The organism is Novosphingobium lindaniclasticum LE124, assembly GCF_000445125.1.
In the GTDB taxonomy this organism is placed as follows: Bacteria; Pseudomonadota; Alphaproteobacteria; order Sphingomonadales; family Sphingomonadaceae; genus Novosphingobium; species Novosphingobium lindaniclasticum.
The window spans coordinates 55,394-111,074 of sequence record NZ_ATHL01000055.1; the positions used below are offsets into that span (position 1 = coordinate 55,394).

A 55,681-nucleotide genomic window follows, 5' to 3' on the forward strand; every position below is an offset into this window, starting at 1 on the left:
GATGGAAGTGCCGGGCCTGTCCGACCGGGACGCCGCGCAGATGAAGACCGCCATGGCGCAGGGGCAGGTCAATTCTTTCTGCCTGACCAAGGCGGAGGCCGACAAGGGCTACCGCGACATGTTCGACGAGATCGGCAAGGGGCGCGAGTGCAGCTATTCGCGCTTCGATGTCGATGGCGGCAGGCTGGATGCCCAGATGGATTGCCAGTCGAACGAACAAGGGGCCAACAATCAAGGTAAGGCGGTCATCAAGCTGGCCGGCACCGTGGGCGAGCAGGGCTCCGACATCAACGTGGACATGGACATGTCCGGCGGCCCTGCGCCGATGGGGCAGATGAAGATGGCGATGCATCTGGTCACCTCCCGGACAGGTGATTGCCCGTAAGGTGATCGTTCGTAATTTGAAGGCCCCAAGTTGAAGGCCCAAGTCGAAGGCCCAAGTTGAAGGAATACAGTGAACGGACCGGCTCCACGACAGCTCGACATGATGCGCAGCGCGATCGCGCGCCGCGCCGCGCTGGCGCGTGAGCCGCATCCGGAGGGCGTGCGCAAGCCCTCCTTGCGGCTGTTCTTCGCCGAGCTTGCCTCACTGCGGCGCGGCGGCAGGAAGCTGCTGGGGATCGAGAAGGCGCTTCACCCGCAGCCGGTCATGCTCCTGCCGGGCTTCGGCGCGCATCCGAACCGCATGAGGCCCATGGCGGAGGCGCTCGCCAAGGCAGGCCACGAGGTCCACGAGTGGGGCCTCGGCTTCAATTTCGGACCGAACCAGACCAACTTCGAATTCCTCATGCGCCGGGTCGGCTCGCTGGCCCGGCGCCACCGCGCACCGGTTACTCTCGTCGGCTGGAGCCTCGGCGGCCTCTTCGCGCGCGAGATCGCGCGGCGCCAGCCGGGCAGCGTCGGCAAAGTGGTGACGATGGGCACGCCGTTCTCCGGCGACCCGCGCGCGAACAATGCCTGGCGGGCCTATCAGGTCGTCACCGGCCATTCGGTGAACGCGCCGCCGATCGAGTGTGATTTCTCCGAGAAGCCGCCGGTGCCGACGATCGCCTTGTGGAGCCCGCGCGACGGCGTGATCCATCCTCGCTCGGCCTGCGGCTGGCCGCATGAGCGTGACCGCGCGGTGGCGATCCGCTGCTCGCACCTGGGCTTCGCCAGCGACCCGCGCGTGGTCGCGGAAGTCCTGCGCCAGCTCGATATCGAAGGTTAAGCCATCACATCGTCGCGGGCTGTGGCGACAGGAGGCTTGACGCCCAGCGAGCAGCCTGCGCTGGCCGCGATCATCATGACGACAGCCAGCCATTGCAGTCCGGTCAGCCGCTCATCCAGCACGAGGAAGCCGATGATCGCGCCTAGCGCGGGCGCCATCGAACTGAGCAGGCCGACGATGCGGCTGGAAAGCTGACCCATCGCGCGCATTTCCAGCATGTAGGGCAGGGCACTCGACAGCACCGCGACGACGAGGCCCAGGCCGAGCGCAGGAAGCGGCAGGCTCGCCGGTGCCGAAGCGAGGCCGAACGGAACGGTGACGAAACAGGCTACGGTCATGCCGACCGAAACCGCCATGGTGCTGCCGACTTGCGAGGCGCGCTTGCCGCAGAGGATATAGAGCGCCCAGCAGGCCGCTGCGCCGAGCGCGAAGGCGATGCCGGCCAGGTCCAGCGGCTCGGCGCGGTCGGGCCAGGGGATCAGCAGGGCGAGTCCGCCCAGCGCCAGGGCAAGCCAGAGGAAGTCGCGCAGCGAACGCGAGGTGGCCAGCACCACGCCCAGCGGCCCGCAGATCTCGATGGCGACACCGATGCCGATGGGAATGCGGCGGAACGCCCAGTAGATCATCAGGTTCATCCCGCCGAGCACGAGTCCGTAGACCAGCAGCCAGCGCAATTGTCGCGCCGTCACCCGGCTGCGCCAGGGGCGGGCGATGGCGAGCAGGAGCACCGCCGAGATCGTCGTGCGCAGAGCCGCTACGCCTTCGGGACCCACGATCGGGAACAGGCTCTTGGCGAAAGCCGCCCCGAGGTTGATCGAAGCCTGCGCCACGACGATGGAGAGCCCGGCAAGCAGCACGGCGCGGTCGGTCGTCGGAGGAGAAGGTGTCGCGGTCATGCCCGCGCGATGCCCTTGGCGAGGGCGGCGGGCAAGACGTTAGTGAGGAAAGCGCGTCCCCCCAACTCGTATGCCTGCTACTCTCCCGGCAACAGCGGCGGAGAGCCGCTGATGGGGCCGAGCCAGAAGAAGCCGTCATAGCGAGTATCCGGTTCTTCTCCGGGAAAGGCGCCGAGGCCGATGAAGGGCGCGCGTTTCAGATCGGAATTGCTCGTCACGGAATGATTCCCGCACTCGATAGCGTCGGAGGGGGGCGGATGGCCGGGGGTGAACGTCACGCCCGGCTTGGCGAGGCAGTTCCATGCGGTGCCTGCCGCGTAACGGGTATTCAGAGTGACGACGCGGCCAAGTGCGGCAAGCCGCGCGGCCATGAAGTCGAAGCTGCCCGCGCCTTCGCCATGGCGCGCTCTTCTGGCGTGAATATTGCCGACGAGGACCAGCACTTGGTCATAGCGACCGCGTATCGTCGCCCCATGGATGTTTTCCGCCTGCGCGGCTTCATGCGCACCTTGGCCGGCAAGGTGGGGAAAGTGCTTCTCTTGAGCAGAGTCGCTGTTGAAAGCGACGATGTCGATAGGAAGGCCGGTGGTTTTCAACGCATGCAGGTGCACAACCATGCCGAACATGGCCTCGCTGGCGATCCCGTCCTTGCGCCCGTTCCAGCCTACGAGGCGCAGCGCTTGCCCGAAACGAGCCGTCGGCAACCGCCAGGCATCCTGCAAGACGGCATTGTCCCGCGCGTTCTGCTCGATCGCGACGAGCACGCGTTGTTTTCGGGAGGCGAGCGCGCAGGCGAGATTACCGATGAACGCGGGGCTTTGCTGCGTACCGTGGAGTTCGCCGAAAACGACATAGCGCGGTTGGCGACGGGCGATCTCCGTCCACCCCTCGGGCAAGCTACATGCCGTGACGGCAGGCTCGTCAGCCCACGCCATCGAGGCTCCCGCAGCCATTGCCAGGGTAAGCGCCGAAAGGACGAGCAGGATCAAGGGCCTCAGAAACGTCACCTCACCCTCCCGCACCAGCGCGCCGTAACAAAGACCAGACGGAACCATTCTCGCGCCGATTTCATCCATTTAATACTATCATCCATAGACGGATGAGAGTTCTGGATCAGCCGCTGGGAGGCCGCCTGCGATAGCTCAGCGCTTCGGCGACATGAAGACGCGTCACCGGTTCGGACTCGGCGAGGTCCGCGATCGTGCGCGCCACGCGCAGGATACGTGTATAGCCGCGCGCCGAGAGGTGCATCGCCTCCGCAGCCTGCATCAGTAGCTTGCGGCCGGCATCGTCGGGCGTTGCATGCGCTTCGAGAAGGTCGCCGTCGAGTTCCGCATTGGTGCGCTTGGCGGTGCCTTCCAGCCGCGCGGTCTGGACCGCTCGGGCTCGTGCGACGCGGGCGGCGACATCGTGGCTGCCTTCCTTGGACGGCGGCAGAGCCAGATCGACCGCGCGCACCGGATCGACTTCGACATGAAGGTCGATCCGGTCAAGCAGAGGGCCGGAGACCTTGCCCTGATAGTCCGCCGCGCATTTCGGAACGCGCGAACAGGCAAGCGCCGGATCGCTCAGGAATCCGCAGCGGCACGGATTCATCGCGGCGATCAATTGGACTCGTGCCGGATAGGTCACATGGGCATTCGCGCGGGCCACGGTGATCTCGCCGGTTTCCAGCGGTTGGCGCAATGAATCGAGCACGGCGCGTTGGAACTCCGGCAATTCGTCCAGGAACAGCACACCCAGATGCGCCATGGAGACTTCGCCCGGCCGCACCTTGAGCCCGCCGCCGGTCAGAGCCGCCATTGAAGCGGAGTGATGCGGTGCCCTGAACGGGCGCGCGCGGCTGATCCGTCCTTCCTCAAGCGTGCCGGCAACGGAAGCGATCATCGAGACTTCCAGAGCCTCGGCCGCGGTCAAGGGTGGGAGGATCCCGGGCATGCATGCCGCCAGCAGCGATTTGCCGGCCCCCGGCGGCCCGCTCATCAGCAGGTTGTGCGAACCGGCGGCGGCGATTTCCAGAGCGCGGCGCGCGACTTCCTGGCCCTTCACCTGTTTCAGGTCCGGCCCTTGTCCAGGCGGGTCGGCGCGTCCGAGTTCGGGCTGGGGGAGCACTTGCGTGCCCTTGAGATGATTGAGCAGGCTGATGAGATTCGGCGCGGCCACGATCGGAACCCCGCTTGCCCAGCGAGCCTCGCTCCCCTGCGCCGCTGGGCAGATCAGCCCCAGATCGCGCTCGCTCGCGTGGAGCGCGGCCAGCAGTACGCCGGGCGAGGGGATGACTCGGCCGTCCAGCGCCAGTTCGCCCACCGCGACGAAGTCTCCCAATTGCTCGCCATCGACGATCCCCATCGCAGCAAGCAGGGACAGCGCAATGGGCAGGTCGTAATGCGAGCCCTCCTTCGGCAGGTCTGCCGGCGAAAGGTTGATGGTGATTCGCTTGGGCGGCAGGGCCAGGCCCATTGCGGTTAGTGCAGCGCTTACCCTCTGCCGGCTTTCGCCCACTGCCTTGTCCGGCAAGCCGACCACAGCGAAGCCGGGCATTCCGGGTGCGACCTGACACTGAACTTCAACCGCGCGCGCTTCCAATCCCAAGTAGGCGACGGTAGAAACGACAGCGACCACGTTCAGCAATCCCAATAGAAGCCGCGGATGGATGTTTGATTAAGTTGTATAACGTGCCTTGCTTTAAGTAACACTCATTGTCCATGAGGTTAAAGTGTTTTAACCTTGATCCTAGGGACTTGGGTAAGCAGATGGACCGCATCTTTCCCTCATGCGCGCGCTCCCTTCGTTTTCCGCTCTGGCGATCCTGGTTTCCGGCCTGATCGGCGCAGTACCCGCATGGGCCGAACAAGGGGCAGCCGGGCGGATATCCTACGAATGGGTCGAGGAAGGCGCAGCCTTGTCCACGCCGGGCCTGGCGGATCCCAGCTATGTCGATCGCCTCGGCGATACCGAATCCGAGCGAGCCTTGCCCTTGTCGCAGGACGCGCGGTCGCAGGCCGTTTTCTGGCATTCCGCACCTGGGACGATCGCGCCCGGCATCGCATCCTACGGGCCGTTCCGCGTAATCGATTCCGGGCGTGCAGCGCTCGTCGATGCTACGGATTCGCGTAGTCCGGAGCAGTTTGCCGCACTCCTGCGGGACTACCCGAATATCTCCGAACTGGAGATGATCGAATGTCCCGGGACGGAAGACGATCTTGCCAACCTTCGCCTGGGACGGATGATCCGGGCGCGCGGCATCTCGACTCACGTTCCTGCCGGGGGATCCGTGCGTTCCGGAGCCGTGGAACTGTTCCTGGCAGGACGGCTGCGCTACGCCGATCCGGGTTCCGAATTCGCCGTCCATGCCTGGCTGGACGATACCGGCAGGACACCGCGCGATTACGCGCCCAATTCGCCGGAGAACCTGCGCTATCTGAACTATTATCAGCAGATGGGCATGAACCTTCAGGAGGCCCGCGCCTTCTATGCCATGACCAACGCCATCCCTTTCGAATCCGCGCGCTGGTTCGGTGCCGACGAGATGGCGCGATGGGTGCGGCTGGACGATGCGCCCAGATGGCCTGCGACTCGCCTGACGGTGTTGCAACGATAATGGATCTGCTTGTGTTTGGCGAAAGGCCGACTCCGGCATCATGATCGATCCGTTGCGCCAGCAGGATGCTGGTGGGGATTTCGGATCGGCTCGGCGAACATGGCAGGCAAGACAAGGCAGCCGGGCAGCGCATCGTCGCCCACTCTGGCGGGACTGCAAGTGGCGCGGGGTCTGGCCGCTCTTTCCGTCACGCTGCATCATGCCCTCGAGACGTCGAACGGCGTTCCCGGCTCCTTCAGCCCCGACTGGCTGACGACCGGCGGCGCGGGCGGAGTGGATATCTTCTTCGTCATCAGCGGGTTCATCATGGCCCACACCAGCTTCCGGCCCGGCCAGCCATCTCCAGGGGCGGCCGAATTCCTGCAAAGGCGGGCGGCGCGGATCTATCCGCTCTATTGGCTCGCGTGCCTGACCATGCTTTCGCTGATGGCCCTGGGGTTCTTCCAGTCGCGAGTCCTGTCGCCGGGCGACATCTTCCTGGCACTCGCGCTTCTTCCTGGCGGTCAACCGGTCATCGGCGTGGCCTGGACGCTCGTCTACGAGGTCTACTTCTATCTGATCTTCGCCGCCTGCCTGGCTGCAGGCCGGCCGTCGCTGGTGCTTTGTGCCGCGAGCGCGGTCATCGCCGCACTTCTTGCACTTGCGCAAGGTTTGCCGGAGAGCGGCGTCCAGCGCTTCCTGAGCGATCCTATCCCGCTGGAATTTCTGCTCGGCATGGGTCTCGCCTCGGTCTATCCCCATATCCGGGAGACGTTGAAAGGCGCGCTTGTGGGATCCTTGCTGGTCTTCTTCGGCCTTGCGCTTCTTTATGCCGCACCCCTGGTAGTCCCGCACCAAACGACACATGGGTTGGAGAGCTGGGCGCGAGTCGCTGCATGGGGAACTGCCGGCCTGGCGATCGTGGCAGGTTTTCTGGCCCTGCCGGAGCGAGCAGGACGGCTGGCGCGGTGGCTCAAGGGTCTGGGCGACGCTTCATACGCCCTCTATCTGACCCATTTCTTCGTCCTGATGGGCTATGGCCTGGCACTCAGGAAGCAGACGGTGGCCGAACTACCGCAATATCTGCTGGTGATCCCCATGGTGGTTCTGGCCTGTCTAGTGGGCGCGGCGGCCCATGTCGCGGCGGAGCGACCTTTGTTGCGGCTTGCCCGGCGGGCGATCGACCGGACCGCGCCAAGGCGGCGCGCGGAGACCGTCGTTACGGCAGCCTGACCGATCGAACCGCCTCGGCGGCCGCACGGGCTGAACGAGGAACCGGGTCTTACTTGAACACCGCCGTCTTACTTGAACAGCGCCGTCAACCATCCCTGGCGTTTAGGAGGGCGCTGTGCGCCGCTCACTTGAAGCAGGTGATTCGCGAGAACGGCGGCTTGGCTGCGCGTAAGGAAGAGGCGTGCATGGTCCGGCTCGTCGCCGGAATCCCAACGCGCCTTTTCGAAAGTCTGGAGTTCGAGCATGATGTTCGGACCCAGGTCTCGCGAGGACCATCCCACAAGCACACCGATACGATCTTCCTTCGTCATCGGATTGTCAAACCCACCATTTCCCTCGCCGGAACCGTTCGCCATCCGGGATCCCGGCAGGTTGCCAAGGTTCCATGGCACTCGTTCTATGGCACTGCGCGAAGGTGGACGCAGCTGGTCATTGGGGGTAGTTCCGGCAGCGCGCAGTGAAGGGCCGCAATGCCTTTGACGGCCCGTCCATGAGGGCGGAACGGCCCGCCGGATGTGCCTTTGTCTTGACTCTGCTGCGCCAGTCCCGTAACGGCGCGCTTCTGTTTTGCGGTCGACCTCTTGGGCGGCCCTTTTTGTTCGGGTCCTTCGGGACCGTATTTGAATTTCGAGGACCGTCATGAAGCGCACTTTCCAGCCCAGCCGCCTTGTTCGCGCCCGCCGTCACGGCTTCCGCGCCCGTACGGCGACTGCCGGTGGCCGCAAGGTGCTTCGTGCGCGCCGCGCTCGCGGCCGTTCGAAGCTTTCGGCCTAAGTCTTTCGGCCTGAGCCCTGGGGCTCAGGGTCGAAATGCGGCACCCGGCCCGTGTCGCCATCCGAGTTCCCGTATCTCGGGGATTCGGGTGGCGACACGGGCCGAAGTCGTTTCAGGGCCCGGCGCCGGCGAATCGCTCTTTGCAGTCGAGACGGTCGATCCTATTTCCGACGCGATGACCATCAGCCCTTACTCCACGATGACCAAGCGGGCCGACTTCGTTGCGGCCAATGGCGGCTTGCGAGTCGCGCGGCCCGGGTTCGTGCTGCTGGCCAAGGCGAACGGCGGGCAGGGGATGCGCGCCGGCATCACCGTCACCAAGAAGATCGGCAATGCCGTCGTGCGCAACCGCATGAAGCGGCGCTTCCGGGCGCTGCTGCGCGAGATGCTGCCGGAGCACGGCCTTGCCGATACCGATCATGTCCTGATCGGCCGCGAGAACGGCGTGGAGCGCGATTTCACCCTTTTGCGCGATGAACTGCTGGCCGCGCTCGGCCGTGCGCAGGCGGGCAAGGGCGATCCGCCGCGCAGCCAGCGCGGACGCAAGCGCGGGCCGGGCCAGCGGGGGGCTGCAAAAACCGCGGCGCCGAGAGCGGCGGGGGCGTGAAGAAGGCGTTGGCCTTCCTGGTCTCGCTGCCGGGGCTGCTGCTGATCCTAGGCGCGCGGGCCTGGCAGCTCGGTCCCTCGCGGATCATGCCGCCGACGTGCCGCTATGCGCCGTCCTGCTCGCAATATGCCATCGTCGCGGTCCGCAAGCATGGTGCGATTAAGGGTGGCTGGCTGGCGTTCAAGCGTATATTGCGCTGCCAGCCCTGGGGTGGGCACGGCTACGACCCGGTCCCCGACTGAACGAATTTACGGCAGCCAAGTCGCTGCCACTGACGCGAATACGACAGGAAAAAGCCTTCGTGGATAAGCAGCGCAACATCATCCTGGCGGTCGTCCTGACCGCGCTCGTGCTTTTCGGCTGGGAAGCCGGGGTCGGGTATTTCTACCCTCAGGCCAACAAGCCGCGGCCGGTCGAACAGGCCGCTCCGGCTTCGGCGGGCAAGCCCACCCGCGAAGGCGGACTGCGTGACGCTGCCGACCTCGCGCTCGAGCAGAAGGATCTGAAGACCGCGCTTGCCGCTCCCGGCCGCCTGCCGATCGTGGCCCCCGGCGTTTCGGGCTCGATCAACCTGACCGGCGCACTCCTCGACGATCTCGTGCTCAATCGTCACCGCGAGACGGTGGAGAAGGACTCAGGTCCGGTTCGCATGTTCTCGCCCTCGGGCACGCCGGCGCAGCAGTACGCACAGTTCGGCTGGGTTGGCGAAGGCATTGCCGCACCCACCGCGCAGACGGTCTGGACCGCGCCGAAGGGCGCCAAGCTTACGCCGTCGACCCCGGTCGTGCTGACCTGGGACAACGGTCAGGGTCAGCTGTTCTCGATCACGCTCAAGGTCGACGACAACTACCTGATCACGGCCAACCAGCAGATCCAGAACCGCGGCACCGGCGCCGTCGCCGTGCAGCCTTTCGCGCTGGTCAATCGCACCGACCGCACCGCCGCCGCTTATGCCTGGACGCTTCGCACCGGCGGTATCGGCGCCTTCGACGGTTCGGTCACGTTCGGTCCCAAGTACGAAGCCCTTGCGGAGGACGGCGCGATCCCACAGCCCGGCAATGCCGACTGGATCGGCTTTACCGACGTCTACTGGATGTCGGCCGTCATTCCGGTCAACGCCAAGGCCCAGGGCACCTTCCGCTCGCAAGGCAATGGCATCTTCCGCGCCGACGTCGTCTACGACAAGTCGGTGGTCCAGCCCGGCCAGGCTCTGACCCGCGAAACCAAGCTGTTCGCCGGTGCCAAGGAGCACAAGGTCCTCGACGCCTACGAGGCGCAGGGCATCGCCAACTTCGGCCTCGCCATTGACTGGGGCTGGTTCCGCTGGTTCGAGAAGCCGATCTTCTGGCTGCTCACCAAGCTGTTCAGCCTTGTCGGCAACTTCGGCGTGGCCATCATCCTGCTGACCGTGATCGTGCGCGGCATCATGTTCCCCATCGCCCAGCGCCAGTTCGCGTCGATGGCGGCGATGCGCGCGATCCAGCCGAAGATGAAGGCGATCCAGGAGCGCTACAAGGACGACAAGCAGAAGCAGCAGCTTGAGATCATGGCGCTCTACAAGCAGGAGAAGGTGAACCCGCTCGCCGGCTGCCTGCCCATGTTCCTGCAGATTCCGGTGTTTTTCGCGCTCTACAAGGTGCTGATGCTGGCGATCGAGATGCGCCACCAGCCCTTCGTGCTGTGGATCAAGGATCTTTCGGCACCCGATCCGCTGCACATCCTGAACCTGTTCGGCCTGCTGCCCTTCGATCCGCCCAGCTTCCTGGCGATCGGCGTGCTGGCACTGCTGCTCGGCGTGACGATGTACTTCCAGTTCAAGCTGAACCCGGCCCAGATGGACCCGGCGCAGCAGCAGGTCTTCGCACTGATGCCCTGGTTCATGATGTTCATCATGGCGCCCTTCGCTTCGGGCCTGCTGGTCTACTGGATCACCTCGAACATCCTGACCATCGCGCAGCAGCAGTTCCTCTACAGCCGCCACCCGCAGCTCAAGGCCCAGGCCGAGAAGGATGCGCAGGACAAGGCACGGGCCGCCGAGCGCAAGGCCTGAGATGGACATGGAAGAAGAACAGGCAGAACTGATCGAGCAGGCGCGCAAGCTCTTTTCGGGACCGGTGACGTTCCTGAAGAGCGCGCCGGCACTCAAGTTCCTCCCCGACGGTGACGTTCCGGAAATCGCCTTTTGCGGACGATCCAATGTCGGCAAGTCCTCGCTGCTCAATGCCCTGACCGGCCGCAAGGCCATCGCGCGGACTTCGGTCACGCCCGGGCGCACGCAGGAATTGAACTTCTTCGACGTGGGTGAGCCGCTTCAGTTCCGGCTCGTCGACATGCCCGGCTATGGCTTCGCCAAGGCACCGCCCTCGGTGGTCGAGACCTGGCGTCGTCTGGTGCGCGACTATCTGCGCGGCCGGGTGGCCTTGAAGCGCACGCTGCTGCTGGTGGATGCCCGCCACGGCGTGAAGACGGTCGATGCCGAGATGATGAAGATGCTGGACGAGGCCGCCGTCGGCTATCGCATCGTCCTGACCAAGGCAGACAAGATCAAGGCGAGCGAACTTGAAAAGGTGCATGCCGAAACGATCGCGGAAGCGCGCAAGCATCCTGCGGCCTACCCCGAAGTGCATGTGACGTCCTCGGAGAAGGGGCTGGGCATCGCGGAGCTGCGCGGAGCGGTTTTCGCCGATTCGCTGACCTGAGAGGATCGGCGTCAGAGCGCGGCTCGTTCCTTGACGGGCTGACCAGACCAAGACAGCGGTATCCTTGCAGGGCGGGGGTGCCGCTGTTTTGTTGATGCCCGGCATAAGATCGCCGCGCTTCGTTTGAACGCGAGAACGGTCGGTCGCCGATATCGGGGCGTTCGCGATCGAACTTGGCACCGAAACGACGCCTTTTTGTCCTTTTAAAGCAATCATCGTGGGGCAAAGTTCGCGCTGATCGCCGGCGATGCGTGCATGAAGTCGACGATATCATGAATGTGACGATTGCGTGACGATGCAGGTTCCCCTAGAGGCGCCCGGTCGCGTCAATGAGAAGAAGGAGTCTCGCCATGCGCCAGATTGCCGTTCTTCCCTACCGCGCCACCGGGCCTTCGGTCGATGCGCCTATTCAGATCCTCCTGATCACTTCGCGCCAATCGCGGCGGTGGGTGATCCCCAAGGGTGGTCTCATGAAGGGCCTGCCCCCTCATGCCGCCGCGGCGGTCGAGGCGGAAGAGGAAGCCGGCGTGCGCGGGGCGGCCTGTCCAATTCCGCTCGGTTCCTACCGCTATCGCAAGACCCGCGCTTCGGGTGCTTCGGTCTGGGCGGATGTGGATGTATTCCCCTTCGCCGTTACCGAGGAGCTTGACTCCTGGGACGAACAGCATCAGCGCGAACGTCGCTGGTTCTCGATGGCCGACGCCGCTAAGGCGGTCGACGAAGAGGACCTGCGCGCGCTGATCCGTTCGTTCGGCGCGCGCGAGTTTCGCGCCGCCGCCAGCCCCGCCCGCCTGATCGGCGCGGTGGCTGACCGGATGGCCGACAAGACAGGGATCAATACAATGTTTGCCTGGTTCCAGAAGTTGCTGCCGCAGCAGGGCGACTTCTTTGAATTGTTCGAGCGGCAGGCGGCCACGCTGGTCGCCGGTGCCGACGCTCTCGCTCGCCTGGCGCAGGGCGGCCCCGGCCGCGCCCAGCACATCCGCGAAGTGGGGGAGCGCGAGCACGACGCCGACGACATTACCCGCGAAGTGCTCCAGACGGTGCGCCGCACCTTCCTGACGCCGTTCGACCGCTCCTCGATCACCAGCCTCATCACCACCATGGACGATGCCATCGACGAGATGCAGCAGGTGGCAAATGCCGTGAACCTCTACGAGGTCGCCGAGTTCGAGCCCGAGATGATCGACATGGCGGCGATCATCGTCGATGCCGCGCGCCTTACGGCGGAGATCATGCCGCTCCTGCGCAAGATCGCCGACAACGGCCATCGCCTCCATGAACTGACCGAGCGCCTCGTGCGCATGGAAGGTCATGCCGACGAGATCCACGCCGCCGGCCTCAAGCGCGTGTTCAAGGCGGACAAGGGCGGCGACGCCCTGCATTTCATCGTTCGCCAGGAAATGTTCCGCCGCCTCGAACGCGTGGTCGACCGCTTCGAGGACATTGCGAACGAGATCGACGGTCTCGTGATCGACCACGCCTGACCGGCGGCCTTTTCATCATGGAACATACGCTCGCCCTGCCGCTGCTGTTCGGCCTCGTCGCGCTGGCGCTGGCCTTCGACTTTCTGAACGGCCTCCACGATGCCGCCAACGCCATCGCCACCGTGGTGGCGACGCGGCTGCTGTCGCCGGTCGTCGCCGTGCTGTTCGCCGCTTTCGGCAACTTCGCGGCCTACTGGATCATGGGCCTTCACGTCGCCGAGACGGTGGGCAAGGGCATCATCGACAAGGACGCGGTGACGCCCGCCGTGGTCTTTGGCGCCCTGGTGGGCGCGATGTTCTGGAACGTCCTGACCTGGATCAAGGGCATTCCCTCGTCGTCCAGCCATGCGCTGATCGGCGGGTTGCTGGGTGCCGGCATCGCCGCTGCGGGGCCGGGCGTGGTCGAATCGGAAGGCACCGTGAAGACGGTGATAGCCATCGTGGCATCCCCGGTGCTTGGCTTCCTGATCGCCATGCTGATGATGCTGCTCACGTCCTGGGTGTTCAGAGGCACGACACCGCGCGCTTCGAACGGCGTGTTCAAGACGCTGCACCTGTTCTCCTCGGCCGCCTACTCGATCAGCCACGGCGGCAACGATGCGCAGAAGACCATGGGCATCATCGCGGTGCTGCTCTATTCCACCGGACATCTCCAGGGCGGTTTCCACGTGCCCGAATGGGTGGTGATCTCCTGCTATGCGGCGATTTCCATCGGCACGCTCTCGGGCGGGTGGAAGATCATCAAGACCATGGGCTCCAAGCTGACCAAGCTGAACCACCACTCGGGCTTCTGCGCTTCCACCGCAGGCTCGATCGTGGTCTTCGGGGCCAGCGCCATGGGCATTCCGGTATCCACGACCCACGCCATCACCGGCGCCGTGGTCGGCACCGGTGCCGCACGCCGGGCGAGCGCGGTGCGCTGGTCGGTGGCGAGCAGGGTTATCGTCGCGTGGTTCGTGACGATCCCGGCGAGTGCTATCGTCGGCGCGCTGTTCTTCGAGCTTACGCGATTGTTCTAAGGGAAAGAGAGAAGTCCTGGGGGATGATCCCCCAGACCCTCGGACTGTCGATCTTGCGCGCCGCTATTCGTCGTGCGCTCCCTGCGGCGCAGCCAATAAGTCTTCCGACGTAGCCATGGGCGCAAGACGGTGAGGCGGGGTGCGACCTCGACAGCAATGGGGGGCAGGGGGGCTTTGCTCCCCTGCTTTTATCTTACCCTTCTGCGACATTTTTCAACCTTGTTCATCCTCGACTTTGCCAGGCTGAACCGATAGGCCCGATACTCGACCTACGGGGAAATGCGCAGTGAAGCTCATCATCGGCAACAAGAACTACTCGAGCTGGTCGCTGCGCGGCTGGCTGGCCTGCAAGCAGTCGGGCCTGGCCTTCGAGGAGATCACGGTTCCGCTGTTCGGAGACGACTGGGAAGCCAAGCGCAGCTCCGACGATCTCGCCCCCAGCCACGGTAAAGTGCCGATCCTGTGGGATGGTGACGCGGTGGTGTGGGACAGCCTGGCGATTATCGAATATCTCGCGGACAAAGTCGGGCGCGACCGCTTCTGGCCCAAGGACGATGCGGCACGCGCCATGGCGCGGTCGATGGTGGCTGAAATGCACTCCAGCTACATGGCTCTGCGCCGGGCCTGTCCGATGAACATCCGCAATCGCGTGGAAGGCGTCCCGCTGGGTGAGGATGTGCGCGCCGATATCGTGCGCATACTGACCCTCTGGGCCGAGGCGCGCGCCCGGTTCGGCAAGGGCGGTCCTTTCCTGTTCGGCACGTTCGGGGCGGCGGACGTGATCTATGCGCCGGTCGTCAGCCGCTTCCTGACTTACGGCATCGGCGTCCCCGGTTTCGCCCAGGCCTATATGCAGGCCGTGTGGGAGCACGAGTGGATGCAGCAGTGGATCAACGCCGCCGAAGCCGAGGACTGGGTGATCGAGCAGTACGAAACCCCGATCGAGTGAAGGATCAGCCCGGCCGCTGGGCAGGATAGGGCCTGCCGTCCTTGTGGTGATAACCGCGGGCGTCGAATGTCATGTCGATGTCCGGATAGGATCCCGATCCGTTCGCATCGCCGGCGCTGATCGCCACGAAGACGCAGTCCGCCTCGCTCTCGTTGATGAGGTGGTGCCCGTTCTCGGCGCCCTTGGGCCAGGCGCAGACGTCTCCGGCGCGGATCACGGTGCGCCCGCCATCCTCCACCAGCACCGCTTCGCCCGAGATCATGACGAGCAGTTCGTCCTCGTCCCGGTGCCAGTGGCGCTGGCTGGACCAGGCACCGGGCTTCAGCACGACATGGCTGGCACCCATTTGGGTAAGCCCGCCGGCCGGTGCCAGGCGCCGCCACCACCGGCCTTCGACGGCCGCATCGAAGGGCTGCGGATAGCCGGTGCGGTTGGACGGCGGGATGGCGTCGATATCCAGTCTGGGCATGTCTGCTCCCCTCGATGGCTTCATGTTTCAGCTTATGTTTCGGCTATGGTCTTGGACGTGGACCTGTGCAATGGCCCGCGTCATGACCCAGACCGTCCTCGCTCTTGCCGAAGCCCTGTTGGCCTGCCCCAGCATCACCCCCGCCACCGGCGCGGTGTTCGATTGCCTTGAAGGCCAACTCGCCCCCCTCGGTTTCGCGGTCCATCGCTTCCTCTCCGGTGAAGCCCCGGACGGCCCGGTGGAGAACCTCTTCGCCATCCGCAAAGGCCCGGAAGGCGCGCGTCACTTCGCCTTCGCCGGCCACCTCGATGTCGTGCCGCCGGGCGAGGGCTGGAGCAGCGCGCCTTTTGCGCCTGAAGTGCGGGGCGAACTGCTCTACGGGCGCGGCGCGGTCGACATGAAGGGCTCGATCGCGGCCATGGTCGCCGCCGCGGCGCAGATCCCTGTGGAAGCAGGCACGATCAGCTTCATCATCACCGGCGACGAGGAAGGCCCCGCGCGCTTCGGCACGCTCGCGCTGATCGATCACATGCGGGCGGTGGGCGAAATCCCGGACCTTTGCCTCGTCGGTGAACCCACCTCGGTCCACCGCCTTGGAGACATGATGAAGATCGGGCGTCGCGGCTCGGTCAACGTGTGGCTGGAAGTCGAAGGCGTGCAGGGCCACGTCGCCTATCCGCACCTGGCGGACAACCCGGTCCCCAAGCTGGTCGCCATGCTTGCCGAACTCGACGCGCTGGTGCTGGACGAGGGCACCGACTGGTTCCAGGCCAGCAACCTCGAAGTGACCGACCTCACCGTCGGCAATCCCGCGACCAACGTGATCCCGGCCAGGGCCTCGGCCCGCATCTCCATCCGTTTCAACGACCTGCACACCGGCGAAAGCCTCTCGCAGCGGGTCAGCGAGATCGCCGAGCGCCACGGCGGCACCGCCCGCCCGGTGATCTCCGGCGAGGCGTTTCTCACCGAACCCGGCGCTTTCTCGACCATGCTGGCCGATGCGATCCGCGCGGAAACCGGCGTGGAGCCGGAACTCTCGACCAGCGGCGGTACATCGGATGCCCGGTTCCTCAAGGACCTGTCGCCAGTCATCGAATTCGGCCTGTCGAACGCCACCATGCACAAGCGCGACGAGGCCGTGGCGATTCCCGAGCTCGACATGCTCGTGCGTATCTACCGCCGCGTCACCGAGGCGGCGCTGGCGCAGGGCTGAGCGGTCTTTCGAACTCCCGGATAAGTCCGGCGGGCGACGTTGACCGGACGGGTCACGCTGTTAGTCTCGCCGGCAATTTTATTGCGAGGTGGGAATGGGCAGGCGCCTTACGCTCTATATCATCATCGGCATGGTGCTCGGCATCTTCGTGGGCTGGGTGCTTCATGCCACCTTCCCCGCCGGCGATCCGCGCCTCGCGCAGTGGGCCGACTACTTCAAGCTGCTGCCCGACGTCTTCCTGAAGCTGATCAAGATGATCATCGCGCCGCTGGTCTTCGCGACGATCGTCACCGGCATTTCGGGGATGGGCGACAGCGCCGCGCTGGGCCGGATCGGCGGCAAGGCACTGGCGTGGTTCATCTCGGCCAGCCTGATTTCGCTTGGGCTCGGCCTGATCCTGGTCAACCTGTTCAAGCCGGGCGTCGGGGCAGGGCTTACCACCGGCACCGACTTGGGGAAGCTGGAAACGGGCGAACTGACGCTGCGGCACTTCATCCTCGAAATCTTCCCGAGCAGCGCCGTCGATGCGATGGCAGAGAACAACATCCTGCAGATCCTGGTGTTCTCGGTCTTCGTCGGAGTCGGCCTCACCGCCATCGGCGAGCGTGGGGCGATCATCGTCAAGGTGAGCGAGGCCCTCTCGGAACTGATGCTGCAGATCACCGACTACGTCATGCGCTTCGCACCTTTCGCGGTGTTCGGCGCGCTCGCCAGTGTGATCGCCACGCAGGGTCTGGGCATCATCGTCACTTACGGCGTGCTCGTCAGCGAGTTCTACTTCGCGATGCTGCTGCTCTGGGTGCTGTTGTTCTTGATCGGGGGCGTGTTCCTGCGCGGCCGGATCGTCACCCTGTTCCGCTACATCCGCGAGCCGCTGCTGCTCTCGTTCTCCACCGCCTCGTCGGAAGCCAGCCTGCCCAAGCTGTTCGAACAGCTCGACCGTTTCGGCGTGCCGCGCCGCATTTCGGGCTTCATCCTGCCGCTGGGCTACAGCTTCAACCTCGACGGCTCGATGATCTACATGAGCTTCGCGTCGATCTTCATCGCGCAGGCCTATGGCATCCATGTGCCCATCGGCACGCAGATCCTGATGCTGTTGACACTGATGGTCAGCTCCAAGGGCATCGCCGGGGTGCCGCGCGCGAGCCTCGTGGTGATCGCGGCCACGCTGACGCAGTTCGGCCTGCCGGTCGAAGGCATCGCGCTGCTTCTGGGCATCGACACTTTCCTCGACATGGGACGCTCGGCGACCAACGTCGTGGGCAATGCGGTGGCCACGGCGGTCATCACCCGCAGCGAGGGCATGCTGCAGCCGCTGGTCGATCCGGATGAGGAAATGCCGCATGCGCCTTCGCATACGTCGTCGCACGGACGGCGAGGGCTCAATGTCGATCCCGAGCAGTATGAAGGTTGAAGGATAGAAGCAGGGAGCGCACAACGAATAGCGGCGCGCAAGATCGACATTCCGAGGGCCTGGGGGATCATCCCCCAGGACTTCCCTCTACCTCACTGCTTCAACTTCACCGGCATGAACGGCGCCAACCCGCACCCGGCCCCTCGCTGAAATCCGCTGCCCACCCGATTGAGCGGATAGATGATATCCTGCCGGCAAAGCTGCGAGAGCGAGGTCGCATAAGTGAAGCTGTCCGCCGACTTCAGCCCCGGACAGCGGTTCGGCAGGGTGACTCGCCAGACGCGATTGCCTGCGCCGCCGATGAAGTCGATCGTCCAGTCGTCGCGGATGCGCGTGCTGGAGAACTGGGTGAGTGGCAGGCAGTCCTGCGCGGAGCCGAGCGCTTCGGCGGCAGGACTGGGGGGCGGGGGAGGAGAGGGTTCGCGATCGGAGCAGGCAGCCAGCGCCAGCGGCGACAGCATCAGGACAAAGCGATGGAGGGCCATGGTAAACTCCCGATCAGGCGGCTTTCTTCGCACCCTTTTCCAGAACTTTGTCCTTGTAGTCGCACAAGTCAACCACCGGGCAGCGCCAGCACTCGGGCGTGCGGGCCTTGCAGATGTAGCGGCCGTGGAGGATCATCCAGTGGTGCGATCCCACGCGGAACGGCTGCGGTACACGCTTTTCGAGCTGCTTCTCCACCGCCAGCGGCGTCTTGCCCTTGGCGATGCCGGTGCGGTTGCCGACGCGGAAGATATGGGTGTCCACGGCGAAAGTTTCGGCACCGAAGGCGCAGTTCATGACGACATTGGCGGTCTTGCGGCCGACGCCGGGGAGTTCGACCAGCGCATCGCGGTCCTCCGGCACTTCGCCGCCGTATCGCGCGACGAGGATCTCCGAGAGCGCGATGACGTTCTTCGCCTTGCCGTTGAACAGGCCGATGGTCTTGATGTGCTCCTTAAGCCCTTCTTCGCCCAGTTCGACCATTTGCGCCGGTGTCTTCACCTCGCGGAACAGCGCCCGCGTAGCCTTGTTGACGCCCGCGTCGGTGGACTGCGCGGAGAGAACCACGGCGACGAGAAGCTGGTAGTTGTTGCCGAATTCCAGCTCCGTCTCGGGCGAGGGGTTGAGCTCGGCCAGGCGGCGGAAGAATTCGAAGATCTCCGCCTTGTTCAAAGGTCGAGGACCTCGGGCATGGTGTAGCGGCCGGCGTGCTTGTGCTGGAGCCACTGGGCGGCCTTGACCGCTCCGCGCGCGAAGATCGTGCGGTTTTCGGCAAGGTGCGAGAACGAAAGGCGCTCGCCCTCGCCAAGGAAGTGGACGGTATGGTCCCCCGCCACGGTGCCGCCGCGCAGAGCCGCGAAGCCGATGGTGCCGCTCTCGCGCTTGCCGGTGATGCCGTCGCGGCCGCGCACGGCGGTGTCGGCCAGACCGACCTCGCGACCCCTGGCAGCGGCCTCGCCCAGGAGCAGCGCGGTGCCGGAGGGAGCGTCCACCTTCATGCGGTGGTGAGTCTCGACGATTTCGATGTCCCAGTCTTCGCCGAGGCGGCTCGCGGCCTCGCGCACGAGGTGGGCGAGCAGGGTGACGCCCAGCGAGGTATTGCCGGTCTGGAGCACGGGAATTTGCTGCGCGGCCGAATCGATCAGCCAGTGGTGGCGTTCCTCGAGCCCGGTGGTGCCGATGACGATCGGAATGCCCGCATCGACGGCCGCATCGAGATTGGCTTCGAGCGCGGCAGGCGTGGAGAAGTCGATCAGCAGATCGGAATGCGCGGCGAGCGAACCGAGGTCGCCGTCGCGGTCGATGCCGCCGGACAGGTCTTCGCCTGCCGCCGCGATGGCCTGTGCGATGGCCTGCCCCATGCGTCCCGCGCTGCCGATAATTCCGATTCGTGCCACTTGCCGTCTCCGTTTAAGGCTGGTCTCATGGCCGGGATGAAGGACATCCGCAACATCGTCATCCTCACCGGCGCGGGCGTAAGCGCCGAAAGCGGCATCGATACCTTCCGTGGGGGCGGCCTCTGGGAGCAGCACCGCGTCGAGGACGTGGCGACGCCCGAAGCTTTTGCTCGCGATCCCGATCTGGTCCTGCGCTTCTACGACATGCGGCGCGAGGCGATCCAGACCAGGGTGCCCAATGCCGCCCACTTTGCATTGGCGAAGCTGGACCGCGAATGGCCAGGCGAACTGCTGATCGTCACCCAGAACGTCGACGACCTGCACGAGCGGGCAGGGGCGAAACGTGTGCTCCATATGCACGGCGAGCATCTGTGTGCCTGGTGCACGGCCTGCGACGAGCGTTCGCCCTGGACCGGGCCGCTGATCGACCGCCCGGCCTGTCCCGAATGCGGCGCGGCGGCGCTGCGGCCCGATATCGTCTGGTTCGGCGAGATGCCCTACCGCATGGACGAGATCTTCGAAGCGCTCGAACGGGCCGACCTGTTCGTCTCGATCGGCACTTCGGGCGCGGTCTATCCGGCGGCGGGCTTCGTGCGCAATGCGCGCGAATTCGGCGCGGAGACGCTGGAGCTTAATCTCGAACCCTCGCAGGGAACGCATTGGTTCGACGAGGCGCACCACGGCCTGGCGACGGAGCTGGTCACCGCCTGGGTCGATGAGATGCTGGGCGCCTGATAGCCGGCGTCAGGATGGACTGCCGCAGGCGCGGCAGCCGGGGTCCTTGGCGATCTTCAAGGGGCGCATCGAGGGTGCCATGCCGTCGATGAGGTGGAGCGTGCCGTATTGCGGCTCGCCGAGCGCCGACTTGGCCGCCAACAGCACACGCATCGCGTGCATGGCCGCGAACGTGCCGACCATGCCGACCATCGCCCCCAGCACGCCGTCGGCCGCGCATGTGTCGCAGTCCTGCGCATCGAAGGCATCGCCCACGAAACATCGGTAGCAGGGCTGATTCGGCAGATGTCCGGCAAAATTGGCGACCTGGCCCTGAAAGCGACCGATCGCCGCGGACGTGAGGGGAATGCCGAGTTTCACACAGGAATCCGACACCAGCAGCCGAGTCGCGAAGTTGTCACACCCGTCCAGTACCACGCTGGCGCCGGAGAGAATCCGTGCCGCGTTGTCTTCCCCAAGACGCGCAACGCAAGGCAGGACCTCAAGGCCAAGATCAAAGCGCCGCACCCATTCGGCCGCCGCTTCCGCCTTGGGCTTGCCGATATCCGATGGCGAATAAATCGTCTGGCGTTGCAGATTGCTGACGTCCACCGTGTCGTCGTCGATCAGCGTCAGCCGTCCTATGCCGGCTGCGGCGAGATACTGAAGGGCAGGACTGCCGATCCCGCCGCAGCCGACAAGCACCACATGGGCATTGGCCAATGCAACCTGGCCGACGCCGCCCACCTCGGGCAGCACGATATGGCGCGCGAAGCGCGGGAGGCGTTCGGGAGAAAGCGTCATTTGCGGGCCGCTTCCCCGGATTCGCCCGGCTCCGGCTCGGCGGCGAGGGCGCGCTCCTTGCGAAAGCCATGCATGCCGAACCACCACTGGGTCGCGATCACCGTGCCCTTGGCGGGCTGGAGCATGCCGATCATCATCGCCACGGCCAGCGGGATGAGGATCGCGAACATGGCCGCCGGGCCGAGGTGAAAGTCCTTGGACAGGGCGATGATCAGCGGCGCCATCAGGTGACCGGTAACGATCATGGCGATATAGGCGGGAAAGTCGTCGGCGCGCTGCGGCGTGAGATCCAGCGTGCAGACGGGGCAACGTTCCAGCGGCTTCAGCCAAGTGCGAAACAGGCGGCCTTCGCCGCAGCGCGGGCAGCGGCAGCGAAGCCCGCGCAAGGCGGCTTGCGAATAGGCTGCGGGGAGGGCGAGGCTCATCGGGAGGGCCTACAGCATGCAGGCCGGGGGGAGCAAGGCGGGTGGCGCCTTGGCCTCATTCGTCCTTGGAAATCTGCACCCGGTTCCGCCCGCCGTTCTTGGCGGCATAGAGCGCCCCGTCGGCATTGCGGGTGGCGTTTTCGAGATGCGCGAAACTGCGCACCGGGGCGATCCCGCAGGAGAACGTCACCGGCCACTCGTCGCCGCGCAGGCTGGGATCGAGCGCGATGCTGGCGCGCAGGCGCTCCATGACCACGTGCGCCTCTTCCAACAGGGTGTCGGGAAACAGGATCGCGAATTCCTCACCGCCCCAACGGCCGACGACGTCCGAGCGGCGCACGCCGTTCTCCAATCTCAGGGCGACTTCGCGCAGCAGCGCATCGCCGGTGGCATGGCCGAAGCGATCGTTGATGGCCTTGAACCGGTCGATGTCGACCATGGCAAGGACCCCGTTGCTTTCGCCCGCAAGCAGGCGGCGCGCCGAATCGAGAAAGCCGCGGCGGTTGCGCAGACCGGTCAGTTCGTCGCGTTCGGCGGTTTCGATCAGGCGCTCGATCCGGGGCGCCGATTCGTTGGCCGCCACACTGACGCCGTGGAGCAGGCGCCCGACCAGATCCTCGTTGCCGACCGGAACCATTCCGACCCGCTCACCGGCCTGGACCGCGCGCAGCATCTGCGTGGCGGTCTCGATCGGGCGCAACAGGGCGCGGATCGCGGCAAGGCCAAGAACGGTGCTGAAAAGCGTTGCGCCGAGCAGGACGAGCAATGTCGTCGGCTGCCACTGTCCGGTAGCGGCCTGATAGGCGATGCAGGCCAGGAGCGGCACATGAACGGCGCCGAAGCAGACGAAAAGGACACGCCACTCGTAGCGGCGCGGGAACAGGAACGTCGTTGCCTGATAGAAGCGCATGGAAAGTGCCTCTTCCTACGGGCGGAATCTGCCCGGCTGGACGGAAGCCTACATCACGACGCTTGTTCAATGGTTAAATTTTTACACTTGCCGCAAGAAGGCGAGGTTGTGCGCGCCGATGCCGCGAAGTGCGGTGGTCATCCCGAGAACCGGCCGGAATGACCACCTTGCAGGGCTCAGGATTCGAGCTGGCGCAGCAGCGAGCGGACGTCGCCGTCCATGTCGGCATCGCGGGTGCGCAGTTCCTCGATCAGGCGGACGGCGTGGATCACCGTCGAGTGATCGCGGCCGCCGAACTTGCGGCCGATCTCGGGATAGGAGCGCGGCGTCAGCACCTTGGCAAGGTACATGGCGACCTGGCGCGGGCGCACGACGGCGCGGGCGCGGCGCTTCGAGCTCATTTCCGTGCGGTCGATGCGGTAGAACTGGCAGACCGTCCGCTGGATCTCGTCGATGGTGATGCGGCGGCGGTTGGCCGAGAGGATGTCGGTAAGCTGTTCCTCGGCCAGCTGGAGCGAGACGGCCTGGCCGGTCAGCTGGGCATAGGCGATCAGCTTGTTGAGGCCGCCGACCAGTTCGCGCACGTTGCGGTTGATGGTGCGGGCGAGGAATTCGATCACGTCCGCCGGCACGTCCACCGAGGCGAAGCGGCCGAGGCGGTTCTCGAGAATCGAGCGGCGCAGTTCGATGTCGGCCGGCTGGATATCGGCGACGAGGCCCATCGACAGGCGCGAGAGCAGGCGCGGCTCGACACCGTCGAGCGCCTGGGGCGCGCGGTCGGCGGCGAAGACCAGGCGCTTGCCCTCCTGGAGCAAGGCATCGATCGTGTAGAGCAGCTCTTCCTGCGCCGAAGCCTTGCCGATAATGAACTGGATATCGTCCACCAGCAGCAGGTCGAAGCCGCGCAGGCGGGCCTTGAACTCGATCATCTGGTTCTGGCGCAGCGCCTGGACGAACTCGACCATGAAGCGCTCGGCCGAGCAGTAGAAGATCCGGGCATGCGGGTGGTTCGCGAGATAAGCGTGACCGATCGCGTGCAGCAGGTGGGTCTTGCCCTGGCCCGTCGCGCCCTTGAGGTAGAGCGGCGAGAACTGCGGCGTCTCGGTGGCGGCCATGCGCTGGGCGGCATTGCAGGCAAGCACGTTGCTCTGGCCGGTCACGAACGAGGTGAAGGTCTGCGAGGCGTCGATGCCGACCGGGCCCTGGCCGAGCGCGGCGAAAGCCTCGCCCTGGAGGACGGCGGCGATCGGATCGGCAGTGCCGTCCTTCGACCAGCCCTGGGCGGAATCGTTGGCCGGCGCGCTGGCGGGACGACCGCCGCCGCCGAGGCGCAGCTCGGGAAGCTGGCGGCGGCCGGGATGCACCAGGACGCGGACATGGCGCACGTCGGGCCGCGCGATCTTCCAGGCAAGCGAGAGACGGTCGGCAAAGCGATCCGCAACCCAGTTTGCCGAGAATTCGGTGGGCAGGTAAAGGTCGAGCGTACCCGTTTCCTTGCAGTAGTTGCCCGGCTGGATCGGCTTGATCCACTGGCTGTGCGCCTGATGGCCCAGGTCCTTGCGCAGGCCCTGACTGATGTCAGCCCAGTCTGCCGCCAGATTCACGGCTTCCTGATCCTCTTCCATCGCCACTCGTACCGCCTTCGATTTCTTAATCACGCCGTTTGCGCCCTGACTTGCCGGAGACCCGCCCGCTGTTGAACCTGACACTGGACCAACTCCCCTTGTTGGCAGCTACCCCGAATGTGGCCCAGCGGGCCGCGAAAGTTGAATGCCGTGCGTGGAACCGGTGCTCACTAGAGGTGAGACCCGGTCAACCCCAAATGGAGCCGGAAAATTCGGACAAAATCTCCCTCGACTGCAAGCACGCTTGCAGCAGGATTTTCGTCGTTGTCGATGTTCCCCGGGCCAGTTCCGCACGGCCTGTGGACTTCTTTTAGGAACGGGTTCGCTCGCGGTGCAAGCAGGCAGTCCCCAAATAAAAAAAATTATGGCTGTTGACTCGTCGTGAGTGCCCAATTTCCGTCATCATCGAGAATTCTCGAACAATAACAGATATTTACAGATGACCTGCAAAACCGCCGAATGCGAATCGCGCGGTTTCCCTAGGTTTCGCTCCGGAGATGTCCGAGCGGTCGCTTTGCCGCCTCCAGGGCTCTTGGTGAACGTCGATATAACGTTCCTGTTCCGTACTCGCAGGCCCTGCCTCACGGGATCGTCGGATGCGAATCGCTCGCCGATTCTCTGCGGCGGACCCGATTCTCCGCCCAGCTGTCACGGATCGATTCGGTACCGGTCCAAGCGGCCGCCTGCAGCAGCGATCGTCACCGTGCAAACCGTCACCGTGCAAACGGCTGCGGCCCGCGCCGCCATCTGAACGATCGCCGCAAAGGACGATCGTTCAGATGGCGGCGCGGGCCGCGAGCACACGATCGGACGCGCCCGAAGGCGCGCCTGCCGCGATATCAGCCGAGCGAAGCGACGCGCTTGGTCAGGCGCGACATCTTGCGCGAAGCCGTGTTCTTGTGAAGCACGCCGCGCGCCACGCCGCGCGCCAGTTCGGGCTGAGCTTCCTTGAGAGCGGCCGAAGCAGCGGTCTTGTCGCCGCCGGCAATCGCGGTCTCGACCTTCTTCAGGAAGGTGCGGATGCGACTGATGCGGTTCGTATTGATCTCCGCGCGGCGCTCGTTACGGCGGATGCGCTTGCGGGCTTGCGGCGTATTGGCCATCGAATTTCCTCTGTCTGGCCCCCCCACAGCGGTGATGGCGGCCCAATTGCCTGATCGAATCTCTAGGCGAGCGGACTCGCCGGAAAGCGCGCCCCTTAACGGTGAAGCGCCTCTCCGTCAACCCGGCAGAGGCCCCTGAAACCGCCTGTTTCTGGGTTTTCGGCCGCGGAGCGGCCACGCTCAAGCGCCGCGCCGGCTACCGCTACCTTTGGCAGCGGGAGCACCAGAACGTGCTTCGCCCGCCTTGCACGAATCGCTGGACCGGCGCGCCGCAGCTACAGTCCTGCCCCTCTCGTCCATAGACCTGCCAGGCAGTAGCGAAATATCCCAGTTCCCCATTGGGCTGGGCATAATCGCGGATGGTCGAGCCGCCCGCCGCAATGGATTCGGACAGGACGTCGCGGATCGCCGGGACCAGCCTGCGCAAGGCCGGCAGGCTCACCGCCCCGGCTTCCTTGTCCGGCCGGATGCCCGAACGGAACAGCGCTTCGCAGACGTAGATGTTGCCCAGCCCGGCCACCACCGACTGGTCGAGCAGCATCTGCTTGATCGGCGCGATACGGCCCTTGAAAGCCGCCTTGAGATGCGCCGGGGCGAGCCCTTGGCCCAGAGGCTCGGGTCCGAGAGCGGCGAAGGGGCCCCACGAATCGAGCGCCTGCGTGGGCACGAGATCGACCGAGCCGAACCGCCGCGCATCGTTGAGCGCCAGCACATGACCCGAGCCGGTCTCGATCACGAGGTGGTCGTGCCTTTCGGGCTTTTCCGGCTCGATCCGCCAGCGGCCGGACATGCCGAGGTGGAACACCATGGTCTGCTCGCGGTCGGTATGGATGAGACCGTACTTGGCCCGGCGCCCCAGAGCCGTGACCTGCGCGCCGGTGAGAACCTGGACGAGATCGGGCGGAAACGGACGGCGCAAGTCCGGCCGGTTCAGCGTGACGCGGGCGATCCGCTCGCCTTCCAGGTAGCGGGCGAGGCCGCGGACGGTGGTTTCTACTTCGGGGAGCTCTGGCATCGTGATGGGGAGATAGGGGGTGGCGAGAAGAAGAGAAAGGGGAAGACCCGGGGGATGATCCCCCGGACCCTCGGAATGTCGGCGCTGCGCACCACCTATCGGTTATGCGCTCCTTGCGGCGCAGCCATCTGGTCTCCACGCAAGGGGTACGCCAAGGGATCCGGTGGGGCACGACCTCGACAGTATCCGGGTGCAGGGGGATGATCCCCCCGCATTTCTCCTTTCCTTTCTACCTCTCTCGAACCAAGCCCACCGAATGGAAAACAACCGCTCTCAAACTCGCGCATTCCTGATGCTCGGGCTGGTCATGCTGTTCTGGGCCGGAAATTCGATCGTCGGCCGTGCGGTTCGCGGCGACATCCCGCCTTTCACGCTGGCGCTGGGGCGCTGGCTGCTGGCGGTGCTCGTCCTGCTGCCGTTCGCCTGGCGGCAGCTCTGGAAGGAATGCGCCGCGGCAAGGGCCGGATGGCGCTGGGTGCTGGTGCTCGGCTTCCTGGGAATCGTCTGCTTCAACGGCTTTCTCTACAAGGGCCTGCACTATACGACGGCCGCCAATGCCTTGCTGTTGCAGGCGGCGATCCCGGCTGCGGTCATGGCGCTGGATTTCGCCGTCTTCGGCGGGCGACCGGGGCGCCTGCATATCCTGGGCGTGGCGGTTTCCACCCTGGGCGTGATCGCCATCGTGTTCCGCGGTGATCCTGCAGCATTGCTGCATCTTGAGTTCGGCGCCGGAGACCTGCTCATCTTCTGCGCGGTCGCGGCCTGGTCGCTCTACACGGTGTTTCTGCGGAAGCGCCCGCCGATCTCGGCGACGAGCCTGCTCGTCCTAACGTTCACCATCGGCGCGCTCGCGATGGCGCCGCTTGCAGCGATGGAGCGAGCGCGCGGCGAACTCGTGGCCTGGAGCCCGCAGGTCGTCGCCGCTTTCGCCTATGTCGGCGTGTTCCCTTCGGTGATCGCTTACTTCATCTACAACCGGGCGACGGGCCAGCTTGGCCCGGCGCGGGCCGGGCAGGCGATCACGCTGATGCCCCTGTTCGGCGCGATGCTCTCGGCGCTGCTGCTGGGCGAACGGCTGCACGGCTACCATCTTGGCGGCATGGCGCTGATCCTGGGGGGCATCGCGCTTTCCGCTCTCGCCATGAGGAGAGCAAAATAACCGGATGGACAGGCTGGCGCGGGGGCGGCCGGGAGGCTAGAGGACTGCGCCATGAGCGAAACGGTTTCCTTCGGCTACGAAGAGGTCAGCCCCGACGAGAAGGAAGGGCGCGTCGGCGCCGTCTTCTCCAGCGTTGCACGCAAGTACGACGTGATGAACGATGCCATGTCCGCCGGCATGCACCGGCTCTGGAAGGACAAGTTCGTGCGCCGCGTGAAGCCGCGCGAGGGCGAGCAGATCCTCGACATGGCGGGCGGCACGGGCGACATCGCCTTCCGCATGGCGGCGCAGGGCGCCTCGATCACCGTGTCGGACATCAACCAGGACATGCTGGACGTCGGCATCGAGCGCGCGATGGAGCGGGGCATCGATGGCCTCGTCTGGTCGCGCCAGAACGCCGAGGTGCTCTCGTTCGGGGATCGGTTCTTCGATGCCTATACGATCGCTTTCGGCATCCGCAACGTCACGCATATCGACAAGGCCCTGGCCGAGGCGCACCGTGTGCTCAAGTTCGGCGGACGGTTCTTCTGCCTGGAATTCTCGACTACCGAATGGCCGGGCTTCAAGGAAGTCTACGACGCCTATTCGCACCATCTGGTGCCGAAGATCGGCCAGGCCATCGCCGGTGACGCCGAATCGTACCGCTACCTGATCGAATCGATCCGCCGCTTCCCGCCGATGCCGGAGTTCGAGAAGATGATCCGCGCGGCCGGTTTCAAGCATACCAAGGTCGAGCCGATCATGGGCGGCCTCGTCGCGATCCACTCGGGCTGGAAAGTGTAACCGGGCAGGTGACGGGTTCCACCACGCATATCCTGCGCCTCCTCAAATGGGGGCGCGTTCTTGCGCGCCATGGGGCGCTGCGCGGGATCGAGAACGATCGCAACGCGCCGGTGCAGGTCAAGCGCCTCTCCCGGATCGCCCGCCTGGGCACGCGTCAGCCGGTCGAGCCCGACTATGCCGGCGCCTTTCAGGAAATCGGTCCGGCCGCGATCAAGCTCGGCCAGGCCCTGGCCACCCGGCCCGACCTCGTCGGCGAAATCCCCGCGCGCAATCTGCTGACCTTGCAGGACAGCCTGCCGCCGGTGGCCTTCTCGCAAATCCGCAAGGTGATCGAGGGCAGCTTCGGCCGCCCGCTCGAACAGGTCTTCGCCTCGATCGACGAGAACCCGGTGGGTGCCGCCTCCATCGCGCAAGTCCACAGGGCGGTTACGCCGGACGGCCGCACGGTTGCGGTGAAGGTACTGCGCCCCGGCATTCGCGAGCAGTTCGCGCGCGACGTCGAGACTTACGAATGGGCCGCCGCCCATCTTGAGGCGCTGGGCGGAGAGGCTGCGCGCCTGCGCCCGCGCGCCGTGGTCGCCAATCTCAAGCGTTGGACCCTGCGCGAACTGGACCTTCGGCGCGAGGCGGCATCCGCTTCCGAACTGTCCGATGCGATGAAGGGCATCCACGGCTACCGCGTGCCGCATATCGACTGGGACCGCACCAACGGCCAGGTGCTGACGATCGAGTGGATCGGCGCCACCAAGATGAGCGATCTGGCGGGCCTGCGCGCTGCCGGGCACGATCTGCCCAAGCTGGCTCATCGCCTGGTGATCACGTTCCTGACCCAGGCGATCTCCAGCGGCTTCTTCCATGCCGACATGCACCAGGGCAACCTGTTCGTCGAGGACGACGGCACCATCGTCGCCATCGACTTCGGCATCATGGGCCGCATCAACCGGCAGGCGCGGCTCTGGCTGGCAGAGATCCTCTACGGCCTCACCACCGGCAACTATCGCCGCGTGGCCGAGATCCATTTCGAAGCCCAGTACGTGCCGAGCTACCACACGGTGGAAGAGTTCGCGACCGCGCTGCGCGCCGTGGGCGAGCCGATGCGGGGCAAGCCGGTGTCCGAGCTTTCGGTGGGCCAGATGCTTGACGGGCTCTTCGCGATCACCCGCGATTTCGACATGGCCGTGCAGCCGCACCTGCTGCTGCTCCAGAAGACGATGGTCATGGTCGAGGGCCTCGCGACTGCCCTCGATCCCGACATCAACATGTGGGATGTCTCCGCGCCTTTCGTGAAGAGCTGGCTGCGCGACGAACTCGGCCCGGAGGCGGTGATCGCCGATCGCCTGCGCGAAGATCTCGGCACGCTGCTGCGCCTGCCCGCGCTGGTGCGGCGGATCGAGGAGAAGTTCCCGCCCAAGGGCGGCGCGCCCGAACAGGCGCCGCTTCCCGAAGTGGAGCTGATCTTCCCGCGCCGTCCGGAACCCACGCAGTGGCTGGGCTATGGCCTGTCGGCGCTGGTCGGCGGCGCCGTGGCGTTCGGGCTGACGTACTGGACGATGCTGGCGTAAGGAAACCCGTCTTCCCGGTTCAGGTCCGGGACGACGGTATCTTGTCGGTCTACTGCAATTCCAGCAGGGCGGGTGCCGCAAACCGATTGCGTGCGCCCTCCCGCTGCTGCACAAGCCCAGCCATGAGTGGACCACGCATTCTCCTGGTCGTGGGCGGCGGTATCGCGGCCTACAAGTCCTGCGAACTCGTTCGGCAGATCCGCAAGGAAGGCGGGGAAGTCACTTGCGTCCTGACCGAGGGCGGATCGCATTTCGTCACGCCCATGGCGCTGGCGGCGCTCTCCGAAAAGCCGGTCTACACGACGCTCTGGGATCTCAAGAACGAGGCCGAGATGGGCCATATCCAGCTCAGCCGCGAGGCCGATCTGGTGGTGGTCTGCCCGGCGACGGCGGACCTTCTCGCCAAGATGGCAGCGGGCATCGCCGACGATCTGGCGACGACGATGCTGCTCGCCACCGACAAGCCGGTCATGGCGGTCCCGGCGATGAACGTGCGCATGTGGCAGCACGCCGCCACCACCCGCAACGTCCAGACGCTGCGCGACGCGGGCGTGGACGTGATGGAGCCGGACGAAGGCACGATGGCCTGCGGCGAGTACGGCCCAGGCCGCCTGCCCGATCCGGTGGCGATCTGGCAGCGCATCGCCTGGGCGCTCGGGCTGGATCCGGTCGAAGTGGCGCCGCTGCCGGGAGGCGAGCCGGATGATCCTGAGGGCCTCAGCCTGGGAGGATTGACTGCGGGCATGGTTTCGCGCCGGAGCACTCCTACCGGCGGTGGTGCCTCCATCAGCCATGAAGACCTCGGCTTCACGGCCGACGAAGCCGCGCTCGCCGCCCGCAAGGGTGAAGCGCGGGCAGCCCCTGCAACGGATTCCGATTCGCTCCACCCTCTGCGCGAGGCCCAGACGGGGCCGCTATCCGGCCGCCACGTCCTGATCACCGCCGGCCCCACCTGGGAGCCGATCGATCCGGTGCGCTACATCGCCAACCGCTCCTCCGGAAAGCAGGGGTTCGCCATCGCCGCCGCCGCTGCCGAGGCCGGTGCGCGGGTCACGCTCGTCGCCGGGCCGGTCCATCTGCCGACCCCGCCCGGCGTCGACCGCGTGGATGTGGAAAGCGCCTTGCAGATGGCTGAGGCGGTGCGCGGGGCGCTTCCCGCCGACATCGCCGTGATGGTTGCCGCCGTCGCCGACTGGCGCGTTGCGCAGGCCGCTGACCAGAAGCTCAAGAAGCGCGGCTCGGCCCTACCGGCGCTGCAGCTCATTGAAAATCCCGACATCCTCGCGAGCGTGGCGACCGGGCCGAGCCGCCCGCCGCTGGTGATCGGCTTTGCCGCCGAGACGCAGGATGTCATTCGCTACGCCACCGAAAAGCGCAAACGCAAGGGCGCCGACTGGATCATCGCCAACGACGTATCGGGCGATGTGATGGGCGGGGACGTCAATGCGGTCCACATCGTGCGCGCGGACGATGTGATCAGTCTTCCGGAAATGCCCAAGGAGGACGTCGCGCGCGCCCTCGTCGAAAGGTTCGCAGATGCACTCCCCCGTTGATGTCCCCGTCCCTGTGAAGATCCTGCCTCACGGCCAAGGGCTGGACCTTCCCGCCTACGCCACCGACGGGGCGGCGGGGATGGACGTGGTCTCGGCCGAGGACGTGACGCTGGCGCCCGGTGCGCGCCACGCGGTCGCGACGGGGCTCGCCATGGCGATCCCGCCCGGCTTCGAGATCCAGGTCCGCCCGCGCTCCGGTCTCGCGCTCAAGCACGGGATATCGGTGCCCAATGCGCCGGGCACGATCGACTCCGACTATCGCGGTGAACTCAAGGTCATCCTCATCAACCACGGCGCGCAGCCGTTCGAAATCCTGCGCGGCGATCGCGTGGCGCAGCTCGTGCTGGCGCCGGTGACGCGGGCGGCCTGGCTCCCCGTCCAGGAACTGGAATCGACCGAGCGGGGCGAGGGCGGTTTCGGGTCTACCGGTGGGGTTGTTGCTTTGGGGAGTTAAGCGGAAAGAGGGAAGTCCTGGGGGATGATCCCCCAGACCCTCGGAATGTCGTCGTCGCGCCCGACCTATCCGTCGCGCGCTCCTCGCGGCGCAGCCATTCAGTCTCCCGACGCCGTGTGGGGCGCACGACGGAGACGGTCCGCGTGATCTAGACAGTAATGGGGAGCAGGGGGGCTATGCTCCCCTGCTTTCTACTTCTTCAATCCTTGCGCTCGATTCGCGCGCGCCTGTCGCGCCGCCGCTTGAGCGAATACCAGCCCACCCCGCCGATGCCGACGACTGCGGCGAGCCCTTTGGCCAGCGCAGAGAAGGCCGCGGAAAGCGCGCCTATGGTCACGCCCCAGAAGAGCTGCGACATGATGGCCATGAAAGTGTTCATCGGCGGCAAGCATTCCCCTGCGGTAAGCGGCGGTCAACCGCAGCAGCCGCCATACGGGCCGGGACGGCAAAAACAAAGGACGGGCCCGCGTATTGCAGCGGACCCGTCCCTCGGTGTCTCCCTCTTCGCAGGGGAGCCTGTCGGCTTATTTCTTTTCCGGTGCGACGGTAATGCGCACGGTCTCCCCGGAGTTCCCCGGGAAATTCGTGAACATGGATTCGATCAGGTTCGGAACCAGATATTGAAGGCGGTTCGAGGTTGAAACAGCCTCCGCCTTGCCTTCGAAGAGTCGCTGGTTGTCTGCTGCGCGGTCGATCTTCAGAGTGATGCCGCTGGTGAAGACGGTGTAGGAATCCACGCCGCCGTCGAAGAAGGGATCGTACCAGCCATAACGCCACGGACCGCCCCAACCCCAGGGGCTACCCCAACCGCGACCGTAGAAGCCGCGTCCGCCCCAGCCACCTCCGTACCACGGACCCCAGTTACCGGTCATGCCGGGGGTGGAGCGGATACGCTCGCGGCCATTGTCGACGCCGTAGTCGAACCGCGCGATGAGCGTGGCCTTCGACGGATCGTCGACCGGAGTATAGCCCACCTTCTGCAGGCGATCGCTCACCAGGCGGGCATAGGTTGCGAATTCGAGGCCGCCGGCGAGCTTGGGATCGTCGGAGACAACGGCCACGGTCTGGCCCGACGGCGCCGGAAGCTGCGACTGAAAGCGTGATACATCCGCCTTGAAGGGCGTAGCGCAGGCGGCGAGCGCCATCAGCAGCACGGTTACGGCGGCGAGCCTGACCTTCCCGAGATGGCGAAAGGATCTATCTGTCATCGGTTTCACTCCACGGACCGGCCAGATCCGAAACGCCCTTCCCAAGCGCGACCTGTGGTCTCTTGCGACTCTGCCCTAATATCAACGCCCTGAATAGCGGTTGAATGGAGGCAGGACGGCGACGAAACGTTTCCATTGCCTTTGTTCCATTCAGCCGTAAGTCACGGCCTCAGATCAGGGTTCTCATGTAGGAAGTCGTCCCTATGCGCACCAGTTCCCCGGACACGATTTCCGTGGCGATTCTTTCGGTTCAATGCGGAAAGGTCCAGGCATTTCGACAGCCGGACGAACCCAGCGCGATCGGCAAGACGCCCGTGACGGGGGCTGTCGGCATTCACCGGCTCGGCCTGGATGGCGACGAGCAGGCGGACCTTGCCGTCCATGGCGGAGTGGACAAGGCGATCCACCACTATCCGCATGATCACTATGCGTTCTGGCGCGAGGCGATAGGCGATCATCCCCTGCTGTCCGGTTACGGTGCATTCGGCGAGAACATAGCAACCCATGGCCTGACAGAGGACACGATCTGCGTGGGCGATCGCTGGCGGCTGGGCACGGCATTGGTCGAAGTCAGCCAGGGGCGGCAGCCGTGCTGGAAGCTCGATCATCGCTTCGACGGCGCGGCGGTAAACGCGCGCGTCGTGAAGTCGCGCCGCTCCGGCTGGTACTACCGGGTACTGGAGGAGGGAACGGTGGCTGCCGGCGACGGGATGGTGCTGGTGGATCGGCCTTACCCGGCGTGGAGCGTGCAGCGCGTCTTCGGCCTGCTGATCGCGGGCGAGCACAAGAAGGACCGCGAAGGGCTGGAAGCCCTGGGCGAGGTTACCCCGCTTGCCGCAGCATGGATCCGGCGCAGGGCGAAGCTGCTGGGCCTCGAGGGATGAGCGGGCAGGAGTCTTGAGAGGTCGTCGCCCCGGACTTGATCCGGGACCGCTGGCGGTTCTTTAGGCGCCTACTCGCGAGCAAGACGCGGCCAGGCCAGCGGTCCCGGGTCGAGCCCGGGACGACGGGGACTTCAGCGGACCAGACCGAGCGCCTGGTAAGCCTTCTCCAGCGTCGGCACTGCGAGCGCACGGGCCTTTTCGGAACCCTTGCGCAGGATGGCATCAAGCGCATCGCGGTCGCCGCGCAGTTCTACGAAGCGGGCGTTGATCGGCGCCAGCTTCTCGACCAGCAGTTCGCCCAGTGCGGGCTTGAACTTGCCGAAGCCTTCACCGCCGAAGTCGGAGAGCACCGCTTCCACCGTGGTTCCGGCCATCACCGCGTAGATTCCCACCAGGTTGCGCGCCTCGGCCCGGCCCTCGAGGCCTTCCTTGTCGGAAGGCAGCGGCTCGGGATCGGTCTTGGCCTTCTTGACCTTCTGCATGATCGTGTCGGCATCGTCGGTGAGGTTGATGCGGGCCATGTCCGAGGGATCGGACTTGCTCATCTTCGACGAACCGTCGCGCAGGCTCATGATGCGGGCGGCTTCGGGCGGGATTATCGGCTCGGGCAGGGTGAATATCGGGGCCTCTTCAGAAGCGAAGTCGTTGTTGAACTTCTGCGCGATGTCGCGGGCGAGTTCGAGATGCTGCTTCTGGTCCTCGCCCACGGGGACGTGGGTGGCCTGGTAGAGCAGCACGTCGGCGGCCTGGAGCACCGGATAGGTGAACAGCGCCACGGAAGCGCCTTCGCGGTTCTTGCCGGCCTTGTCCTTCCACTGCGTCATGCGGTTCAGCCAGCCCATCCGCGCGGTGCCGTTGAGCAGCCATTGCAGTTCGGCATGCTGGGGAACCTGGGTCTGGTTGAACAGGATCGACCGGTCGGGATCGACGCCGCAGGCGACCAACGCCGCCACCATCTCGCGGGTGTTGGCCGAGAGGGTCGCGGGATCGTGCGGCATCGAGATCGCGTGGAGGTCGGCGAGGAAATAGAGGCTGTCACCGCCCTGCGCGGCGACGTCGTCCTGCATTTTCACCCAATTGCGGATCGCACCGAGATAGTTGCCGAGATGCAGGTTGCCCGTAGGCTGGATGCCGGAGACGATACGCATGGATGCGTCCTTCGCGAGTTGTGGGTTGTCAGGAATGTCTTGGTGGCGCCCGGAAAGACGCGGATGCAGGTGCGGTCAGCGCGGCGAGCGCGCGGCGTTCCGCCATCGCTGCGCGCGCGCAGCATCCTGCCATCGCCAGGTGCGGCGAGGAAAGGCAGACTTCGGGAGCGAAAGGTCCTGCATGGGACCGGCTCATAGCACAAACGCGCATGGATGGAAGCCTCAGGACGCGGCGCGGCGGCGGCGCAGCAGGGCGAGGTCGGCGCGGGTGAAGGCCCCGGTCACGAGCGTCGCTGCGGCATAGACGGCGCCGCCGGCCGAGACGAGCGCGGCCAGGGCGAGCCCGCGCACCAGCCAGGTGCCGTGTAGGTAGGGCGTCAGCAGGTCCTGCCCGAACCACAGGACCGCGCCCATCAGGACGGCGGCCAGCGCCAGGCGCGGGGCGCGGCGCTTGAGCCGGGCATCGGCCCGGAAATGGCCACGCTTTACGAGGGTCCAGTAGAGCATGGCGACGTTGACGGTCGAGGCGATAGCGGTCGCCAGCGGTGGGCCCATGTGCTGGAGCGGAACGATCAGCGCGAGGTTGCCGATGAGGTTCACTGCCATCGAGATCATCGCGTAGCGCACCGGCGTCCTGGTATCCTGCCGGGCGTAGAAGCCGGGGGTCAGGACCTTGACGAGGATGTAGCTGGGCAGGCCGATCGAGAAGGCGGCCAGCGCCTCGGCCGTGCGGGCGACGTCGTTCGCGTCGAACTTGCCGTAGCCGAACAGCGCGGCGGCGATCGGCTGTCCGCAGACGATCAGCGCCGCCGCGGCCGGCAGGGTCAGCAGCAGGGCGAGTTCCATGCCGCGGTTCTGCGTGTCCATCGCCGCCGCATGCTCTCCGCCGCCGAGCTGGCGCGAGATCGTCGGCAGCAGCACCGTGCCGAGCCCGATTCCGATCAGGCCGAGCGGAAGCTGGTTCAGGCGGTCTGCCATGTAGATGTAGGTCACCGAGCCATGCGCCAGCAGCGAGGCGGCGAGGGCGGTGGAGATCACGAGATTGATCTGGACCGCACCGGCGCCGGCGGCGGCGGGCAGGATGAGCTTCAGCAGCTGCTTCACGTCCGCGTTCCACACCGGCATTCGGAGACGCATCGACACGCCGTTGGCGCGGCAGGCCCATACGAGCCAGAGCAACTGGAGCGCGCCCGATACCGAAACGCCGATAGCCTGGTTGCGCGCGGTCACCAGAGCGTCGCTGGAATGGAAGCCGAGCAGGGCGACGATCAGCGTCAGGTTGAGCAGGATCGGCGCGGCGGCATTGACCCAGAACTTGTTCAGCGAATTCAGGATACCGCCCAGCAACGAGACGAGGCTGATGAGCGCGAGATAGGGAATGGTGATCCGGCTGAGCTGTACGGCGTAAGCGAACTGTTCGTGGCTGACGCCGTTGAACTTGCCGGAAAGCAGGAAAGTCACCGGCCAGGCGAAGACTTCCAGCACCACCGTCATGGCGATCAGAATCGGGAGGAGTACGGCCAGGGCCTGCTCCGCGAACGTTATGCCTGCCGGAAGTCCGGGGCCGTCCTTGTCGGCGACCTTCTGGTTGAACATCGGGATGAAGGCCGAGGCGAAGGCCCCTTCCGCGAAAAGCGCGCGGAACATGTTGGGCAGGCGAAAGGCGATCAGGAAGGCGTCCGAGGCGAAGCCCGCGCCCACGAAGCGCGCGAACAGGCTGTCGCGGAACAGGCCGAGCACCCGGCTGGCAAGAGTGAGGCCGCCGACGCTGGCGAGCGCCCTGGTGAGGTTCATGCCCTGAAGTTCCCGATGATCCCCGTCACGCGCAACATGTCGAACGAAGGGGGCCAGATAGACCAACGGCCCACGTCTCCGGGTCGGAGGCGCGGGCCGATCTGTTCAGAACGTGCGCCATGCGCCGTTCAAGCCGAAGCTCAGGCGTGGCCGACAGGCTCGCCCTGGGCCGCGTCAGCCTGCTGCTGCGCCTGGATCTGCTGGATGTAGAGGCCGTTGAAGTCGATCGGCTCCAGCATCAACGGGGCGAAGCCGGCGTCGCGCACGGCATCGGCAACGACGCGGCGAGCGAAGGGGAACAGGATGCGCGGGGCTTCGGCGTAGAGGAACGCGTGGGCCTGACCCTCTTCGAGGTTGCGCATGCCGACCAGAGCGGCATAGGCCAGCTCGACCGCGAAAGCGGTGCCTTGCGGGCCCTTCGAAGCGCACATGATCTTCAGTTCGACTTCGTGGACTTCACCGTCGATCTGGCGAGCGCCGATATTGAACTGCACTTCGATCTGCGGCTCGTCCTGCCACGAGAAGCTCTGCGGCGCGTTGGGGTTCTCGACCGAGAGGTCCTTCACGTACTGCGAGATGATGCCGGCGGCCGGCGCGGTATCCTCGCCGTTGCCGAGGTTGAGGTCGGAGATGACGTTGCCTTCGTCGGCCATGTGTTCGTTCCCGTTAAATCCGCTCTGCAAGAGCGTAAGGATTTGAAGTCTGGCCGCGCGCCTAAAGCATTTTGCAGGCGGGTGGAACACCCGAGCACGCTAAATTGTTCGCAAGCGAGCCAGGGGAAATGCCGCGCGGATCGATTCGCGGAGCGCGAGCGTAGACAATGGCCGCAATGGAACGGATCGAGGGGCAGGGCGTTGGTCGATTGCAGCTCTCGGAACGGCGGAAAAATCCCAGATACCGTTGCTCACGCGTTGTTCATTTGAAAACCGTACCTATCTGGGTCTATGATGGCGCCTTCGGGCGGATGGCGAAAGCGCTCCTCCCGTGCCCCGAAGCGTCCAACACAAGGATGGACAAAGGAACGTGACACCGGAAATCGTGATCCTGGCCATGATCGCAGCCTTCCTCGGCCTGCGGCTCTATTCGGTACTCGGCCGCCGCGCCGAGCATGAGGAAGAGCCGATCCAGGGGCGCTTCGAAGGCCGCCAGGGCCAGCCCGGTGCGCCGCGCGTCCCCGCTCCCAAGACCGACGGCAAGGCCGAAGCCAAGGGAGACGAGCGCGGCCGAGTGGGCCAGCCCCAGCGTCTGCGCGAAATGCCGCTCGCGCCGCCCTCGGTAGAGCGCGGCCTTGCCGAAATCTCCAGCGCGGACCGTCGTTTCGACGCTTATGCCTTCCTTGAAGGTGCGCGCAGTGCCTATCGCCTGATCCTCGAATCGTTCTGGAAGGGCGACAAGGACGAGCTTCGCGCCTTGTGCGACGGCGATGTCTACGACAGCTTCGCCGCTGCGATCGACGCGCGTGCCGCTGCCGGCGAGACCATGGACAACCGCCTCATCCGCATCGAGGACGTGGCGATCGTCTCGGCCGGTGCCGAAAACGGCCTCGCCCGCATCACCTTGCGCTTCCGCGCCGACATCGCCGCCGTGACGCGTGACGCCGAAGGCCATGTCATCGCCGGTTCGCTGGACGACGCGATCGAGGCGGTGGACGTCTGGACCTTCAGCCGTCAGCTCAATTCGTCCGGTCCCGACTGGCTGCTCGACGAAACGGACGCCGGTTGAGAACCTCTCGCGATTGATTTCGCACGCACGATCCCACAAGGGTCGACAGGCCGGGCCGAAAGGTCCGGCCTTGTTGTTATCAGCGTCGTCATCAGGATTTCGGAGATCGATCTTGCGAGAAGGAAGCATGTCGCGGCGCCGGGAGTCGCGTTTTCCCGTGCGCCGATTGGCCGCCTTCGTCCTGCCGGCTCTTCTTGCAGCCTGCGTGCAAGTCGTTCCCGCGCCGAAAGCGCCTTCGCGGCCGCCGGCCCGGCCAGCAGCGCAAAAGCCGCGGCCGGTGCCGCCGGTGCCCGTTCGCCCCGCGCCGGCCCGTCCGGCGCCCGCGCAGCCGGCGAGTGCGATAGCGGTGGGCGTGAAGGCCGGGCCTTCGGTCGCATCGCTGCCCCTTGGCGGCAGCGATGCCGCTGCCGCGCTCGCTTCGTTCCGCGAAAGCTGTCCTCGTGTCACGGTGAGAACCGACGCCAGCGGGTTGACGCGCCCGGCCGATTGGCGATCGGCTTGCGCGGCCGCAGCAGCCTGGGGCGGCAAATCCGCTGCGCAGTTCTTCCAGACCTACTTCGAAACCGTGCGCGTCGGAGACGGCAGAGGCTTCGCTACCGGCTATTACGAACCGGAGATCGCGGGCTCGCGCAATCCGGCGCCCGGCTATGCGGTTCCGGTCTATTCCATGCCGGGAGATCTCGTGCGCGCCAAACCGGGCGATGCCTCGCCCACGCCTAGCGGCCGGATGCCGCTCGGGCGTTATGACGGACGCGGCAGCTTCGTGCCCTATCACGACCGCGCCGCCATCGAGCGAGGCGCGCTTTCCGGCCAGGGGCTGGAGATCGCCTGGGTCGCCGACCCTATCGAGTTCTTCTTTCTCCAGGTCCAGGGCTCCGGCCGCCTGCGCGCGCCGGACGGCAGCGTGATGCGCATCGGTTATGCCGGGCAGAACGGCTTGCCTTACACCGGCATCGGCGGGCTGATGCGCGATCGCGGCCTCGTCGGCTCGGGGCCGGGGCAATATTCCGGATCGATGCAGGGTATCATCCAGTACATCCACGACAATCCGGTGGACGGCGCCGCACTCATGCGGGAGAACAAGTCCTGGGTGTTCTTCAAGGAACTTAGGGGCGACGGACCGCTCGGAGCCCTGAACGTGCCGGTGCGGGCACATGCTTCCGTCGCGGCGGATCCGCGCTTCGTGCCGCTCGGTGCTCCGGTCTGGCTTCGGCTGGACCGGCGCGAGGCGACGGGCCTCTGGGTGGCGCAGGATACCGGCGGCGCCATCAAAGGCGCCAACCGATTCGACACCTTCTGGGGCGCGGGCGAGCAAGCGCGGCTGACGGCGGGCGGCATGAGCGGCCGGGGCGAGGCGCTCATCCTCGTACCCAAGGGCACACTCGCGCGTCTGGGCGTGCGGTAAGGCGGCGATGCGGCGTCCGGGGCGAAAACTGAGCGCGGAGGAAGCGGAAGTATGGGCGCAAGTCGCCCGGACGGTGACGCCGCTCGAAAGACGCAGACCCGTCCCCGCCGCCGCGCCTGCGGCGATGGTGCCGGTCCCGGCAAAGACCGTTATGCTTCCTTCTGCGCCGCCGCCGAAAAAGATAAAGGGGCGCGTGCCACCCCCGCTCCCGCCTAAACCGGCGGCCGCGCGGCCGAAGGTCGATGCGCCGCTTCATCTCGACGGATCCTGGGAAAAGCGCATCTCGAAAGGGACGCTGGTTCCGGATTTCAGCCTGGATCTCCACGGGTCGAACCTCGACCAGGCCTACGTCCGGCTGATGCACGGCCTGACCCAGGCCAAGGCGATGGGCGCGCGCGTGGTCCTGATCGTAACGGGCAAGCCGAGGCCGGTGGATGCCATGGATCGCGGAACTGCGCGCGGGGCGATCCGTGCCAAGATCACCGATTGGCTGGCGGCTAGCGACCATGCGCTCGATATCGTGGCCATCCGCGGCGCGCACCGCCGCCACGGTGGGCAGGGCGCGATCTATGTCGTGCTCAAAAAGCGAAGGTAGCAGAAGGCATGGCGCGTTCGGAAAAGCAGAAGATGCTCGCGGGCGAGCCTTACCACGCCAGCGATCCCGAGATTCAGGCCGATCAGCAGGCAGCAGCGGAGTGGATGCACCGCTTCAATCACATCGGGCCGATTGCTGCCGCTGAGCGTGAAGCCCTGCTGCGCGAGCGGTTCGGGACGGTCGGCGTGGATTGCGTCATCCGCCCGCCGTTCCATTGCGACTACGGCTTCAACATCAGCCTGGGCAGCGGCGTGTTCCTGAACTTCAACTGCGTCGTGCTCGACGTGGTGGAAGTCTCGATCGGTGACGGCACCCAGATCGGACCCGGCGTGCAGATCCTGACAGCCGATCACCCGCGCGACCCTGCCGAGCGCGCGACCGGGCGCGAATGGGGACGCCCGATCCGGATCGGGTGCAACGTCTGGATCGGGGGCGGGGCGATCCTCCTGCCCGGCGTCACTGTCGGCGACCACGCGGTGATCGGTGCAGGCAGCGTGGTTACGCGGGACGTACGGGAAGGCGCCACGGTCGTCGGCAATCCGGCAAGAGCGCGCAGTCCACTGGACTGAGCCGCACCGCGAGATCAGGTCAGCCGCACTGGCCCCGGTGCAGCAGCTTGTGATCGGCCAGCACCAGCGCCATCATGGCTTCTACCACCGGAACGCCGCGAATTCCGACGCAGGGGTCGTGGCGGCCCTTGGTGAAAAGTTCGGTCGCTTCGCCTTCCCGGTTGATCGTGGGCTGCGGAGTCAGGATCGAACTGGTCGGCTTGAACGCCACGCGCACCACCACCGGCTGGCCGGTCGATATGCCGCCCGCGATGCCGCCCGCATGGTTGGCACTGAATTCGGGACCATTGCTTCCGGGATGCATCGGGTCGGCGTTCTGCTCGCCGGTCAGGCGGGCGGCGGCGAAACCGTCGCCGATCTCCACGCCCTTCACGGCGTTGATGCCCATCATCGCGGCGGCGAGGTCCGCGTCGAGCTTGCCGTAGAGCGGGGCGCCCCAGCCCGCCGGAACGCCGGACGCCACGCATTCCACCACCGCGCCGACCGAGGAACCGGCCAGACGCGCATCGTCGACGATCTTTTCCCAGCGCTTCGCCGCTTCGGCATCGGGGCAGAAGAACGGGTTTTTGCCGATCTCGGCGGGATCGAAGTTCGCTATGTCGATCGCGTCGCCGCCGATCTCCGAGACATAGGCAAGGATCGTCACGTCCGGGATCACCAGCCGCGCCACGCCGCCCGCCGCCACGCGGCTGGCGGTTTCCCGCGCCGAGCTGCGGCCGCCGCCGCGATAGTCGCGGAAGCCGTACTTGGCGTCATAGGCATAGTCTGCATGGCCGGGGCGATAGGCCTTGGCGACGTCCGAATAGTCCTTGGAGCGCTGGTCCACGTTCTCGATCAACAGGCTGATCGGCGTGCCGGTGGTTTTGCCTTCGAACACGCCCGAGAGGATGCGGACCTGGTCCGGCTCCTGCCGCTGGGTGGTGAACTTCGACTGGCCGGGGCGGCGCGCATCGAGGAAGGGCTGGATCGCGCTCTCGTCGATGGCGAGGCCCGGCGGGCACCCATCGACGATGGCGCCGATGGCCGGCCCATGGCTCTCGCCCCAGGTGGTGAATCGCAGAAGACGGCCGAAAGTGTTCACGCTCATGTGCTGCGCCTTGGCGCGCAATCATCGGATTGTCCAGCACCGGCACGGAGCCACATGCTTGCGGAACGGGGCGTGAAAGGCCAATAGCACGGCTATGTTCCTGGTCGTTTTCCGCAATCGCAAGCGCGCCGACATCGACGCCGCCGCCTATTCCGCCGATGCAAAGGCTATGGATGCGCTCGCCCGCGCGCAGCCCGGCTTCCTCTCCTTCAAGAGCTACACCAGCGAGGATGGCGAAGTGATCGCGCTGTCGGAATGGCAGGACGAAGCCGCCGCCCTTGCATGGCGGCGCGTGGCCGCCCATGCCGAAGTGCAGGCCAAGGGGCGCGAGCACTACTACCAGAGCTATACCGCCTTCGCCTGCAACGAACCGCGCGTGCGTCATTTCGAGAGGGAAACCGAATCGTGAGCCTTGAATTCTACGGCATTCCCAACTGCGACACCGTCAAGAAGGCCCGCAAGTGGCTGGAGGCGCGGGGCACTGACTACACTTTCCATGACTACAAGAAGGAAGGTGCCGACGCCGCCCGGCTGGAGAAGTGGGTGGCCGAAGCGGGCTGGGAGAAAGTGCTCAACCGCGCGGGCACGACGTTCAGGAAGCTGCCGGACGAGGACAAGGCCGATATCGATGCGGCCAAGGCGGTGGCGATCATGGCGGCCAACCCAAGCTGCATCAAGCGGCCGGTCGTCGAATATCCGGGCGGGCTGCTGGTCGGCTTCAAGGAGCCGGAATGGGAAGCGGTGCTCGGCTGATCGGGGATTCATGAACACGGTCGAATGGGCGGCGGCAGGTCTGGGCCTGGCCAATATCGCGCTGCTGGTGCGGCGTAGCGTGTGGAACTTTCCGTTCGGCATGGCCATGGTCGCGCTCTACTTCGTCGTGTTCCGGGAAGCGAAGCTCTATGGCGAGGCGGGGCTGCAAGTGTTCTTCTTCGCCGCGCAGATCTGGGGCTGGGCGCTGTGGGTCCGCGCGGGTGGCGGCGAGAGCCGGGTGCCGGTGCGGCGGCTGGGCCACTTCGCGCGGCTGCTCTGGCTGACCGGCACGGCGGCGCTGGCGCTCAATCTCGGCTGGGTCATGCACCGCTTCACCGACGCCTCGCTGCCCTATGCGGATTCCGCCATAGCGGGCGCCAGCATCGCCGCGCAGATCCTGCTGGGTTTCCGCCGCATCGAGAACTGGGTGCTGTGGATCGCGATCGATCTCGCCGCGATCGGGGTCTATCTCTATAAGGAACTCTGGCCGACCGCTGCACTCTATGTCTTGTTCCTGGTGATGTCGGTCGTTGGCCTGCGGGAATGGATCGCGGCGGAAAAGGCGGAAAAGGCGCAGGAGGCGTGATTACCGTCTGCTTCCACGGCGCGGAAAGCACCGGAAAGTCGGTGCTGGCGGAGCGGCTCGGTTATTCCTGGGTGCCGGAGTACGGCCGGACCTACTGCGAGGAACACGGCACCGACCTGACGATGGCGGACCTGCTGGCGATTGCCGAGGGGCAGGCCGAGGAGAACCGCAAGGCCATGGCGGCGCGTCCGCCCGTTCTCCTGTTCGATACCGACCAGCTCATGACCGCCGCCTGGGCACAGATGCTGTTTGGCGAGGTACCGGAGGTTCTGTTGAGCTACCCCAAGGCCGACCACTACCTGTTGTTCTCGCCCGATGTGCCGTGGCGGGACGATGGAACGCGGTTCTTCGGTACGGACGACAGGCGCGCCCGCTTTGCCGCTCTGTCCGAGGAGATGCTGGTGCGGGCGGGGGTGCCGTTTTCGCGGATCGGCGGTGCCTGGGAGGAGCGGGAAGAGCAGGCTCGGGCGGTTATTCAGAAGTTAAGAGGAAGTCCTGGGGGATGATCCCCCAGACCCTCGGAATGTCGATCTTGCGCGCGGATTGAGGTTTTGCGCTCCCTGCGGCGCAGCCAATTCGTCTCCCGACGCTGCCATGGGTGCAGGACGGATAGTGCAGGGCATGACCTCTAAAGTAGCGGGGTGCAGGGGTGTTAACCCCTGCGTTTCCTCTTACTTCTTCCGCGCGGTAGCGATGAAATTCAGCGAGAGATCGTCCGAAAGGTGCAGCCCCGCCGTGGGAGACCAGGCGATGCCCTTGGGTTCGCCCAGCACCAGCCCCGCGCCATCCGCGAGATCGCGCAGCTCGTCGGGCGTGGCGAATGCGTTCCAGTCGTGCGTGCCGCGCGGCACTTTGCCGAGGCGCTCGGCGGCCTCCACCAGCAGCAGGCGCGAGGCGGGGGTCCGGTTGGGGCAGGAGAGGAACATCAGCCCGTCGTCCGCCATCGCCTCGGCAAGCTGTCCGATGAACAGCGCCTTGTCGGTGACGTGTTCGATCACTTCCAGCGAGCAGACGAGATCGTAGCCGGACAGGCCCAGCGTGCCCAGTTCGCCGTGGCAATAGTCGATGGCAAGGCCCATCGCTTCGGCATGGGTGGAAGCCGCAGCGATGTTCTCCGCCGCCGCGTCCACGCCGGTCACGCTGGCGCCGAGGCGGGCGAGGGGTTCGCAGAGCAGTCCCGCGCCGCAGCCTGCATCGAGCGCGCGCTTGCCGGAAAGCGGGCGCAGCATGCGCGAGTCGGTGGAGAAGTGCCGGTCGATCTCGGCGCGGATGAAGGTCAGGCGGACCGGGTTCAGCTTGTGCAGCATGGCCGAGGAACCCTTGGGATCCCACCATTCCGCCGCGAGCGCACCGAAGTGAGCAGCCTCTTTCGGATCGATTGTTGCGCGAGAAGGCGTGTTCGAAGCAGTTGCATTGTCCATCACTCCCCCCTAACAGCGCGCCCGACTCTTATCCACACGCGCATCTCTTCTTTGCGCAACAACCGACGGGGAGCAGTGGCACCTTGGCACGTATCGTGATGAAATTCGGCGGCACTTCCATGGCCGGGACCGAGCGAATCCGGCGCGTGGCGGGCATTGTCAAACGCCAGCAGGAAGCGGGCCACGAAGTCGCCGTCGTCGTTTCGGCCATGGCCGGCGAGACCGACCGCCTCGTGAACTTCTGCCGCGAAGCCAATGCCCTCTACGATCCGGCGGAATATGACGTGGTTGTCGCCTCGGGTGAACAGGTAACGTCCGGCCTTCTGGCGCTGACGCTTCAGGCGATGGGCTGCAAGGCGCGTTCGTGGCTCGGCTGGCAGCTGCCGATCAAGACCGATGACGCCCATGCCAAGGCCCGTATCGAAGACTTCGATTCGGAAGCTCTGCTGGCTTCGATGGCCGCCGGTGAAATCGCCGTGATCCCCGGTTTTCAGGGCGTTTCGCCGGATAACCGGATCACCACGCTGGGCCGTGGCGGCTCGGACACCTCGGCGGTGGCCGTGGCGGCCGCTGTCAAGGCCGACCGCTGCGACATCTACACCGATGTCGACGGCGTCTACACCACCGACCCGCGCATCGTCGCCAAGGCCCGCAAGCTGCCCCTGGTGACTTATGAAGAAATGCTCGAACTGGCCTCGGTCGGATCGAAGGTGCTGCAGACCCGCTCGGTCTCGCTGGCGATGAAGGAGAACGTGCGCGTGCAGGTGCTCTCCTCGTTCATCGACGAGAACGCTCCGGCCGCAGATACCCTCCCCGGAACGATGATCGTCAGCGACGAAGAACTCGAAGGAAGCGACATGGAACGCCAGCTGATCACCGGCATCGCCGCCGACAAGAACGAAGCCAAGGTCACCCTTACTCGCGTGCCCGACCGTCCCGGCGCCGTGGCCGCGATCTTCGCGCCGCTCGCGGAATCGAACATCAACGTCGACATGATCATCCAGAACGTCGCCAAGGACAAGGGCGAGACCGACGTCACCTTCACGGTGCCGCAGGCCGACCTCGTCCGCGCGCAGTCGCTGCTGGAAGAGCGCAAGGAAGCGATCGGCTACTACCGCATGATCGCCGACAGCAATGTGGCCAAGATCAGCGTCGTCGGCGTCGGCATGCGCAGCCACGCCGGTGTCGCCTCGACCATGTTCAAGACTTTGGCCGATCGCGGCATCAACATCATCGCCATCTCGACCAGCGAGATCAAGGTTTCGGTCCTGATCGACACGGACGAGACCGAACTGGCGGTGCGTGTGTTGCACACGGCTTACGGACTCGACGCTGCCGCCTGATTGGGTGCGCCAGCGGGAATTACGGGAAGGCGGCGCGGTGAGCGCCGCCTTTGTCGTATCTGCGAGAAGAAAAGGAAGAAGCAGGGGAGCATAGCCCCCCTGCACCCCCATGACCGTCCAGGTCACGCGGACCAACCGCGTCGCGCGCCCACGGCGGCGTCGGGAGACTAATTGGCTGCGCCGCAGGGAGCGCACTCCGCATAGCCGCGCGCAACCTCGACATTCCGAGGGTCTGGGGGATCATCCCCCAGGACTTCTCTTGTTCTGCAAAAGGAAGATCCCGCCCCCTGGGGGGCGAGGGGGCGGGATCAGGGCCGTCGCGAGAGGGGGAGGGGAGCGACGGCCGAAGGGTCAGTCGGCGGTTTCGGGTTCCGGCGAGAGCGCGGGGTTCACGCTCATGCCCAGTGCCTTGGCCACGCCTTCGCCGTAGGCCGGGTGGCAGCGGGTGCAGTTGTCGATGTGCCGCTGCTTGATGAAGTCCGGCGCATCGCCCATGGCGCGGGCGGTATTGTCGAACAGGCGCTGCTTCTGGTCGGCGTCGATGAGTTCGAACAGGGCGCGGGGCTGGCTGTAGTAGTCGTGGTCGTCCTCGCGGAAGTTCCAGAAGTCCGCATTGCCGTCGATCTTCATCGGCGGTTCGCGGAACTCGGGCTGGCCCTGCCACTGGCCGAACGAGTTCGGGTGATAGTGGGGCAGTCCGCCGTAGTTGCCGTCGACCCGGCCCTGGCCGTCGCGGTGGTTGTTGAAGACGGGGCAGCGCGCGGCGTTGACCGGGATCTGGTGGTGATTGACGCCGAGGCGGTAACGCTGGGCATCCGAATAGGCGAAGAGGCGGGCCTGGAGCATCTTGTCCGGCGAGACGCCGATGCCGGGGACCAGGTTCGAGGGCGAGAAGGCGCTTTGCTCCACGTCCGCGAAGAAGTTCTCCGGGTTGCGGTTCAGCTCCATCAAGCCGACCTCGATCAGCGGGTAGGTCTTCTGCGACCAGACCTTGGTGAGGTCGAAGGGGTGGAAGCCGCAAGTCGCCGCTTCTTCCTCGGCCATGATCTGGACCATGACCTTCCACTTCGGGAAATCGCCGCGCTCGATGGCGTCGTAGAGGTCGCGCTGGTGCGATTCGCGGTCACCGGCCACGACGGCGGCAGCTTCGGCGTCGGTCAGGTGGGCGTGGCCCTGCTGGGTCTTGAAGTGGAACTTCACCCAGAAGCGCTCGCCTGCCTCGTTGTAGAACGAGTAGGTGTGGCTGGAGAAGCCGTCCATGTGGCGATAGGACTTGGGAATGCCGCGGTCGCCCATGACATAGGTGACCTGGTGGAAGGCTTCGGGCAGCAGGGTCCAGAAGTCCCAGTTGTTGGTGGCGCTGCGCATGTTGGTGCGGGGATCGCGCTTCACGGCCTTGTTGAGGTCGGGGAACTTGCGGGGATCGCGCACGAAGAAGACCGGCGTGTTGTTGCCGACCATGTCCCAGTTGCCTTCCTCGGTGTAGAACTTCACCGCGAAGCCGCGAATGTCGCGCTCGGCATCGGCGGCGCCGCGTTCGCCGGCAACGGTGGTGAAGCGGGCGAAGATCTCGGTCTGCTTGCCGGCTTCGCCGAGGAACCGGGCGCGAGTGTACCGGGATACGTCGCCGGTGACGGTGAAAGTGCCGAAAGCGCCGGAGCCCTTCGCGTGCATGCGGCGCTCGGGGATCACTTCGCGGTTGAGGTTGGCGAGCTTCTCCAGCAGCCAGACGTCCTGCATCAGCAGCGGCCCGCGCGGCCCGGCGCTCAGCGAGTTGGAGGCATCGACCACCGGCGCGCCGAATGCCGTGGTCAGCGGAGTTGGCGTGAGCGAGGTCTGGCCGTGGCCGAAGGGGCACTTGCCGCCGCTGGGTGGGGTCTCGGTCATGGTCTCACTCCTTGTCTCGTCGGTCGCGGGGCCGTCTTCCGGCCATGCGAGAGGCTTAGCGCGCGGTGAGAGATGGGTGAAACTATACGAAGATGTAAGTGTGATCGGATCAGGCGATTAGTTATCGGTAAAAGAGCCGCTACCGGCGGTGCTTGTGCGCAGGGCTGCCGCAATCTATGGCGCACGCACATTTTCTCGAATTGCCGGCTATGGGAGCATCGATGGCCACCTCCAAGACTTCCGCACTGATGACGCGCGGACGCGAATTTCTCGGTACCGAATATGCGATCCTGTGCGGCGCCATGTCCTGGGTGTCGGAGCGTAACCTCGTCTCGGCGATCAGCAACGCCGGCGGCTTCGGCGTGATAGCCTGCGGCGCGATGAACCCCGAACTCCTGGACAAGGAAATCGCGGCCACCCGCGCGCTGACCGACAAGCCGTTCGGCGTGAACCTCATCACCATGCACCCGCAATTGTTCGACCTAATCGCGGTCTGCGCCAAGCACGAGGTCGGCCATGTCGTGCTGGCCGGCGGCATTCCGCCCAAGGGCAGCGTGGAAGCCATCAAGGAAGGCGGCGCCAAGGTCATCTGCTTCGCGCCCACGCTGGCGCTCGGCAAGAAGCTGCTGCGCTCGGGCGCGGACGCGCTGGTGATCGAGGGCATGGAAGCGGGCGGTCACATCGGTCCGGTTTCCACGTCGGTGCTGGCGCAGGAAATCCTGCCCGCGCTGGCGGCCGACCATCTCGTCTTCGTGGCAGGCGGCATCGGCCGGGGCGAGGCCATGGCCGGCTATCTGGAGATGGGCGCTTCGGGCGTGCAGCTCGGCACGCGCTTCGCCTGTGCGGTCGAATCGATCGCGCACCCGGACTTCAAGAAGGCCTTCTTCCGGGCCAATGCCCGCGATGCGGTGACGTCGGTGCAGGTCGATCCGCGCCTGCCGGTGATCCCGGTGCGCGCGCTGAAGAACAAGGGCACCGAGGAGTTCACCGCCAAGCAGATCGAAGTCGCCAAGCGCCTTGACGCCGGCGAAGTCGACATGGGCGAGGCTCAGCTTCAGATCGAGCACTTCTGGGCCGGCGCCCTGCGCCGTGCCGTGATCGACGGCGATGTCGAGAGCGGCTCGGTCATGGCCGGGCAGTCGGTCGGCATGGTCAGCAAGGAAGAGCCGGTGCGCGAGATCATCGCCGCGCTCATGGCCGAATCCGAGGCCGCGCTTTCCAACCGTTCTGCTGCCTGAGGACCTGTCGATGGCCGAACCGCTGATCCTTGCCCTCTCCTGCGCCGACCGCCCCGGCATCGTCGCCCGCGTCACGGGTTATCTCGCGCAGGCGGGCGGCAATATCATCGAGGCGCAGCAGTTCAACGACCTGGAGGAAGACAAGTTCTTCATGCGGGTCGCCTTCGATCCCGGCAGCGCGGAACGCGAGGCGTTTAGCGAGGGCTTCGGCGCGATCGCCCACGAATACGGCATGGCCTGGTCGATGACGCGCCGCGACCGGCCGCGGCGCGTGCTGTTGCTGGTCAGCAAGTTCGACCATTGCCTGGCTGACCTGCTCTATCGCCAGCGCATCGGCGAGATGCCGATGGAAGTGGTCGGCATCGTCTCCAACCACCCGCGCGAGGCCATCAACTCGCTGATGATCGGCGACTTTCCCTTCCACCACCTGCCGATCACCAAGGACACCAAGGCGCAGCAGGAAGCGCAGATACGCGCGCTGGTGGAAGAGACCCGCGCCGAACTGGTGGTGCTGGCGCGCTACATGCAGATCCTCTCGGACGAGATGGCGGCCTTTCTCTCGGGCCGGTGCATCAACATCCACCACTCCTTCCTGCCGGGCTTCAAGGGTGCCAAGCCCTATCACCAGGCCCATGCGCGCGGCGTGAAGATGATCGGCGCCACCGCGCACTACGTCACCGCCGACCTCGACGAAGGCCCGATCATTCACCAGGATGTCGAAGCCGTGACTCATTCGGACACGCCCGAAGACATGGTCCGCAAGGGCCGCGACATCGAGCGCCGCGTGCTGGCGGAAGCCGTGCGCCTGCATCTCGAGGATCGCGTTCTGCTGAACGGCTCGCGCACGGTGGTCTTCCGAAGCTGAGACTTGCGAGCCGGCCCGCATCCGGCGATGGTGCTGGCCTGACCATGGGAGAGCGACCATGCCCGTAAGCGGCGTCGATCATGTCAACATCCTCACCGACGCGCTCGAGGCGACGGCCTCGTTCTACGAGCAGGTGCTCGGCCTTACCCGCAGCGAGAATCCGACGATTGCCAAGGGCACTGCGGGCTACTGGATGCGGGATGCGAGCGGGAGCGCCATCGTCCATATCGTGGACCGCACCACCGCCGGAAACCGCTACGACGCCTATCGTCCGGGGCAGCCGACCAACGCGCTCCATCACTTCGCCCTGCGCTGCACCGGCTTTGCCGAGACCGTGGCGAAGATCGAGGAACTCGGTCTGGCGCACCGCGTGGCCGAGCATCCGGCAATGGGCCTGCGCCAGGTTTTCCTCGTCGATCCCAATGCAGTGAACCTCGAACTCAACTTCCCGGGCGCCTGAAACCCGCAGGGATGAAAAACCAAAGGCTCGCCATTGGGCTTCCGGTCCGGTAGCTTTGCCTGCAACAAGCTGATATTCCAATGACCGGAGCGCTCCTTCGATGTGCGATGACTTCACGGCGGACGCCGAAGACGCCAACCTCGCCCGGCGCGGGCTGGACCGGCGGGCTTTCACGGCGCTCGGTGCCAGCGCCGCCCTGGCCGGATGTGCCGGGATCATGAAGACCCACCCCGCCAATTCCGTGCAGGAGCGCATGGTCTCGATCACCACGGCGGACGGCGTGGCCGATGCCTTCTTCGTGCACCCCGCCAAGGGCAGCCACCCCGGCGTGATCCTCTGGCCGGACATCGCCGGCCTGCGCGAGGCCAAGAAGATCATGGCCCGCACCCTCGCGGCGGAGGGCTACGCGGTACTGGTGATCAATCCCTACTATCGCGGACAGCCCGCGCCGGTCTTCGAGAGCTTCGCCGGTTTTCGCACCCCGGAAGGCCAGGCCAAGGTCGAGCCTCTCCGTGCGGCGCTCACGCCTGAAGCGATCACCCGCGACGCAAAGGCCTATGTGGCGTTCCTCGACGACCAGAAGGCGGTCGATACCAAGCGCGGGATCGGTACGAACGGATATTGCATGGGCGGCCCGTTCGCCGTGCGCACGGCGGCTGCGGTGCCCGGCCGGGTCCGCGCGGCGGCTTCGTTCCACGGGGCGGGGCTGGTTACCGACGAGCCGGACAGCCCCCACCGCCTGCTCGCGAGCACTCAGGCTTCCTACCTCTTCGCCATCGCCCGTAACGACGATGCCAAGCAACCCTCACAGAAGACCGGACTGAAGAACGCCGCTGTCGCTGCCGGGCGCGCGGCCGAAGTGGAAGTCTACCCTGCCGACCACGGCTGGTGCGTGCCGGATTCTCCGGCCTGGAATCCCGATGTTGCGGACAAGGCCTGGCAGCGCATGCTGGCGCTTTACGCGGTCCTGTGATGCGACATCGGCCGGCTCGTCGCCCGGCTCGTTAACTTCGGGTTACAATAGCTGCGTCCACGGTGTAGGAAGCGCTCGGGCCATCGGGCCCGTTTAAGGGATTTGTACCTAGAAAATGGCCAATGATTCCGGCCGGCGCCGCTCGACCAGCGGGCCTTCCTCTCCTGCCAAAAAGAAACCCCTCTGGCGCCGAATCGTGCGCGGCTTGTTGATCTGGGGCGCGGCGCTCGCGGTGCTCGGCGTAATTTTCCTGGGCACCGCCGTCGTCTTCACGATGAGTGAGCTGCCGGAATACAACGCGCTCAAGAGCAGCCAGAACGGCCAGATGATCGTCGTGCGCGCGCGCGACGGCACCGAACTCGTCTCGCTCGGGCCGAGCTACGGCAAGTGGCTGAGCTACGACCAGATTCCCGAAGTGATGAAGGGCGCGATGGTCTCGGTGGAGGACCGCCGCTTCCGCGAGCACATCGGCGTCGATGCACTGGGCCTGCTGCGCGCCGTCTACGTCTCGACGACGACCGGCGGCCGCGCCAAGGCGACCTCGACGATCACCCAGCAGCTGGCGCGCAACGTGTTCCTGAACAACAGCCGCTCCTTCACGCGCAAGGCGCGCGAGGCGGTGCTGGCGCTCGCCTTGGAGCGCAAGTTCTCCAAGGACCAGATCCTCGAACTTTACCTCAACAAGGTCTACTTCGGCGGCGGCGCCTATGGCATCGACGCGGCGAGCCGCAAGTTCTTCGGCCATCCCGGCACCGAGCTGTCGACGGCCGAGGCGGCGATCATCGCCGGGCTCGTGAAGGCGCCTTCCAACTATTCGCCGACGGCCGACGTCGAAGCCGCCAAGGATCGCGGTGAAGTCGTGCTCGGCCTCATGGTCAAGAACGGGGCGATCAGCCAGAGCGAGGCGGACCAGGCGGACATCGCCGACGTCAAGGTCGTGAAGGAAAAAGGCCAGAACGCGGTCCGCTACTTCACCGACTGGGCGCTGCCGCAGCTCGACATGCTGCTGCCCGAGACCAACGAGCCGATCGAAGTCTGGACCACGCTCGACCCGAAGATGCAGCAGGCGGCCACGGCCTCCATCACTGCCAACGCCCCCAAGGGCGCGCAGGGCGCGCTCGTCAGCCTCGACCGCGACGGTGCGGTGCTGGCGATGGTCGGCGGCACGGACTACGTGAACTCCAACTATAACCGCGCCACCACCGCGCTGCGCCAGCCGGGCTCGGCGTGGAAGCTGTTCGTCTATTTGGCGGCCTTCGAGGCGGGTTACACCCCCGACGACCGCGTGGTGGACGAGCCGGTGACGATCGACGGCTGGAGCCCGCAGAACGATGGTCGCAACTTCGCCGGCCAGATCGATATCCGCACCGCTTTCGCCTATTCGAAGAACACCATCGCCGCGCAGCTCGGCAACGAGGTGGGCTTCGGCACGGTAGCGTCGATGGCGCGGCGCTTCGGCGTCACCACACCGATCAATACCAAGCCCGCGATGGTGCTGGGCACCTCCGAAGTCCACGTCATCGACATGACCCGCGCCTTTGCGGCGATCTCCGCGGGCGGCACCTCGGTCGAGCCTTACGGTATCATCAAGGTGACGGCTGCGTCCGGTGAAGTGCTGTACGCGCATAAGTCCGTGCGCGGGCAGGTTCTGGTGCCGCCCAATGTCGCCGCCGGGATCACCGATCTGCTCCAGACGACGGTGGCGACCGGCACCGGCCGCGCCGCGCAGATCGGCCGTCCGGTTGCGGGCAAGACCGGCACGACCAGCTCGAACAAGGACGGCTGGTTCCTGGGCTTCTCCAGCGGCATCACCACCGGCGTCTGGATGGGCCGTGACGATGCCCGGCCGGTGCCCGGCCTCTCGGGCGGCCACGCCCCGGCGCGGGCCTTCTCGGACTACATGAAGGTCGCCGTGGCGAAGCGTCCGGTGGAGCAGTTCCAGACCGAAGTGAAACTGCCCGAATGGCAACTCGAACCCGATGACGAGGCCATGCAGGGCAATCCCGACGACTATTATTACGTCGACGAGAACGGCAACATCGTGCGGCCGGAAGACGGGGCGCAGGGGCTGGACGGCCAGCCACGCTACGAGGACGGTTCGATGGGGCCGGGCGCGGGTCCGGGGCAGCCGCAGATGCCGGACTACGGCCCCGCTCAGGCGCCCCCGGCCGCAAACGAGGACTTCCTCGACCGCGCTACCGGTCGCTCGCGCAGCGATGACCCCGGCCTGCGCGCCGGGCAGGGGCTGGGCAATGGTCCGGGCACGCGGCAAGGTTCGCCGGGTCCGCGCCCGACCCCGACCCGTACACCTACCGCAGTGCGTACCTCGGGGGACTAGAGCGATTTCCGATCCGATTGCATCGGATCAACCACTCGAAGTTTCTCGTTTGACGCATTTTCCGAGCCGTCAGGTGATTCCACCTGGGTAGAAAATGCTCCAAGCCCCCGAGAGCTCAGGAAGCAAAACGCCCGGCGATGATCTCGGCGGGCGTTCTTGTTGAGCACCAGGAAGGCAGAGACCCCGCTTCATTTCCGCTTTCCATTCGCTCGTCTGTCGAGACGCATCCCGCTTCGTCATTGCGAGCGACCGGAGGTCGCGCGGCAATCCAGGAGCAGTTTATGCGGCCCCGGATCGCTTCTACCCGCCTTGAGGGCCGCTATGACGAGAGGGGGAGCGACGAGCCGTGGTATTCTTCGTCGGCACGAACATCCGCCATCGTACCTGACTGCCGCTGCCTATCTCGGAAAAGATGTGCGTCGTCTTGGGGCAACGGCAGGAAAACGAAAACGCCCGCCGGATCGCTCCGGCGGGCGTTTCGCTTTGCAGGTCTACGCCGCGCCTCAGCGCAGGCGCACCGGCACGTAGGCGGCGGGCTGGCCGCGCGGCTGGACGCGCAGCAGGATGGCGGAGCGGCCCTCGGCCTTGGCGGCCTTGATGGCGTTCTCCAGATCGGCCTGCGTCGCGACCGGCGCATTGTTGGCCGAGAGGATGATGAAGCCGCGCGCGAAGCCCTTCTGACCGGCATCGGAGCTGGGGTCTACGCCTACGATGACCAGACCGCGCGTGCCTTCCGAAGCGCCCAACTGGCGGGCGATCTGCGGGCTCAGCGGAATGACGGAGAGGCCCAGCGACTTCTGCACCGCGCTTTCGCCCTGCTCCTTGGGCGCATTGCCCAGGGAGTCGCTGTCCTGGCCGGTGCTCGGATCGAAGCTCTGCTGAAGTTCGTCGTCGGTGGGGCGCTTGGCGACGGTGGCGGTCACCGTCTGACGGCGGCCGTTGCGGATCAGCTCGATCGGAATGCGCGTGCCTGGCGCGGTATTGGCGACGAGGAACGACAGCGTCTGGTCGCGGGTCACTTCCTTGCCGCCGACCTTGACCACGACGTCGCCCGCCTGGATGCCGGCCTTGGCGCCGGCGCCGTCGGGAACGACGCTCTGGATGAACTCGCCCTTGTTGTGCTCCAGGCCCATCGAGTCCGCGAGGTCCTCGTTGAGGGCCTGGATGGTGACGCCAAGGTAGCCGCGTTCGATCGCCTGGCCCTTCATCAGCTTCTCGACGATGGGCGAGGCGATCTCGGCAGGAATCGCGAAACCGATACCGACGCTGCCGCCGGTGGGCGAGAAGATCGCGTTGTTGATGCCGATCACCTGGCCCTTCATGTCGAACATGGGGCCGCCCGAGTTGCCGCGGTTGATCGAGGCGTCGGTCTGGAGATAGCGGTCATAGGCGCCGCCGGCGCCGGTGTTACGATACACGGCCGAGACGATGCCGGCGGTCACGGTGCCGCCCAGGCCGAACGGGTTGCCGATCGCCAGCACCCAGTCGCCCACGCGGGCCTTGGAACTGTCTCCGAACTTGACGAAGGGCAGGGCCTTGTTGGCACTGATCTTGAGAACGGCAAGGTCGGACTGCGCGTCCTTGCCGATCAGCTTGGCGGGATACTCGGTTCCGTCAGGCATGATGACGGTGATCGATTCGATCTCCCCCTTGCCCTCGGCCGTGATGACGTGGTTGTTCGTGACGATGTAGCCGTCGGCCGAGATGATGAATCCCGATCCCAGCGACTGCGCTTCGCGCGTCTGCGGCGTACCGCCGCCGCCACCGCCGAAGAGGCCTTCGAACGGCGTTCCGGCGAAAGGATTGTTGCCACTTCCGGCAACCTGTACCCGCTGGCGCGTCGAGATGTTCACCACCGCAGGCTGGAG

58 protein-coding genes (2 of these 58 cut by a window edge) are annotated in these 55,681 nt (G+C 65.8%); 35 read left to right on the top strand and 23 right to left on the bottom strand.

Annotated features, from left to right (window positions below; translation table 11 throughout):
• Positions 1-385: the 3' portion of a DUF3617 domain-containing protein gene (locus tag L284_RS32595; RefSeq protein WP_021233504.1), read on the top strand. Its footprint begins 173 nt before the window's first position; only the last 385 of its 558 coding nucleotides appear in the window; the start codon falls outside the window, past its left edge; it ends in the stop codon at positions 383-385.
• Positions 386-484: 99 nt separating this feature from the next.
• Positions 485-1,210, top strand: a complete 726-nt coding sequence (locus L284_RS32600) for an esterase/lipase family protein (RefSeq protein WP_021233505.1) — start codon at positions 485-487, stop codon at positions 1,208-1,210.
• On the opposite strand, the gene L284_RS32605 is transcribed toward L284_RS32600, so the two are convergent.
• The 3 genes from L284_RS32605 to L284_RS32615 all read right to left on the bottom strand — a co-directional run bounded on the left by L284_RS32605 (position 1,207) and on the right by L284_RS32615 (position 4,728).
• Positions 1,207-2,106, bottom strand: a complete 900-nt coding sequence (locus L284_RS32605; protein ID WP_021233506.1) for an EamA family transporter — start codon at positions 2,104-2,106, stop codon at positions 1,207-1,209. The two genes, L284_RS32600 and L284_RS32605, sit on opposite strands and share 4 nt — an antisense overlap.
• 77 nt (positions 2,107-2,183) lie before the next feature.
• Positions 2,184-3,182, bottom strand: coding sequence for a hypothetical protein (locus tag L284_RS32610; protein WP_152524637.1), 999 nt, complete (start codon positions 3,180-3,182; stop codon positions 2,184-2,186).
• 37 nt (positions 3,183-3,219) lie between these two features.
• Positions 3,220-4,728 (bottom strand): YifB family Mg chelatase-like AAA ATPase, encoded by a 1,509-nt coding sequence (locus L284_RS32615; RefSeq protein ID WP_031341827.1) that lies wholly within the window; start codon positions 4,726-4,728, stop codon positions 3,220-3,222.
• Positions 4,729-4,879: 151 nt separating this feature from the next.
• On the opposite strand from L284_RS32615, the gene L284_RS46845 reads away from it, so the two are divergent.
• Positions 4,880-5,707: a hypothetical protein gene (locus L284_RS46845; protein WP_021233509.1), complete on the top strand. Its 828-nt coding sequence runs from the start codon at positions 4,880-4,882 to the stop codon at positions 5,705-5,707.
• Positions 5,708-5,806: 99 nt separating this feature from the next.
• A complete protein-coding gene (locus L284_RS32625; protein WP_021233510.1) occupies positions 5,807-6,919 on the top strand; it encodes an acyltransferase family protein in 1,113 nt (370 codons plus the stop codon).
• Positions 6,920-6,987: 68 nt separating this feature from the next.
• Here the strand turns inward: L284_RS32625 and L284_RS32630 are convergent, their stop codons facing one another.
• Positions 6,988-7,275 (bottom strand): hypothetical protein, encoded by a 288-nt coding sequence (locus L284_RS32630; protein WP_021233511.1) that lies wholly within the window; start codon positions 7,273-7,275, stop codon positions 6,988-6,990.
• A gap of 283 nt (positions 7,276-7,558) precedes the next feature.
• Between L284_RS32630 and rpmH the strand changes: the two genes are divergently transcribed.
• The 8 genes from rpmH (at position 7,559) to L284_RS32665 (ending at position 14,454) form a co-directional block, all read left to right on the top strand.
• Complete coding sequence (rpmH, locus tag L284_RS32635; RefSeq protein WP_021233512.1) at positions 7,559-7,693, top strand: 50S ribosomal protein L34; 135 nt, start codon at positions 7,559-7,561, stop codon at positions 7,691-7,693.
• Positions 7,694-7,868: 175 nt separating this feature from the next.
• A complete protein-coding gene (gene rnpA / locus L284_RS0123945) occupies positions 7,869-8,300 on the top strand; it encodes a ribonuclease P protein component (protein WP_040712933.1) in 432 nt (143 codons plus the stop codon).
• Positions 8,297-8,542, top strand: coding sequence for a membrane protein insertion efficiency factor YidD (gene yidD / locus L284_RS32640; RefSeq protein ID WP_021233514.1), 246 nt, complete (start codon positions 8,297-8,299; stop codon positions 8,540-8,542). Before rnpA ends, yidD begins: the two co-directional genes overlap by 4 nt.
• A gap of 59 nt (positions 8,543-8,601) precedes the next feature.
• Positions 8,602-10,350, top strand: a complete 1,749-nt coding sequence (gene yidC / locus L284_RS32645) for a membrane protein insertase YidC (RefSeq protein ID WP_021233515.1) — start codon at positions 8,602-8,604, stop codon at positions 10,348-10,350.
• A gap of 1 nt (position 10,351) precedes the next feature.
• Entirely contained in the window at positions 10,352-10,999 is a 648-nt protein-coding gene (gene yihA / locus L284_RS32650; protein ID WP_031341836.1) for a ribosome biogenesis GTP-binding protein YihA/YsxC, read from the top strand.
• A 350-nt stretch (positions 11,000-11,349) separates the two neighbouring features.
• Entirely contained in the window at positions 11,350-12,486 is a 1,137-nt protein-coding gene (locus L284_RS32655; RefSeq protein ID WP_021233517.1) for a DUF47 family protein, read from the top strand.
• Positions 12,487-12,503: 17 nt separating this feature from the next.
• Entirely contained in the window at positions 12,504-13,505 is a 1,002-nt protein-coding gene (locus L284_RS32660; RefSeq protein ID WP_021233518.1) for an inorganic phosphate transporter, read from the top strand.
• 286 nt (positions 13,506-13,791) lie between these two features.
• Entirely contained in the window at positions 13,792-14,454 is a 663-nt protein-coding gene (locus L284_RS32665) for a glutathione S-transferase family protein (RefSeq protein ID WP_021233519.1), read from the top strand.
• Positions 14,455-14,458: 4 nt separating this feature from the next.
• On the opposite strand, the gene L284_RS32670 is transcribed toward L284_RS32665, so the two are convergent.
• Positions 14,459-14,923: a cupin domain-containing protein gene (locus L284_RS32670; protein WP_021233520.1), complete on the bottom strand. Its 465-nt coding sequence runs from the start codon at positions 14,921-14,923 to the stop codon at positions 14,459-14,461.
• 82 nt (positions 14,924-15,005) lie between these two features.
• Between L284_RS32670 and dapE the strand changes: the two genes are divergently transcribed.
• Together dapE and L284_RS32680 are read left to right on the top strand one after the other, a co-directional pair.
• On the top strand, positions 15,006-16,136 hold the full coding sequence (gene dapE / locus L284_RS32675) for a succinyl-diaminopimelate desuccinylase (RefSeq protein ID WP_031341837.1): 1,131 nt from the start codon (positions 15,006-15,008) through the stop codon (positions 16,134-16,136).
• Positions 16,137-16,230: 94 nt separating this feature from the next.
• Positions 16,231-17,550, top strand: coding sequence for a dicarboxylate/amino acid:cation symporter (locus L284_RS32680; RefSeq protein WP_021233522.1), 1,320 nt, complete (start codon positions 16,231-16,233; stop codon positions 17,548-17,550).
• Positions 17,551-17,642: 92 nt separating this feature from the next.
• Here the strand turns inward: L284_RS32680 and L284_RS32685 are convergent, their stop codons facing one another.
• The 3 genes from L284_RS32685 to dapB are packed head-to-tail and all read right to left on the bottom strand — an operon-like array spanning position 17,643 to position 19,430.
• Entirely contained in the window at positions 17,643-18,035 is a 393-nt protein-coding gene (locus L284_RS32685; protein ID WP_021233523.1) for a hypothetical protein, read from the bottom strand.
• A 13-nt stretch (positions 18,036-18,048) separates the two neighbouring features.
• On the bottom strand, positions 18,049-18,705 hold the full coding sequence (gene nth, locus L284_RS32690; RefSeq protein WP_021233524.1) for an endonuclease III: 657 nt from the start codon (positions 18,703-18,705) through the stop codon (positions 18,049-18,051).
• Positions 18,702-19,430, bottom strand: coding sequence for a 4-hydroxy-tetrahydrodipicolinate reductase (dapB, locus tag L284_RS32695; RefSeq protein ID WP_031341839.1), 729 nt, complete (start codon positions 19,428-19,430; stop codon positions 18,702-18,704). The genes nth and dapB overlap by 4 nt, the downstream gene beginning before the upstream one ends.
• A gap of 36 nt (positions 19,431-19,466) precedes the next feature.
• Here dapB and L284_RS32700 point away from each other — a divergent pair, with 36 nt between their 5' ends.
• The gene (locus L284_RS32700; protein WP_031341841.1) at positions 19,467-20,165 is read left to right on the top strand and encodes an NAD-dependent deacylase; all 699 of its coding nucleotides are present in this window, start codon (positions 19,467-19,469) and stop codon (positions 20,163-20,165) included.
• Positions 20,166-20,174: 9 nt separating this feature from the next.
• Here L284_RS32700 and L284_RS32705 read toward each other — a convergent pair whose 3' ends face one another.
• From L284_RS32705 to mutM, 6 genes are all read right to left on the bottom strand, one after another.
• Positions 20,175-20,948, bottom strand: coding sequence for a HesA/MoeB/ThiF family protein (locus L284_RS32705; RefSeq protein WP_021233527.1), 774 nt, complete (start codon positions 20,946-20,948; stop codon positions 20,175-20,177).
• Complete coding sequence (locus tag L284_RS32710) at positions 20,945-21,373, bottom strand: DUF983 domain-containing protein (protein ID WP_021233528.1); 429 nt, start codon at positions 21,371-21,373, stop codon at positions 20,945-20,947. The genes L284_RS32705 and L284_RS32710 overlap by 4 nt, the downstream gene beginning before the upstream one ends.
• A gap of 55 nt (positions 21,374-21,428) precedes the next feature.
• On the bottom strand, positions 21,429-22,283 hold the full coding sequence (locus L284_RS32715) for a diguanylate cyclase domain-containing protein (protein WP_021233529.1): 855 nt from the start codon (positions 22,281-22,283) through the stop codon (positions 21,429-21,431).
• Positions 22,284-22,459: 176 nt separating this feature from the next.
• Positions 22,460-23,908 carry a chromosomal replication initiator protein DnaA gene (gene dnaA, locus L284_RS32720; RefSeq protein WP_021233530.1) on the bottom strand — a complete coding sequence of 483 codons (1,449 nt, stop codon included), beginning with the start codon at positions 23,906-23,908 and terminating at the stop codon, positions 22,460-22,462.
• Positions 23,909-24,747: 839 nt separating this feature from the next.
• Complete coding sequence (gene rpsT, locus L284_RS32725) at positions 24,748-25,011, bottom strand: 30S ribosomal protein S20 (protein ID WP_021233531.1); 264 nt, start codon at positions 25,009-25,011, stop codon at positions 24,748-24,750.
• A gap of 202 nt (positions 25,012-25,213) precedes the next feature.
• A complete protein-coding gene (mutM, locus tag L284_RS32730) occupies positions 25,214-26,026 on the bottom strand; it encodes a bifunctional DNA-formamidopyrimidine glycosylase/DNA-(apurinic or apyrimidinic site) lyase (RefSeq protein ID WP_021233532.1) in 813 nt (270 codons plus the stop codon).
• A 256-nt stretch (positions 26,027-26,282) separates the two neighbouring features.
• Here mutM and L284_RS32735 point away from each other — a divergent pair, with 256 nt between their 5' ends.
• The 5 genes from L284_RS32735 to dut all read left to right on the top strand — a co-directional run bounded on the left by L284_RS32735 (position 26,283) and on the right by dut (position 31,537).
• The gene (locus tag L284_RS32735; RefSeq protein ID WP_021233533.1) at positions 26,283-27,185 is read left to right on the top strand and encodes a DMT family transporter; all 903 of its coding nucleotides are present in this window, start codon (positions 26,283-26,285) and stop codon (positions 27,183-27,185) included.
• 51 nt (positions 27,186-27,236) lie between these two features.
• Positions 27,237-27,968 (top strand): class I SAM-dependent methyltransferase, encoded by a 732-nt coding sequence (locus L284_RS32740; protein WP_021233534.1) that lies wholly within the window; start codon positions 27,237-27,239, stop codon positions 27,966-27,968.
• Positions 27,969-27,976: 8 nt separating this feature from the next.
• Positions 27,977-29,530 (top strand): 2-polyprenylphenol 6-hydroxylase, encoded by a 1,554-nt coding sequence (ubiB, locus tag L284_RS32745; protein ID WP_021233535.1) that lies wholly within the window; start codon positions 27,977-27,979, stop codon positions 29,528-29,530.
• Positions 29,531-29,652: 122 nt separating this feature from the next.
• Complete coding sequence (locus L284_RS32750; protein ID WP_021233536.1) at positions 29,653-31,083, top strand: bifunctional phosphopantothenoylcysteine decarboxylase/phosphopantothenate synthase; 1,431 nt, start codon at positions 29,653-29,655, stop codon at positions 31,081-31,083.
• Positions 31,067-31,537 (top strand): dUTP diphosphatase, encoded by a 471-nt coding sequence (dut, locus tag L284_RS32755; RefSeq protein WP_031341843.1) that lies wholly within the window; start codon positions 31,067-31,069, stop codon positions 31,535-31,537. Before L284_RS32750 ends, dut begins: the two co-directional genes overlap by 17 nt.
• Positions 31,538-31,736: 199 nt before the next feature.
• Here dut and L284_RS32760 read toward each other — a convergent pair whose 3' ends face one another.
• Entirely contained in the window at positions 31,737-31,904 is a 168-nt protein-coding gene (locus L284_RS32760) for a hypothetical protein (RefSeq protein ID WP_235054331.1), read from the bottom strand.
• A 157-nt stretch (positions 31,905-32,061) separates the two neighbouring features.
• A complete protein-coding gene (locus L284_RS32765; RefSeq protein ID WP_021233539.1) occupies positions 32,062-32,745 on the bottom strand; it encodes a DUF4136 domain-containing protein in 684 nt (227 codons plus the stop codon).
• A gap of 203 nt (positions 32,746-32,948) precedes the next feature.
• Between L284_RS32765 and L284_RS32770 the strand changes: the two genes are divergently transcribed.
• A complete protein-coding gene (locus L284_RS32770; RefSeq protein ID WP_021233540.1) occupies positions 32,949-33,629 on the top strand; it encodes an MOSC domain-containing protein in 681 nt (226 codons plus the stop codon).
• Positions 33,630-33,760: 131 nt separating this feature from the next.
• On the opposite strand, the gene trpS is transcribed toward L284_RS32770, so the two are convergent.
• The 3 genes from trpS to secB form a co-directional block, all read right to left on the bottom strand.
• Entirely contained in the window at positions 33,761-34,777 is a 1,017-nt protein-coding gene (trpS, locus tag L284_RS32775; protein WP_021233541.1) for a tryptophan--tRNA ligase, read from the bottom strand.
• A gap of 222 nt (positions 34,778-34,999) precedes the next feature.
• A complete protein-coding gene (murJ, locus tag L284_RS32780; protein WP_021233543.1) occupies positions 35,000-36,571 on the bottom strand; it encodes a murein biosynthesis integral membrane protein MurJ in 1,572 nt (523 codons plus the stop codon).
• A 140-nt stretch (positions 36,572-36,711) separates the two neighbouring features.
• Positions 36,712-37,224 (bottom strand): protein-export chaperone SecB, encoded by a 513-nt coding sequence (gene secB / locus L284_RS32785; protein ID WP_021233544.1) that lies wholly within the window; start codon positions 37,222-37,224, stop codon positions 36,712-36,714.
• Positions 37,225-37,594: 370 nt separating this feature from the next.
• Between secB and L284_RS32790 the strand changes: the two genes are divergently transcribed.
• From L284_RS32790 to L284_RS32800, 4 genes are all read left to right on the top strand, one after another.
• Positions 37,595-38,293: a Tim44/TimA family putative adaptor protein gene (locus L284_RS32790; protein ID WP_021233545.1), complete on the top strand. Its 699-nt coding sequence runs from the start codon at positions 37,595-37,597 to the stop codon at positions 38,291-38,293.
• A 127-nt stretch (positions 38,294-38,420) separates the two neighbouring features.
• Positions 38,421-39,698, top strand: a complete 1,278-nt coding sequence (gene mltA / locus L284_RS32795; protein WP_021233546.1) for a murein transglycosylase A — start codon at positions 38,421-38,423, stop codon at positions 39,696-39,698.
• 7 nt (positions 39,699-39,705) lie between these two features.
• The gene (locus L284_RS0123950) at positions 39,706-40,293 is read left to right on the top strand and encodes a Smr/MutS family protein (RefSeq protein WP_031341847.1); all 588 of its coding nucleotides are present in this window, start codon (positions 39,706-39,708) and stop codon (positions 40,291-40,293) included.
• 8 nt (positions 40,294-40,301) lie between these two features.
• The gene (locus L284_RS32800; RefSeq protein ID WP_021233548.1) at positions 40,302-40,862 is read left to right on the top strand and encodes a sugar O-acetyltransferase; all 561 of its coding nucleotides are present in this window, start codon (positions 40,302-40,304) and stop codon (positions 40,860-40,862) included.
• A 19-nt stretch (positions 40,863-40,881) separates the two neighbouring features.
• Here the strand turns inward: L284_RS32800 and aroC are convergent, their stop codons facing one another.
• Positions 40,882-41,949 carry a chorismate synthase gene (aroC, locus tag L284_RS32805; RefSeq protein ID WP_021233549.1) on the bottom strand — a complete coding sequence of 356 codons (1,068 nt, stop codon included), beginning with the start codon at positions 41,947-41,949 and terminating at the stop codon, positions 40,882-40,884.
• A 94-nt stretch (positions 41,950-42,043) separates the two neighbouring features.
• Between aroC and L284_RS32810 the strand changes: the two genes are divergently transcribed.
• Genes L284_RS32810 through L284_RS32825 form a run of 4 tightly spaced genes read left to right on the top strand, consistent with a single transcriptional unit; the run spans position 42,044 to position 43,794 of the window.
• The gene (locus L284_RS32810) at positions 42,044-42,358 is read left to right on the top strand and encodes an antibiotic biosynthesis monooxygenase family protein (RefSeq protein WP_021233550.1); all 315 of its coding nucleotides are present in this window, start codon (positions 42,044-42,046) and stop codon (positions 42,356-42,358) included.
• On the top strand, positions 42,355-42,702 hold the full coding sequence (locus tag L284_RS32815; RefSeq protein ID WP_021233551.1) for an ArsC family reductase: 348 nt from the start codon (positions 42,355-42,357) through the stop codon (positions 42,700-42,702). Before L284_RS32810 ends, L284_RS32815 begins: the two co-directional genes overlap by 4 nt.
• Positions 42,703-42,712: 10 nt before the next feature.
• Positions 42,713-43,288: a nicotinamide riboside transporter PnuC gene (pnuC, locus tag L284_RS32820; protein WP_021233552.1), complete on the top strand. Its 576-nt coding sequence runs from the start codon at positions 42,713-42,715 to the stop codon at positions 43,286-43,288.
• Positions 43,285-43,794: an AAA family ATPase gene (locus L284_RS32825; RefSeq protein ID WP_021233553.1), complete on the top strand. Its 510-nt coding sequence runs from the start codon at positions 43,285-43,287 to the stop codon at positions 43,792-43,794. The genes pnuC and L284_RS32825 overlap by 4 nt, the downstream gene beginning before the upstream one ends.
• 165 nt (positions 43,795-43,959) lie before the next feature.
• Here the strand turns inward: L284_RS32825 and ubiG are convergent, their stop codons facing one another.
• On the bottom strand, positions 43,960-44,709 hold the full coding sequence (gene ubiG, locus L284_RS32830) for a bifunctional 2-polyprenyl-6-hydroxyphenol methylase/3-demethylubiquinol 3-O-methyltransferase UbiG (protein WP_021233554.1): 750 nt from the start codon (positions 44,707-44,709) through the stop codon (positions 43,960-43,962).
• 83 nt (positions 44,710-44,792) lie between these two features.
• Here ubiG and L284_RS32835 point away from each other — a divergent pair, with 83 nt between their 5' ends.
• Complete coding sequence (locus L284_RS32835) at positions 44,793-46,052, top strand: aspartate kinase (RefSeq protein WP_021233555.1); 1,260 nt, start codon at positions 44,793-44,795, stop codon at positions 46,050-46,052.
• A gap of 351 nt (positions 46,053-46,403) precedes the next feature.
• On the opposite strand, the gene L284_RS32840 is transcribed toward L284_RS32835, so the two are convergent.
• Positions 46,404-47,939 carry a catalase gene (locus tag L284_RS32840; RefSeq protein WP_021233556.1) on the bottom strand — a complete coding sequence of 512 codons (1,536 nt, stop codon included), beginning with the start codon at positions 47,937-47,939 and terminating at the stop codon, positions 46,404-46,406.
• Positions 47,940-48,160: 221 nt separating this feature from the next.
• On the opposite strand from L284_RS32840, the gene L284_RS32845 reads away from it, so the two are divergent.
• The 5 genes from L284_RS32845 to L284_RS32865 all read left to right on the top strand — a co-directional run bounded on the left by L284_RS32845 (position 48,161) and on the right by L284_RS32865 (position 53,813).
• Entirely contained in the window at positions 48,161-49,177 is a 1,017-nt protein-coding gene (locus L284_RS32845; RefSeq protein WP_031341851.1) for an NAD(P)H-dependent flavin oxidoreductase, read from the top strand.
• 10 nt (positions 49,178-49,187) lie between these two features.
• Positions 49,188-50,042: a formyltetrahydrofolate deformylase gene (gene purU, locus L284_RS32850; RefSeq protein ID WP_021233558.1), complete on the top strand. Its 855-nt coding sequence runs from the start codon at positions 49,188-49,190 to the stop codon at positions 50,040-50,042.
• 58 nt (positions 50,043-50,100) lie between these two features.
• Positions 50,101-50,502 carry a VOC family protein gene (locus L284_RS32855; RefSeq protein WP_021233559.1) on the top strand — a complete coding sequence of 134 codons (402 nt, stop codon included), beginning with the start codon at positions 50,101-50,103 and terminating at the stop codon, positions 50,500-50,502.
• A 100-nt stretch (positions 50,503-50,602) separates the two neighbouring features.
• Complete coding sequence (locus L284_RS32860; RefSeq protein ID WP_021233560.1) at positions 50,603-51,475, top strand: dienelactone hydrolase family protein; 873 nt, start codon at positions 50,603-50,605, stop codon at positions 51,473-51,475.
• A gap of 115 nt (positions 51,476-51,590) precedes the next feature.
• Positions 51,591-53,813 (top strand): transglycosylase domain-containing protein, encoded by a 2,223-nt coding sequence (locus tag L284_RS32865; RefSeq protein ID WP_021233561.1) that lies wholly within the window; start codon positions 51,591-51,593, stop codon positions 53,811-53,813.
• A gap of 503 nt (positions 53,814-54,316) precedes the next feature.
• Here L284_RS32865 and L284_RS32870 read toward each other — a convergent pair.
• Positions 54,317-55,681, bottom strand: the 3' portion of a protein-coding gene (locus L284_RS32870) for a Do family serine endopeptidase (protein ID WP_031341852.1). 171 nt of this gene lie beyond the right edge of the window; the window shows 1,365 of its 1,536 coding nt (coding positions 172-1,536); its start codon lies beyond the right edge, outside the window; it ends in the stop codon at positions 54,317-54,319.

Bases quoted from the DNA above. Each gene is read 5' to 3' on its own strand.
- L284_RS32600 (WP_021233505.1), top strand. From the start codon at position 485: ATGATGCGCAGCGCGATCGCGCGCCGCGCCGCGCTGGCGCGTGAGCCG.
- L284_RS32605 (WP_021233506.1), bottom strand. From the start codon at position 2,106: ATGACCGCGACACCTTCTCCTCCGACGACCGACCGCGCCGTGCTGCTT.
- L284_RS32610 (WP_152524637.1), bottom strand. From the start codon at position 3,182: ATGGATGAAATCGGCGCGAGAATGGTTCCGTCTGGTCTTTGTTACGGC.
- L284_RS46845 (WP_021233509.1), top strand. From the start codon at position 4,880: ATGCGCGCGCTCCCTTCGTTTTCCGCTCTGGCGATCCTGGTTTCCGGC.
- L284_RS32625 (WP_021233510.1), top strand. From the start codon at position 5,807: ATGGCAGGCAAGACAAGGCAGCCGGGCAGCGCATCGTCGCCCACTCTG.
- L284_RS32630 (WP_021233511.1), bottom strand. From the start codon at position 7,275: ATGGCGAACGGTTCCGGCGAGGGAAATGGTGGGTTTGACAATCCGATG.
- rpmH (WP_021233512.1), top strand. From the start codon at position 7,559: ATGAAGCGCACTTTCCAGCCCAGCCGCCTTGTTCGCGCCCGCCGTCAC.
- rnpA (WP_040712933.1), top strand. From the start codon at position 7,869: ATGACCATCAGCCCTTACTCCACGATGACCAAGCGGGCCGACTTCGTT.
- yihA (WP_031341836.1), top strand. From the start codon at position 10,352: ATGGACATGGAAGAAGAACAGGCAGAACTGATCGAGCAGGCGCGCAAG.
- L284_RS32655 (WP_021233517.1), top strand. From the start codon at position 11,350: ATGCGCCAGATTGCCGTTCTTCCCTACCGCGCCACCGGGCCTTCGGTC.
- L284_RS32660 (WP_021233518.1), top strand. From the start codon at position 12,504: ATGGAACATACGCTCGCCCTGCCGCTGCTGTTCGGCCTCGTCGCGCTG.
- L284_RS32670 (WP_021233520.1), bottom strand. From the start codon at position 14,923: ATGCCCAGACTGGATATCGACGCCATCCCGCCGTCCAACCGCACCGGC.
- dapE (WP_031341837.1), top strand. From the start codon at position 15,006: ATGACCCAGACCGTCCTCGCTCTTGCCGAAGCCCTGTTGGCCTGCCCC.
- L284_RS32680 (WP_021233522.1), top strand. From the start codon at position 16,231: ATGGGCAGGCGCCTTACGCTCTATATCATCATCGGCATGGTGCTCGGC.
- L284_RS32685 (WP_021233523.1), bottom strand. From the start codon at position 18,035: ATGGCCCTCCATCGCTTTGTCCTGATGCTGTCGCCGCTGGCGCTGGCT.
- L284_RS32700 (WP_031341841.1), top strand. From the start codon at position 19,467: ATGAAGGACATCCGCAACATCGTCATCCTCACCGGCGCGGGCGTAAGC.
- L284_RS32705 (WP_021233527.1), bottom strand. From the start codon at position 20,948: ATGACGCTTTCTCCCGAACGCCTCCCGCGCTTCGCGCGCCATATCGTG.
- L284_RS32710 (WP_021233528.1), bottom strand. From the start codon at position 21,373: ATGAGCCTCGCCCTCCCCGCAGCCTATTCGCAAGCCGCCTTGCGCGGG.
- L284_RS32715 (WP_021233529.1), bottom strand. From the start codon at position 22,283: ATGCGCTTCTATCAGGCAACGACGTTCCTGTTCCCGCGCCGCTACGAG.
- dnaA (WP_021233530.1), bottom strand. From the start codon at position 23,908: ATGGAAGAGGATCAGGAAGCCGTGAATCTGGCGGCAGACTGGGCTGAC.
- rpsT (WP_021233531.1), bottom strand. From the start codon at position 25,011: ATGGCCAATACGCCGCAAGCCCGCAAGCGCATCCGCCGTAACGAGCGC.
- mutM (WP_021233532.1), bottom strand. From the start codon at position 26,026: ATGCCAGAGCTCCCCGAAGTAGAAACCACCGTCCGCGGCCTCGCCCGC.
- L284_RS32735 (WP_021233533.1), top strand. From the start codon at position 26,283: ATGGAAAACAACCGCTCTCAAACTCGCGCATTCCTGATGCTCGGGCTG.
- L284_RS32740 (WP_021233534.1), top strand. From the start codon at position 27,237: ATGAGCGAAACGGTTTCCTTCGGCTACGAAGAGGTCAGCCCCGACGAG.
- L284_RS32750 (WP_021233536.1), top strand. From the start codon at position 29,653: ATGAGTGGACCACGCATTCTCCTGGTCGTGGGCGGCGGTATCGCGGCC.
- dut (WP_031341843.1), top strand. From the start codon at position 31,067: ATGCACTCCCCCGTTGATGTCCCCGTCCCTGTGAAGATCCTGCCTCAC.
- L284_RS32760 (WP_235054331.1), bottom strand. From the start codon at position 31,904: ATGGCCATCATGTCGCAGCTCTTCTGGGGCGTGACCATAGGCGCGCTT.
- L284_RS32765 (WP_021233539.1), bottom strand. From the start codon at position 32,745: ATGACAGATAGATCCTTTCGCCATCTCGGGAAGGTCAGGCTCGCCGCC.
- L284_RS32770 (WP_021233540.1), top strand. From the start codon at position 32,949: ATGCGCACCAGTTCCCCGGACACGATTTCCGTGGCGATTCTTTCGGTT.
- trpS (WP_021233541.1), bottom strand. From the start codon at position 34,777: ATGCGTATCGTCTCCGGCATCCAGCCTACGGGCAACCTGCATCTCGGC.
- murJ (WP_021233543.1), bottom strand. From the start codon at position 36,571: ATGAACCTCACCAGGGCGCTCGCCAGCGTCGGCGGCCTCACTCTTGCC.
- secB (WP_021233544.1), bottom strand. From the start codon at position 37,224: ATGGCCGACGAAGGCAACGTCATCTCCGACCTCAACCTCGGCAACGGC.
- mltA (WP_021233546.1), top strand. From the start codon at position 38,421: ATGTCGCGGCGCCGGGAGTCGCGTTTTCCCGTGCGCCGATTGGCCGCC.
- L284_RS0123950 (WP_031341847.1), top strand. From the start codon at position 39,706: ATGCGGCGTCCGGGGCGAAAACTGAGCGCGGAGGAAGCGGAAGTATGG.
- L284_RS32800 (WP_021233548.1), top strand. From the start codon at position 40,302: ATGGCGCGTTCGGAAAAGCAGAAGATGCTCGCGGGCGAGCCTTACCAC.
- aroC (WP_021233549.1), bottom strand. From the start codon at position 41,949: ATGAGCGTGAACACTTTCGGCCGTCTTCTGCGATTCACCACCTGGGGC.
- L284_RS32810 (WP_021233550.1), top strand. From the start codon at position 42,044: ATGTTCCTGGTCGTTTTCCGCAATCGCAAGCGCGCCGACATCGACGCC.
- pnuC (WP_021233552.1), top strand. From the start codon at position 42,713: ATGAACACGGTCGAATGGGCGGCGGCAGGTCTGGGCCTGGCCAATATC.
- ubiG (WP_021233554.1), bottom strand. From the start codon at position 44,709: ATGGACAATGCAACTGCTTCGAACACGCCTTCTCGCGCAACAATCGAT.
- L284_RS32840 (WP_021233556.1), bottom strand. From the start codon at position 47,939: ATGACCGAGACCCCACCCAGCGGCGGCAAGTGCCCCTTCGGCCACGGC.
- L284_RS32845 (WP_031341851.1), top strand. From the start codon at position 48,161: ATGGCCACCTCCAAGACTTCCGCACTGATGACGCGCGGACGCGAATTT.
- purU (WP_021233558.1), top strand. From the start codon at position 49,188: ATGGCCGAACCGCTGATCCTTGCCCTCTCCTGCGCCGACCGCCCCGGC.
- L284_RS32855 (WP_021233559.1), top strand. From the start codon at position 50,101: ATGCCCGTAAGCGGCGTCGATCATGTCAACATCCTCACCGACGCGCTC.
- L284_RS32860 (WP_021233560.1), top strand. From the start codon at position 50,603: ATGTGCGATGACTTCACGGCGGACGCCGAAGACGCCAACCTCGCCCGG.
- L284_RS32865 (WP_021233561.1), top strand. From the start codon at position 51,591: ATGGCCAATGATTCCGGCCGGCGCCGCTCGACCAGCGGGCCTTCCTCT.